The organism is Marinilabilia salmonicolor JCM 21150 (assembly GCF_000259075.1).
GTDB classification, from domain to species: domain Bacteria; phylum Bacteroidota; class Bacteroidia; order Bacteroidales; family Marinilabiliaceae; genus Marinilabilia; species Marinilabilia salmonicolor.
Genome location: NZ_AJKI01000006.1, coordinates 1 through 57,671, shown reverse-complemented (window position 1 = coordinate 57,671; position 57,671 = coordinate 1). Strand labels below are relative to the sequence as shown.

The 57,671-nt window shown below is 42.8% G+C and carries 34 protein-coding genes (1 of these 34 running past the window's edge); 23 read left to right on the top strand and 11 right to left on the bottom strand.

Annotated features, from left to right (window positions below):
• Positions 1-476, top strand: partial view of a tetratricopeptide repeat-containing sensor histidine kinase gene (locus W7W_RS0105135; protein ID WP_162097977.1) — the final stretch only. 1,294 nt of this gene lie to the left of the window's left edge; only the last 476 of its 1,770 coding nucleotides appear in the window; its start codon lies off the left edge, out of view; its stop codon occupies positions 474-476.
• A 3-nt stretch (positions 477-479) separates the two neighbouring features.
• Positions 480-1,238, top strand: a complete 759-nt coding sequence (locus tag W7W_RS0105130; protein ID WP_010662755.1) for a LytR/AlgR family response regulator transcription factor — start codon at positions 480-482, stop codon at positions 1,236-1,238.
• A gap of 519 nt (positions 1,239-1,757) precedes the next feature.
• Here W7W_RS0105130 and W7W_RS0105120 read toward each other — a convergent pair.
• A complete protein-coding gene (locus W7W_RS0105120; RefSeq protein WP_010662754.1) occupies positions 1,758-2,210 on the bottom strand; it encodes a S24 family peptidase in 453 nt (150 codons plus the stop codon).
• 1,187 nt (positions 2,211-3,397) lie between these two features.
• Between W7W_RS0105120 and W7W_RS0105110 the strand changes: the two genes are divergently transcribed.
• The 3 genes from W7W_RS0105110 (at position 3,398) to W7W_RS0105095 (ending at position 21,074) form a co-directional block, all read left to right on the top strand.
• Positions 3,398-6,883 carry a LamG-like jellyroll fold domain-containing protein gene (locus tag W7W_RS0105110; protein WP_010662753.1) on the top strand — a complete coding sequence of 1,162 codons (3,486 nt, stop codon included), beginning with the start codon at positions 3,398-3,400 and terminating at the stop codon, positions 6,881-6,883.
• 381 nt (positions 6,884-7,264) lie between these two features.
• Complete coding sequence (locus W7W_RS0105105; RefSeq protein WP_148660970.1) at positions 7,265-9,592, top strand: T9SS type A sorting domain-containing protein; 2,328 nt, start codon at positions 7,265-7,267, stop codon at positions 9,590-9,592.
• A 556-nt stretch (positions 9,593-10,148) separates the two neighbouring features.
• On the top strand, positions 10,149-21,074 hold the full coding sequence (locus W7W_RS0105095) for a T9SS type A sorting domain-containing protein (protein ID WP_010662751.1): 10,926 nt from the start codon (positions 10,149-10,151) through the stop codon (positions 21,072-21,074).
• 286 nt (positions 21,075-21,360) lie between these two features.
• Here the strand turns inward: W7W_RS0105095 and W7W_RS0105090 are convergent, their stop codons facing one another.
• Complete coding sequence (locus W7W_RS0105090) at positions 21,361-21,621, bottom strand: hypothetical protein (RefSeq protein WP_010662750.1); 261 nt, start codon at positions 21,619-21,621, stop codon at positions 21,361-21,363.
• An 805-nt stretch (positions 21,622-22,426) separates the two neighbouring features.
• Positions 22,427-24,490, bottom strand: a complete 2,064-nt coding sequence (locus tag W7W_RS0105085; protein WP_010662749.1) for an acetate--CoA ligase family protein — start codon at positions 24,488-24,490, stop codon at positions 22,427-22,429.
• A gap of 454 nt (positions 24,491-24,944) precedes the next feature.
• On the opposite strand from W7W_RS0105085, the gene hydE reads away from it, so the two are divergent.
• The 3 genes from hydE (at position 24,945) to pgl (ending at position 28,735) form a co-directional block, all read left to right on the top strand.
• On the top strand, positions 24,945-26,033 hold the full coding sequence (gene hydE, locus W7W_RS0105080; protein ID WP_010662748.1) for a [FeFe] hydrogenase H-cluster radical SAM maturase HydE: 1,089 nt from the start codon (positions 24,945-24,947) through the stop codon (positions 26,031-26,033).
• 318 nt (positions 26,034-26,351) lie between these two features.
• Positions 26,352-27,866 (top strand): glucose-6-phosphate dehydrogenase, encoded by a 1,515-nt coding sequence (gene zwf / locus W7W_RS0105070; protein ID WP_010662746.1) that lies wholly within the window; start codon positions 26,352-26,354, stop codon positions 27,864-27,866.
• A 167-nt stretch (positions 27,867-28,033) separates the two neighbouring features.
• Entirely contained in the window at positions 28,034-28,735 is a 702-nt protein-coding gene (gene pgl, locus W7W_RS0105065) for a 6-phosphogluconolactonase (RefSeq protein ID WP_010662745.1), read from the top strand.
• 162 nt (positions 28,736-28,897) lie between these two features.
• Here pgl and W7W_RS0105060 read toward each other — a convergent pair whose 3' ends face one another.
• The gene (locus W7W_RS0105060; RefSeq protein WP_238532126.1) at positions 28,898-33,223 is read right to left on the bottom strand and encodes a translocation/assembly module TamB domain-containing protein; all 4,326 of its coding nucleotides are present in this window, start codon (positions 33,221-33,223) and stop codon (positions 28,898-28,900) included.
• 1,208 nt (positions 33,224-34,431) lie between these two features.
• Here W7W_RS0105060 and W7W_RS0105055 point away from each other — a divergent pair.
• The 9 genes from W7W_RS0105055 to W7W_RS0105010 all read left to right on the top strand — a co-directional run bounded on the left by W7W_RS0105055 (position 34,432) and on the right by W7W_RS0105010 (position 43,759).
• Positions 34,432-34,857 carry an amino acid-binding protein gene (locus W7W_RS0105055; RefSeq protein WP_010662743.1) on the top strand — a complete coding sequence of 142 codons (426 nt, stop codon included), beginning with the start codon at positions 34,432-34,434 and terminating at the stop codon, positions 34,855-34,857.
• A 7-nt stretch (positions 34,858-34,864) separates the two neighbouring features.
• Positions 34,865-36,175 carry a phenylacetate--CoA ligase family protein gene (locus tag W7W_RS0105050; protein ID WP_010662742.1) on the top strand — a complete coding sequence of 437 codons (1,311 nt, stop codon included), beginning with the start codon at positions 34,865-34,867 and terminating at the stop codon, positions 36,173-36,175.
• Positions 36,172-37,488, top strand: coding sequence for an aminotransferase class I/II-fold pyridoxal phosphate-dependent enzyme (locus W7W_RS0105045; protein WP_010662741.1), 1,317 nt, complete (start codon positions 36,172-36,174; stop codon positions 37,486-37,488). Before W7W_RS0105050 ends, W7W_RS0105045 begins: the two co-directional genes overlap by 4 nt.
• 407 nt (positions 37,489-37,895) lie before the next feature.
• Positions 37,896-38,129 (top strand): 4Fe-4S dicluster domain-containing protein, encoded by a 234-nt coding sequence (locus tag W7W_RS0105040; protein ID WP_010662740.1) that lies wholly within the window; start codon positions 37,896-37,898, stop codon positions 38,127-38,129.
• A 41-nt stretch (positions 38,130-38,170) separates the two neighbouring features.
• On the top strand, positions 38,171-39,253 hold the full coding sequence (locus W7W_RS0105035) for a 3-methyl-2-oxobutanoate dehydrogenase subunit VorB (RefSeq protein ID WP_010662739.1): 1,083 nt from the start codon (positions 38,171-38,173) through the stop codon (positions 39,251-39,253).
• 4 nt (positions 39,254-39,257) lie between these two features.
• Positions 39,258-40,025, top strand: coding sequence for a thiamine pyrophosphate-dependent enzyme (locus W7W_RS0105030; RefSeq protein WP_010662738.1), 768 nt, complete (start codon positions 39,258-39,260; stop codon positions 40,023-40,025).
• A 115-nt stretch (positions 40,026-40,140) separates the two neighbouring features.
• Entirely contained in the window at positions 40,141-40,698 is a 558-nt protein-coding gene (locus W7W_RS0105025) for a 2-oxoacid:acceptor oxidoreductase family protein (protein WP_025007208.1), read from the top strand.
• A gap of 502 nt (positions 40,699-41,200) precedes the next feature.
• Positions 41,201-41,572 carry a hypothetical protein gene (locus tag W7W_RS0105015; protein WP_010662735.1) on the top strand — a complete coding sequence of 124 codons (372 nt, stop codon included), beginning with the start codon at positions 41,201-41,203 and terminating at the stop codon, positions 41,570-41,572.
• Between the two features lie 75 nt (positions 41,573-41,647).
• The gene (locus tag W7W_RS0105010) at positions 41,648-43,759 is read left to right on the top strand and encodes an amino acid permease (protein ID WP_010662734.1); all 2,112 of its coding nucleotides are present in this window, start codon (positions 41,648-41,650) and stop codon (positions 43,757-43,759) included.
• 1 nt (position 43,760) lies between these two features.
• Here the strand turns inward: W7W_RS0105010 and W7W_RS0105005 are convergent, their stop codons facing one another.
• The gene (locus tag W7W_RS0105005) at positions 43,761-44,255 is read right to left on the bottom strand and encodes a GNAT family N-acetyltransferase (protein WP_010662733.1); all 495 of its coding nucleotides are present in this window, start codon (positions 44,253-44,255) and stop codon (positions 43,761-43,763) included.
• 781 nt (positions 44,256-45,036) lie between these two features.
• On the opposite strand from W7W_RS0105005, the gene tsaD reads away from it, so the two are divergent.
• The 3 genes from tsaD (at position 45,037) to W7W_RS0104985 (ending at position 47,406) form a co-directional block, all read left to right on the top strand.
• Complete coding sequence (gene tsaD, locus W7W_RS0104995) at positions 45,037-46,056, top strand: tRNA (adenosine(37)-N6)-threonylcarbamoyltransferase complex transferase subunit TsaD (protein WP_010662731.1); 1,020 nt, start codon at positions 45,037-45,039, stop codon at positions 46,054-46,056.
• A 127-nt stretch (positions 46,057-46,183) separates the two neighbouring features.
• Positions 46,184-46,489, top strand: a complete 306-nt coding sequence (locus W7W_RS0104990) for a PqqD family protein (RefSeq protein WP_010662730.1) — start codon at positions 46,184-46,186, stop codon at positions 46,487-46,489.
• Positions 46,489-47,406 (top strand): hypothetical protein, encoded by a 918-nt coding sequence (locus W7W_RS0104985; RefSeq protein ID WP_010662729.1) that lies wholly within the window; start codon positions 46,489-46,491, stop codon positions 47,404-47,406. Before W7W_RS0104990 ends, W7W_RS0104985 begins: the two co-directional genes overlap by 1 nt.
• Positions 47,407-47,904: 498 nt before the next feature.
• On the opposite strand, the gene W7W_RS0104980 is transcribed toward W7W_RS0104985, so the two are convergent.
• A complete protein-coding gene (locus tag W7W_RS0104980; RefSeq protein WP_010662728.1) occupies positions 47,905-48,792 on the bottom strand; it encodes an RluA family pseudouridine synthase in 888 nt (295 codons plus the stop codon).
• 144 nt (positions 48,793-48,936) lie between these two features.
• On the opposite strand from W7W_RS0104980, the gene W7W_RS0104975 reads away from it, so the two are divergent.
• The 3 genes from W7W_RS0104975 to W7W_RS0104960 all read left to right on the top strand — a co-directional run bounded on the left by W7W_RS0104975 (position 48,937) and on the right by W7W_RS0104960 (position 53,118).
• Positions 48,937-50,631: a carboxylesterase family protein gene (locus tag W7W_RS0104975; protein ID WP_010662727.1), complete on the top strand. Its 1,695-nt coding sequence runs from the start codon at positions 48,937-48,939 to the stop codon at positions 50,629-50,631.
• A 143-nt stretch (positions 50,632-50,774) separates the two neighbouring features.
• Positions 50,775-51,881 carry a formylglycine-generating enzyme family protein gene (locus W7W_RS0104965; RefSeq protein WP_025007209.1) on the top strand — a complete coding sequence of 369 codons (1,107 nt, stop codon included), beginning with the start codon at positions 50,775-50,777 and terminating at the stop codon, positions 51,879-51,881.
• 100 nt (positions 51,882-51,981) lie between these two features.
• Entirely contained in the window at positions 51,982-53,118 is a 1,137-nt protein-coding gene (locus tag W7W_RS0104960; protein WP_010662725.1) for an energy transducer TonB, read from the top strand.
• Positions 53,119-53,121: 3 nt separating this feature from the next.
• On the opposite strand, the gene W7W_RS0104955 is transcribed toward W7W_RS0104960, so the two are convergent.
• From W7W_RS0104955 to W7W_RS0104935, 5 genes are all read right to left on the bottom strand, one after another.
• A complete protein-coding gene (locus W7W_RS0104955; RefSeq protein WP_010662724.1) occupies positions 53,122-55,104 on the bottom strand; it encodes a sialate O-acetylesterase in 1,983 nt (660 codons plus the stop codon).
• A gap of 150 nt (positions 55,105-55,254) precedes the next feature.
• Complete coding sequence (locus W7W_RS24040; RefSeq protein ID WP_148660952.1) at positions 55,255-55,365, bottom strand: DUF4160 domain-containing protein; 111 nt, start codon at positions 55,363-55,365, stop codon at positions 55,255-55,257.
• 264 nt (positions 55,366-55,629) lie between these two features.
• Positions 55,630-56,292 carry an NAD(P)H-binding protein gene (locus W7W_RS0104945; RefSeq protein WP_010662723.1) on the bottom strand — a complete coding sequence of 221 codons (663 nt, stop codon included), beginning with the start codon at positions 56,290-56,292 and terminating at the stop codon, positions 55,630-55,632.
• Between the two features lie 46 nt (positions 56,293-56,338).
• Positions 56,339-56,551, bottom strand: coding sequence for a DUF4249 family protein (locus W7W_RS23105; RefSeq protein WP_148660953.1), 213 nt, complete (start codon positions 56,549-56,551; stop codon positions 56,339-56,341).
• Positions 56,527-57,252 carry a ThuA domain-containing protein gene (locus tag W7W_RS0104935; RefSeq protein WP_010662721.1) on the bottom strand — a complete coding sequence of 242 codons (726 nt, stop codon included), beginning with the start codon at positions 57,250-57,252 and terminating at the stop codon, positions 56,527-56,529. The genes W7W_RS23105 and W7W_RS0104935 overlap by 25 nt, the downstream gene beginning before the upstream one ends.
• Between the last annotated feature and the right edge of the window lie 419 nt (positions 57,253-57,671).

The window sequence follows — 57,671 nt, the reverse complement described above, 5'->3', positions numbered from 1 at the left end:
CCCGCCGCCGCATCGATGCACTGATGCTCATCCATCAGAAACTGTATCGCGAAGATGTAGATACCCACATTCGACTGGCCGATTACATCAAAGAACTGGTGGACAATCTGGTTTACGGTTTCGGCAAAGAAGTGGACTTACATCTGGATCTTTCCTCGGCAAAATTGTACATCGATCTGGCCATCCCGCTGGGAATCATCATCAATGAGTTACTGACCAACTCATTGAAATATGCATCGGGCGAAAGCAAGCTGCGCATTGATGTGGCACTTAAAGAAGAAAATGATAAATTGCACTTGATAATAGCCGATAACGGGCCGGGAATTCCCGAAGAGTTCGATTTCAAAAAGAGTCGCTCGCTGGGTATGAAGCTGGTTCATTCTCTAATCAGGCAGTTGCAGGGTGACCTCACCCAGACCAACGACCATGGCTGCCGGTGGGAGTTATCGATGAGTTCAGACAAACTACAGAAATAATGCATGAGCAACAAGATTACCATTCTCATCGTCGAAGATGAGTTCATGATCGCCGAAGACATAGCTATGCGCCTTGAGGACATGGGCTATGAGGTGGCAGAGAAAATCGACAATGTAGAGGAAGCCATCGCCTGGCTTGACGAAAATAAGGTCGATATTATGCTGGTGGATGTGAACCTGCGTGGATCCAAAACCGGTATTGACCTTGGCCGGATCGTCAACGAACGGTTTCACATCCCTTTTGTATTCCTTACCTCACTGGCCAATCATGAAGTGGTGGAGATGGCCCGCCAGGTAAATCCTGCAGCCTATCTGCTCAAACCGTTCAACGACCGTCAGGTAAAAGTAGCGGTGGATATGGCGCTTCAGAACTTTTATGGTGATGATGGCCGGCAAAGTGGCGAACCCAATGAGGAGAAGGAGGAAAAAGAGGAGTATGTATTACAAATGCCCGGCTGTCTCTTTCTCAAAAAGAGCACCAGCTACCACAAAGTGAATTTTAACGATATTCTCTGGCTCGAAGCAGAGAGCAACTATACCACCATCCATACCAAAACAGAGAAGTATACCTACTCTGTGGTGTTGAAAAACTTCGAAGAAAAACTTCCGCTAAAAGAGTTCATGCGGGTACACCGCTCATTTATTGTTAATCTTTCCAATGTAACCGGCTTTGAAGGCAATACACTTTTTATCGATAAGACGCGGATTCCTGTAACACGAGCAGCCCAGGAGAAGGTTTTTAAGCATTTTAGAGTTATATAGATTAGTGCGTGAGACCGGTTGTGAACTGAGATTGTACTATTTTTTTTGCTATTAAGAACGAAGGCGGTCTTGTTGGATTCGACCTTGGCAGGTAAGCCTAAAAACAAGGTTGTTTTATCGTAAAATCGTCTCTGTTTGAATCTCGTGCGCGCAGCAAGCGAGATGAGTTTTGACGATTACGATGAAAGAACCGTAGTTTTTAGAGCGAAAGCTGGCTAAGTCTTGAATTATTGCGTTTAGTGAGAACAATATCAAGCTTGCTTGAATATTGTCGAACGTAGCAATAATCATGAAATAATTTTTTTTGATTACTTTTTTTGTGTCAAGACAAAAAAAGTAATTCAGGGTTTAAGGGATGAAATCCCTTTTGGGAAAATGTTTAGGACACTATTCTTTTCAAATATAAAACAATTTTTCAATGTTCAATTATCAATGAATTATTTATCAATGTAATATTATATACAATAGGTTGTTAGACGCACGGTTACAATAGATTATTAGACGCACGATCGTGCGTCTCTATCTAATCTGCAATCCCCAGCTCACAATTCTTCCTGCTGTCCAAAAAAACCAGCCTGTTACCGGGGCGACCCCGACCAAAAATTGATCAATCTTTGTATTGATGCTCCGGGCAAAGGGAGAACGTGTTTTTATGACTTTCGTAATGATGCCTTTGGCTCTGTTGGCATCAACCGGTGCATCACTGTATGGGAGTCCGTCGCCACGGGTGATTAGGGTTTGGTTTTTCGTGATTTTTTTAACCAGCCGGTGGGCCACCCATTGCCCGTTTTGCTCAAAAACCAGAACCTGACCGGGTTTCATCTCCTCAAAAGTGATACGCTTGATTTGTACCGTATCCCGTGGCATCAGGATGGGAAACATACTCATACCGTAAACCGGCACTTGTACGGTGCGGCCTTCATCGAGCAACTGGTCAATCCACTGGCGGTATTGGTTGATGTTTTTTGTCATGATGGTGGTTTGGTGCTAAGATAGAGAAAAAAAGGCCCTCTAAATCCTCACAAGGGGGACTTTTTGGATAGTTGTTTTTGTTAGAGATGGGAAGGGGCTCTTATGTTTATAGATTGTGCAAAATATAGAATTTCGATGCTGGAGGTGTCGTATGTTTTTGTGAATTTGGGACAGAATTAGCCCTAATGCCAAAAACATCAGGGTTTTTCAGGGAAAAGACATTTTGAGAATAGCTCCTGCATTAGCTGTGGGCTTTTTATGCGGAACAAGATTCTGTTTATGCCGACTTCAGCCGGCTTTTTGTAGAAATCAAAAGGGGTTGACAGGAAAAGGGAATTATGAGAATAGCCCCCTGCTTCAGCGGGGGGACTCTTATACAAAACAAAATACCGGAATAGCCGGCTTCAGCCGGCTACTTAAAAAAGACAAGAAATCCGTTATGTGATTGAAAATCCGGTTTGAAGCCGGCTGCAGCAAACACTTCCCGGTTAACGGTAATACCCGGCTAAAGCACGGTTGATAACCTCATTTTGTTTCAAAGCCTCTCCGAAGAACCATGGAAAAAATAAATAGGCTTTTTCGAATCCTGTTCTCAATATCCTCATGTTAACACTTGTTCGACACCTCCGGGAGCCTTCTCCGACTCTGCGTCGTACCTCGTTCGATCCCGCTTCGACTGTTCTTCGACTGCTGTTCGGTTCTATAGAGTCGAAGAAAAGCCGAACAAGACCCGAAGAAGACCCGAACAAGGTACGAAGAAGGGTCGGAGAAATGCGTGGTTGGCTTTCATTAAAATATTGAAAATCAATTAATTAGTGGATTGTGTGTCTTGGGGTTTTCTAAATTACTGTAAGTTAGTTTTTTATAATAAGTTCTGTCTGTTAAGTCCTTCTCCTTCTCATCCTAAATTTCAACTTCATCCTCTATCTTGTATGAGGTTTCCACATGTTTTGTGAAGCAATGCTAAAGATTTGAAAAATAGAGTTATGTGTGGCTGTAATTGTTTTTTGTACACAAATGTATAAAAACGTTATATGTACTTTTGTCCGTAGATTGTCGCTATTCATCAATATTCCATATTCATTCCTCAAAGGTATTTAACCAAATCGCCTCGCGCGTGTATAATTGCACAGCAAAATCTCAAAATGTGATGATTTTCTTTTTGACAGGGTTTAAATATTAGTGATATGAAGAAGTTTTACATAGTATTGATTGGGCTGTTGATGGGGTTAAATTCATTATTTAGCCAAACAGTAATTTATGAAGAGAATTTTGATGGGAAGAGCTGGATTTTAAATGACTGGTTTAAAGTTTGGGGCGGCGGGGCTGATATAAAAAATGATTACTTTGAAGCGAAAGACGGACTGTATTATTCTGAAAAAGTAGATTTAGATTGGGCGAATTCAGATCAAATTAAGATTAGATTTAGGTTCCAGAATACTGGTATTAATAATCAGGCTCAGATTAACTCATTGAATATTGGTCTAGTTGAAGATATTAATGAATGGGGAAATGTTCAAGGTTTAGATCTAGACATTGCAACTCTTCAGGCTGAAAATGAATGGCAAAATTATGTTATTACCTTAACACAAGATGACTGGGATGTTAGTTCACTTCGGTTAAAAATCAACTTTACTTCCACGAATAATCAGGCAAGAGGATATTTTGATGATATCAAAGTAACAAGTCATACTGCAACAAGTGAGCCTGTCGCAGCATTTACTTCTGATGTTCGTTATATTAAAGAAGGAGGTCAGGTTAGTTTTTTTGATCTTTCATCAGAAGCACCAAACTCTTTTAAGTGGGAATTTGATCCATCCGGAAATATTACTTTTCTTGAAAATACATCTCCAAATTCAGCCAATCCTGTTGTGAAGTTTGATGAATCAGGTTTATATTCTGTAACTCTTACTGTTGATAATGGGATAGGTTCTAATACAATTTCAATAGACAGATATATAATCGTTAATTGTCCGGCTGAAGCTCAAGATTGGTATAATGGGCATATTTCCGAAGTTCAAATTGGAGATAACTTTGTTAATCCCTCGGAAAATACCAACTATTCCAATTTCACCAATATTGTTCCTGAGATTTCAATTAATAATGATAGTTCTGTTTTTATCCAGGTTTCAGGTGATAATGTTGCGTGGGCAAAAAAGAATAGTTCTTGGGGTACAACACATATGACCGTTTGGTTAGATTGGAACAATGATGGAGTCTTTGAAGAAGCTGGGCATGCGTTAACCATTACTGGAACTGAAGGTAAACCTATAGGAGGAAAAACAGTTTCTTTGCCTGAGGGTTTTAAATCAGGTCTGGTGGGTATGAGGATAAAACTTGCGCATCAAGAGCAAGATGTATTATATGCTTGTGGAAATGTTGCGTACGGTGAAGTTGAGGATTATTTGATGAATTTTGTTAGTGAGGAGGTTTCAGAGGATGCTGGAAATCAATTGAACTTTTATGGTGCAAAAGCTGCAACTGACAATCCTGTTTTAGCAGATCCCGTACAATTCACCATTGAAGGATGGATCAAGATGTCTTATAATGGCGGATTAATGGGAATATTCGGTCAGATCGGAGACGCTATGGTCTTTGTAGAGAATAATGAATTGGTTTTTATGGTAGAAAGTGATGACCGTGTTAGTACTCCATGGTTATACAACGGGCAATGGATACATGTTGCCGGAGTGGCAAACTCTACAGATATGAGTCTTCTTGTTAATGGGGAAGTTGTTGCTTCTGAGCCGATAACAACCGGCTCCCAATTTTCTAATCCAAATGCTTCATTTGCCATTGGAGGTGATGTCACAACAGGCGATGACCCTTTTATAGGTAGTATGGACGAACTAAGAGTTTGGGATATAGCCAGAACGCAGGAAGAAATCCAAAACAATATGTTTTCAACTGTAACTGGGGAGCCAGTGAATTTAATTTCTTATTTCCAGTTTAATGAAGGTATAATTGGAAACAATTTGAAGAATATTTCAAATATTAATAATAGTGCCAATTTAATCGGTGTTACTGCTGAATCATTTGTAGTTTCTTCTGTTCCCTATTTATGGGTTGGAACTGCTGGTGATTTTGACTTTAATACTATCGACAATTGGAGTTGGGGTACTCTTGAATCACCATGGAGTTCAAACAGAGCAATAATCCCGGAAAATGAAGTTGTTAATGTTAATTCAATCTCGAAAATCGGTTCTTTAGAAATAAAACCCGGCGCACAATTTACAATCTCAGAAAATGCATCTCTTACCATATTAGATAGCCTGATATTAAAAAACACCTACGACCAGTTGATAACTTTTATGGACTTAGGAGATGTGATTGTTCCTGAGGGAAGAACCAGAATTCAATTGACTGTACCGAAGGATTATTACTGGTACTTAAGTTCTCCGCTTGCAAATGCCAGAGCAGAGTGGTTTGGAAATTTGAATAATGATCCGAATGCAGAGGACTGGGTGTTTGTATTAAGAGAAAGCGGAGGAAAGAATAAATGGTTGAGAGTTGTTGGAGATATTGCATTGAATCCACTTGAAGGAGTAAGTACCTGGTATTATAATCAGGACAAACAATTGGATTATTCGGGTACTTTAAACAAGGGAAATATATCTTTTACTTATGGGCAACCGGATTATTACCTGCTTGGTAATCCCTATGCTACTTCAATTGACTGGGATATTTTAGAGGCTGAGAACCGTGATGGACTGGACTTTGCACAAACAATGTGGTTTAGGGTTAGTCGAACAGGATTTGATGGAGAGACTTATAGAACCTGGCAGACCTATAATACATTTTTTTCAGCAATAGATCCAGAGGAACTCGGCTATTCAATAGAGAACGAAAGTTATATTGCCCCTTATCAAACTGTTTGGATTAAGGCGGATGTAAGCAATGCTACTTTTACTGTATCGGAGAATTCCAAAGTAAAGCATACCGGAGCATTACCGTTAAAGAGTGCAGGATCCTCTAATAATTCAGAAATGGATGTATTAAGAATTAAGGCGGTAAACGATAAAACAGTAGATGGAGCGGTAATTTTCTTTAACAATGCTGGAGATCCAGGTAGAGATAGTTTTGATAGTGATAAACGGTTTAATGATTCAAAAGCGATTCCGGAGTTATATACCATGCTAAATAGCACTCCTCTTGCAATTAACAGTTTGCCACAGCTCTCAGGAACCGCTTATTCCATTCCATTAAGTGTTCGTAACAGGATAGAAGGAGAAGTTAAGTTGTCTGTTGATGTAAGGGAATTTACAGATGCTTATGATGTGGTGCTTGAAGATAAAGAGTTAAGCTCATGGATTAATATGAGAGATGTGAGCGAGTATGCTTATAATCCTCGTATCATGGGGGATGATCATGATCGGTTTGTATTGCATTTATCCAAAGTTCAAAAAGTTCCTACTGATATTGAAGAGTCCGTTGACGATGCATTAAATATTCAAATAATTGGGAAAAAGGACTATGCTGCGGTAAGGATTAGTCCTGAATTGCTTCAATCTTCAGAAGCAGTCATTCATGTATTGGATGTTAACGGCCGACAGATTACCAATAAGAATACCCGAGATACAGAAACGGAAATAGCGTTGCCTTCAGAGAATGGCGTTTATGTGGTTCGTGTAAATGCCGGAGGTACTGTTAAGACCCAAAAGGTTATTAGGTAATCACGACATTTTGATGTTGTTAAATTGATCAATACAATAAAAGCTTCCGGAAAAGTTCCCCTTGGGGGGATTTAGGGGGCCACCTCATCACAATTAACCCTGTGAAGTTAAGAAGCCCCGCTCCAAAACGTTGGAAGCGGGGCTTTTTTGATTGTTTCTTCTGCCTTCTGCCTGTTCAACTAATTCCCTTCTCCAAAATCCACCCTCTCCTTAAATTATTAAAAGTCTCCTTTACTTTTATCCTCAAAAGATTTCCATTTATCAAGAGCCTAACAGCAGTTCGTCAAAGCTTCCCAACAAACGCTAATGAACCCTGTATAACGACACAGAAACCTCAAACAAGAGGTGGAATTTTTGAACAGGGTTAAATTTAGTGATATTATGAAACGTTTTTACTACACATTAATTGGGTTAATTTTTGTTGGAGCTTTGAACATCAATGCCAAGCCAGGTGGCGATTACGAAACTGAGCGTAATGCAGATGGTGATTTTGAGCAAACTGATGTATGGAAAAAAGGTAACGCACCCTCTGCCGATGGTACTGTGGATAAAAAAATGACTATCAATGGCAGTATAACAAGAAACGGAGAACTCAACCCGGTAGATGTTATCGTCAACGGAACTTTTATTGTTACGGAAAACTACTACAATAATAACTGGAGCGGACTGACTGTTACCAAAGACGGGTATGTTGAGATTTTTGGTAATTTGGAAGGTTCTGCCGGAATTCAGGTTGATAAAGGGGGTGTTTTAATTGTACATGGTAATCTTTCATCTACCGGAAGTAACCTGAAATCAAATGGAGATATCATCGTGAAAGGTGACTTCTCAACTTCTTCTAATACCCATGTACAGAATAAAGGTAACCTTATTGTTGGTGGAGACTTCTCGCATTCTGGAGGAGGGCTTAAAGCCAAACCTGATGATTTATATATTATTAATCCCGATGCCGAAATTTCTTATCCTGAAGGAAGTATTTTAGAAGATGACAATTCTTATGGAGATCTGGATGATCTATTGAATAGCGGTGAAGACTCCGATCTTAAAGATCTTATAGAAAGTATTGGAATGTTGAATCCGGTAATTTCATGGATTGGTTCAGAAAATACCGATTGGTCTAATCCGGATAACTGGAAAGGAAATAAACTGCCAAAGTTTGATTCTTCAGTGAAAATTGAAATATCAGACAATGCTCCTCAAATTAATAGTGATATTACACTGTCAAAACTTACAATTATTGAGGGTGCTAAGTTGGTCATAAAGCCCGGTGCCTCTCTTGATGTTACAACAGATGTATCTAATAGCGGGCAGTTTGTTTTAGAGTCTGAAGCAGATCAACTGGCTTCTTTGATGCTTCCTGAGAATGCAGCCAAAGTTGGAGAGGCCAATGTGAGGCTTAAAGTGCCTGAGAATAACTATTGGTACCTGAGTACGCCATTGGCAGACGCAAGGGCTGATTGGTTTGGCAGCCTCAATAATGAGCCAGATGCAAAAGACTGGGTTTTTGTTCTTAGAGAAAGTAATGGAAAAAATAAGTGGTTGCGTGTTGTAGGCGATATTACTTTAAATCCGTTGGAAGGTGTGAGTACCTGGTACTACGATGAGGAAAAGCAATTGGACTATACAGGAGAGCTGAACTCAGGAGATGTTTCTGCGACTTATGGTCAGCCTGATTTCTATTTATTAGGAAACCCTTATGCAACCTCAATAGACTGGGATGTGTTGGAACAAGAAAATCGTGACGGACTGAAATTCTCTCAAACTATGTGGTTTAGAGTTACTCGAAAGGGTTTTGATGGAGAAACATACAGAACCTGGCAAACATACAATACTTTCTTTTCTGCCATCGATCCTGAAGTGTTGGGTTATTCAAAAGAGAATGAGAGTTTTATTGCCCCATATCAAACAGTCTGGATTAAAGCAGAAAAAAGCGATGCAACCTTTACGGTTTCTGAAAATTCAAAAGTTAAAGCCAAAGGATCTTTACCTCTTAAAAGTGCCAGTTCTTCTGAGCAATCAGAAATGAACGTTTTAAGAATTAAGGCCAAAAATGATAAAATAGTTGATGGTGCGGTAATTTTCTTTAATAATAACGGGGCAACCGGTTATGATAGTTTTGATGGAGACAAGAGATTCAATGATTCAAAGGCTTTTCCTGAATTATATACAAGAATAGATGATAAGCCACTTGCCATTAATAGTCTTCCATCGCTTTCCGCTTCCAATTATTCTATCCCTTTGAGTGTTCGCAACAGAATTGAAGGAGAAGTAAAACTTTCAGTTGACCTGAACGAATTTTCCAACAATTACCAAGTGGTACTGGAAGATAAAGAAACCGGTTCATGGATTAATTTGGGAGATGTTGAAGAGTATGTTTACACTCCCCGTCAAATGGGAGATGATCATGATCGTTTTGTCTTGCACCTTTCAAAAGTACAGTCGGTAGCCACAGCCATCGAAGAGGAAACCAAAAATGATGACTCTGTGACCATTCTGGGACAAAAGGAAGATGTATTGGTACGTATTAGTCCTGAATTGCTCTACTCTTCCGACGCAACCATTGAATTGCTGGATATGAGTGGACGTATGCTGGATACCGTTAAAACCAGAAGTTCAGAAACCGAAGTTTCACTGCCTGCTTTCCATGGCGTTTATGTGGTTCGGGTTATAGCAGAAGGAACTGTCAAAACTGAAAAGTTTGCCAGATAGATATTATTCCTGTTCTTAAGGCATGGGCCAAATGTGTAAAGAGAACTTGTAAATTAACCATGTCTATTCCCCAAAGGCCCTCCTTGGGGGATTTAAGGGGCCACGATATCACTTCATTACCCTGTGAAGATAAAGCCTTGTTCCATATTTTTGGAACGGGGCTTTTAGTTAGTGTCCGTCCATAAAGTACCATTTGCTGCGTTACGCTTGCCGGCAAAATACTCATCCCGAAGCATCGGGACTCCGCTTTTAGCGGCTTCGCATCCCGAAGCATCGGGATTTCAACTAGCATATTCTAAAAATACACATGACCTGTAGCAAGCATAGCTTAGTTTATGGACCGACACTAGTCAGTACGGTTTCGATAAAATTCCTTTTTCAAAATCTATATTTTTTTGTCACTTGTCAATGGTTTGAACGTATTCGTGTAATAGTTCCAACTGTGTTGATTTAAGTGGGGTAAAAGGTAAGTGATAGAGTATATTTTTGTGAAAGTTAATTTGTCTGTAATACAGGCAGAATTTGTAATAAGAAAATTAATTATACAGGTTTAGATATGAAATTAATATATCCCATTTGCTTGTTTAAAATTGCTAAGCCAGTTTTGGTCGGTTTTATCCTTGTGTTATTTACAAATAGCTCTTTTGGCCAGGAAACAATGTTTTTTGATGATTTTGAAACAGACCAGGGATGGACTTTGACAGGAGAGTTTGAACGGGGAGCACCTGCAGGAGGAAGTGGTAGTCATGGTAACCCAAATCCTACAGATGCTTATAGCGGAACAAACGTTATAGGTACTGATTTGGATGGGGCGTACTCCGATTATCTTGGCGATCGAGCCTACATAGCCGAATCACCAACAATTGATTGTTCGGGTTACGCAAATATTACTCTTAATTTTCAACGATGGTTGAACTTAGAACAGAGTTATTACGATCATGGCTACATTGATTACTACGATGGTACAACCTGGATAAATATATGGGAAAATCCTAATACTACTTTGCAAGAATCTTCCTGGAGTTTACAAAGTATTCAATTACCGGTAAGTGCAAATGACAACCCTAATGTGAAATTACGTTTTGCTATAGGCTCTACGGATTCTGGTTGGAACTATTCAGGATGGAATATTGACGACGTAGAGATAACCGGTTCAAAGATCCCCGGAGGAAATGGTGTCAATTTGGTTTATTGGCTTCGTGGCGATCTGGGTGTTAGTGGTTCAAACCCGATATCTGAATGGGCAGATCAATCCGGTAACGGCAATGATGCCACTCCCGATCCTGACGGGCCAAATCAGGTTGTTTCTATAGAAATGAATAATCAAGAGGTGTTGTCCTTTGATGGTTCGCAAGAGCTAAATATAACGGATGACGGCAGAATTAATTCCGGAAATGGTTACAATGGTGATGAGAGAACCATGGCGCTTGCTTTTAAAACCGGTTCTGATGTATCAGGAACCCAATATTTATATGAGCAAGGTGGAGGGACAAATGGAATAGGTGTTTTTATAAAGAACAACAATGTTTACGTAACAATTTATAATAATAATGGAGCAGAGCGATTAACAGTTTACGAATCCGTAACTGCCAATACAAAATACGTGCTCTCATTCAACTGGAATAAGGGAGACCTGTCTGCGAAGTTGAACAATTCTCTTTTTTCCAATCAGTCTTCAAATGGCTCAATCTCTTCTATAAATGCACATTCAGGAGATATATCCATCGGTTTTACGGATGGTGGTACGCGTGATGAAAATGGTGGCAACCAGAGTGGAGGGGCTAATTTCAGAGGGGAAATTGCAGAAATTATATATTATGATCAATCTCTTTTACCTGCTGAGGAAATCGCGATAAATGATGATTTGGCGACAAGGTATGGCATTTCTCACACTCCATCTACGCATTATTATTCCTATAAATCTGGCGATTGGGACGTTGTTGATACCTGGACCCATGATCCTGGCGGTACCACTCAGACTGCGACGGATATCCCCGGCGAAAATGATAAAGTTACCATTTTGGATGGAAGGGTAGTTCGTCTTGAAGGGGATGTGTCGACATCAAGACTGGATGCTACCATTAATGATGGCGGGATTTTGGATCAGTCAGAATTTCAGTTTGTTAATGGCTTTGAAGCATTGCGGGGAACCGGGACATTCCGGCTTGCCTCTGATAACTTTCCATCAGTATTAATAAATGACTTTGTCCAATCCGGTGGAGGAACAACAGAGTATTACAACTCCTCAGATTTTGAGCTGCCCGCTCAAAGTGTTTACAATAATTTAATTATAAATACCACCGGCAATAGAGCTTCCCTCCTCAATGATATTACCATCAACGGGGACTTTCAGGTAGAATCGGGGACTTTCCGAATTGGCAATAACAGCGTCACCAATCCGCTAAGCCTTACCGTGAATGGCAATGTGACAGTCGATAATGGTGCATCAATAATCACAGGCACAGGAAAAACCAACACTACAAATAATCCTAATGGCATTACAGGTGGAACCGCCCCGTTTTTGGATTACTACACCCATTTTCATACCGTAATATTGAAAGGCGACTTTACCAACAATGGTACGGTTCGTTTCACCAACCTTGATTATCCTGTTTTTAACAGTTTTCCGTCAGCCAGCGGAAAAACAGGTGCTGCAACGGTCTATTTCCAGGGTGCAGGCAACAATAAGCTTACCTGTAACGGTACCACGGATTTTTACAACCTGGTTCTTGACAAAGGTTTGGATCAGACATATAAGTTGACTGTTTATTCATCAGCTTACGAAAACTTTCGCCTTTTTGGCGCCAATAGTTCAGGTGGAGACACCAACGGTGCTACGGAGGAAAATCCCAACCTTAAAAAGGCACTCTGGATTCGAACAGGAACTCTGGAACTGACAGGACTTACAGTCATTCCCTCTTTGACTGAAGGCGGTGGCGGAGGTACTCCCAATAGTGATTACTATATTCCTGTGAACGGCGCCTTGTTGCTTAATGGGCCGGAGGTGATTTTACTGAATACTGCCGATAATTATGCCGAAGTGAATGCTGCTTATGGCGTTTCGGGTGGAACAGGAGAAGTTAACGGAGTAAACAAAGGTTCCAATGCATCCTCCTTCTCAATTTATGGTCGCTTTCAGGTGGATGACGGTTATTTCTCCACCAGGGAGTCTGGTGGCCTTATTACCTGGGACAAGGCTTCAGGACAGCTGGATATAAATGGCGGATACATCGATGCCAAGCAGTTTAGAGCAGCAGGAGGTGCATCAGGACTGGCTTCTTACATGCAAACAGGAGGAACGCTTGCTTTGCGCGGTCGCTATCAGCGTACGCCTTCGCAGTACAATTCACCTGCTGATTTGAGAGCTGTTTCACAGGCAACCATAAATACCAACACATCAACTTCTGGGCTTGAGGGAAGTAAAGGAACTTTTAACATCAATGCGGAGGCCAATGTTTTTGCAATGTCCGGTGGAGAGGTAGAGATCTATGATGTTTGTGGAGGTAACAACTACGCAGTTGATATCTTTTCGGCCGATAACAACATCAATGTAACAGGCGGAACGTTTAAATTCCTTTCGCTCAATGGCAATAATGATTTTAAGATACGCTCACAAGCACCCTTTGGAAACATTGTTGTAGATCGCTCAAATGCAGGCGCACTGCTTACATTGAACGATGATTATGCATTGACGGTAATAAAAAATATCGATCTAACACGCGGTGGGCTGAGAGCTAACAATTTGGATGTAACAGTGGGTGGTGATTTTAATATTGCAGCCAATGGCACTTACCATTCAGGAACCAATACCACTCTTTTTAATGGTAAAGTTGATCAGCTGTTTTCTGTAAGCGGTACGGTAAACAATGGAAATGACGGACTGGCAGATTTGACGGTTAGTAAAGATGGTGGGGTTTTGAGTTTGGATGGAGATATGACCGGCTTGACGGTGCAGGGAGCATTTACCTTAACCAAGGGGATATTCGATGATGGTGGAAAAACGTTGTTTGTAAAAGGAAACGTGACCAATTCGGGGACTCATACTGGCGATGGATCTATTCAACTTAACGGATCGTCAGTTCAGACTATTGGAGGTGATGGCAACGGCGCATTTGGAAACCTGACCCTCAATAATAACAATGGAGCTGCAGCACCTGTGTCTCTAACTGCTGATATTTCTGTTGACGGAACATTAACATTCTCGAGTGCTAAGCATATTAATATTGATACACAAAACCTGAGGTTGGGAGCAGATGCTGCTATTTCGGGAGCCGGTAACGACCGGTTTATTCAAACTGCCGGAAACGCGGGTGATGGCGGATTAACCATCGCATATAATTCAACTGCATCCCGGGTTTTTCCTGTGGGGGTAGAAGGTTATACTCCTGCAGCAATGGGGTTCAGTTCCGCTCCGGGCAGCTATGGCAGTATTACGGTTGTGCCGGTGAATTATGCCCACCCAGTAGTAACTGCTGAAAATGTTTCCCTGGATTACTTCTGGAGAGTGAAGTCGGAAGGTTTTACCGGTTATGAAGGAAAGGTTACCCATAGTTTTGTTTACAACCAATCCGATGTCAGCGGCACTGAATCGAATTATATCCCCGCTGTATATGATGCCGGGAATTATACATGGAACTATGGGACAGCATCCAGTGTCAACTCAGGAAATAATACCATTTCTGATTGGACATCCCCCGGATTAAGTACTGATTTTATTGACGGGGATTATACAGCAGGAGTAGTAACTGCTTTTGGAGAACCTTCAAAATTTTACAGTCGTCGCTCAGGTAATTGGAATCAAACAAATACCTGGTCAACAACCGGGCATTCCGGTAATGCTGCATCCAGAATTCCCGCAGAAGGAGATGTTGTGATTATTGGGACTGGGCATACTGTTTCGTTGGAACGTTCAACAAATAGGAACGGTTATCCAAATCGAAATACTAAAAATGAAGATGTTCAAAATTGCGCAACTCTTCAAATTGAAACAGGTGGAGTACTGGATGTAAAATATAGTCCTGCCAGTAACTTTGGCATTGTAATGTCTCATCCCAATGGCAATGGATTGTTGAGGGTCAGTACCGCTTATTCATCAGGAAGTACCTTTGAACTCCCTAAAGGAGATTTTACTGATTTTAATAAAAACCTGGGTACAACAGAGTTGTACACAATCAATAATACGGCAGGAACTACTTATTGGTTGCCAAATGACATTGAAAGTTATGGAAATCTTGTAGTGACACCAATGGGGGGATCTAATATTATCTTTGGAAATACAGATGTTACCATTTATGGTGATTTAACCACTCAGGGATTGACTTCTGAGGGATGGTATGCACCTACCTGGAATTCAAATTATCCTACCAGTCCAGCCGGGAAAAAGGCTAAAACAATATCAATTAAGGGTAACTTTAATTTGGAGGGTGGTGCTTTGATCTTTTATGATAACGGGAATCTGGCACAAAACTTTATAATTGAAGGCGATCTTGTTGTTAGCGAGGGAGCCGGTATTCAGGTTTACAGTAATGCCAATAACCAAAGTTTTAAGATTGGTGGCGACCTTGTAAATAATGCTTCATTTGGGAATGGAGCTAATGCTTATGCGGGTTGTGATTTTTCCGGTATCCCGGTTACTTTCTTCGGAGATAGTGATGCCAAAATCACCAATACTTCCGGCGCCCCTGATACGCAGTTTGAAGAAGTAACAGTTAACAAAGGCTCTTCACAGTCCACCAAACTGACCATCGACATTGCGGGTGATCTTAATACTCCCGATAACAATTGGCTGACCCTGGAGAATGGTACGTTGGAATACAAACGTGTAAATCCCAATTCAGATTTTACTATTTCTACATCCACTCCGTTTACTATTCCTTCAACGGCAGGATTGTACGTTGATTATGATAACTCGAACAATAGGCGGGTACTCATTGGGGATGACAATTCTGATAATAATGACCTTTTCCTCAATGGAAAATTGACTATTGTAAAGGGGGAGGTATATGTGGGTGATCCTAACAGCCGGAATAATAACAATGACATTGAATATGCCGGAGGTGGTGCCTCAACCATTGATGTGAGAGGTGGAAAACTGGTTGTCAACGGGCAGATTAGACGCAATCCGGCAACTACCAGTGGCATCCTGAGTTATTTGCAAAGTGGGGGAGAAGTGACCATTAATGGTCGCAAGACTCTTACTACCAATGCCAAACTGGAAGTACTCAATGCCGGCAGTAGATTTAATATGTCAGGTGGAACCTTAAAGATCTTGCGTGGTGGTGGCGGCAACAGCTATGGAGACCTATATCTGAGACCGGAGACCTCCAATGTTACAGGTGGAGAGATTGTTTTCGTCGCTTCAACAGGAGACCAGACTTATCTGGTGGATGCAAACGTTCCGTTGAATAATCTTACAGTCACAGGTGCTGCCGGCTCTGATGCTATGGTGAAAATGATGGTGAGCGCCCTTACATTACAAGGAGATATGACTTTGAGTAACACCTACTCAGTTTTTGACGCGAATAGTGAGTTTGATATTGACCTGATCATCAAAGGGAATATGGTAAACAACGGAACTTACAATCATTATAATAACCTTACAACTTTCAGCGGCGGAGAACAAAGCATCGAAGGAAACACTGCTACTGATTTCTATGATCTGAAAATAAATCCGGTCACCTCTGTTACACTTAGTCGGGATGTTAATGTTTTTAACGATATGGAGCTTGCTTCGGGCAGGTTGATTACGGGTGCGAATCTGGTTTCCATTGAAGGTGACCTGATTAACAATGCCAATTACGAAAGTGATGATGATGCGGGGGGAGTGCTGCTCATTAATGGAGATACCCGACATCTTCTTTCCGGAACAGGTACGTTCGGACGTTTGGAATTGAACGATAGTAAAGGAGCACGACTTGAAAATGACATCACACTGGAAAATAACCTGATATTGTCGAATGGAATATTTGATATCAACGACAATTTACTGACCCTTGGTGTAAACTCAGATATTCAGGGAAGCGACTTTAATAATTTCAAAATGATCACATCCGATGGGGTTTACAGTAATATTGGTATCAAAAAGTATCTTCCGGTGATAGGTTCCCCGGAGACCTTTACCTTCCCTATGGGGTTGGCGGGCAAATACACACCGGCGGTTCTTAATATTACTCAAAACAGCCAGGTAGGTTCTGTAAGAGTGAATACCATCAACGAAAAACATCCTTCTGCCAAAAGTCCTTTCCGTGTATTGGATTATTACTGGGAGGTAGAGAGCGCTGGTCTCAGCGGATTCTCTGGCAGCTTTGACATGGTGTACCATGATGACGATATTCTACAGGCAGCTGCTGACGAGAATAATTATGTGGCAGCAAGACTTCTTGTTCCAGGAACCAGTTGGAGTAAAGCAACTCCCGGAGCTGCCACAGATAAAGTTGATGAGAGCAACAACACCATTTCTTTTACTTTTGGTGGAGCCAACACTGTAAGTGGTGAATATACCGCAGGCTTTGTATCGGAGATCCCTGATAAGGTTCCTTCTTATGAAGCCAATGTTTCAGGAAACTGGAGTGATAAAAATATCTGGACACCTGTGGGGGATGCTCCTGCCTGTCCGGAAGGCGGCCCCAATGGTGCAGTGGTTATCATTAATGCAGCGGTGACCGCAGATGCAGACAACTGTTTTGCTTATCGTACCATTATTAATGATCAATTGAAAATTGTCAGTCCGTATATTGGTCACAATCTTGGATCCATCGAGGGGGAAGGGACTCTATATGTAGAGAGTCCCGTAATGCCTGCCGGTCGTTATACCGACTTTTTAGACTGTGGTAGAAATTCAACGTTGGAATTTGGCGGATCGGGTAACTACAATATCGTAGCCGACCTGTTTACCTCTATCCCCAATCTGAAAATTTCAGGTACCGGAACCCGGGTGTTACCGAATGAAAACCTTACTGTTTGCAACAGTTTGGTGATTGACGGTGCAACGCTCGACAACAGTGTCAATAATAAAACGCTGATTATCGGTGGAACAATGGAGCGTTACAATGGTGGCCGTTTTGTAGCAGGTGCCGGGAGTGAAGCTACCGTGCGCTTTGCAGGAAATTCAGCGCAAAACATTGGTGGGGCAACAGGAGACTTCAACGGCATCAATGCATTTAACAATCTGGAGATTGATAACAACAGCGGTCTTACTATTAATGGAGCAACTGAAATTTCGGGTATTTTACAACTCACCAGTGGTGTCATTAATACTTCAGATGCCAATCCATTGACGATTACCAATTCGTTGGGCACCAGTGTTTCACCTGTTGGTGGTCGGGCTGATTCTTATATTAATGGTCCGCTTATCAAGCGTATTAACCAGGGCGATTCATTCAGATTTCCTGTGGGAAAAGACGGAGCGTTGGGCAACAAGCTTACCCTGGTGGCTACACAGAGCGGAATCACTGACTGGAAAGTGGAGTATTTTACTCCCAATACCACCTATGCCAACTATAATAATCCGGTAACTTACGTAAACTCCAAAGAATACTGGAAAGTAAGTGCGCCCTCAGGCAGCAAAGCCCGGATTTCTATTAACTGGGATGCATCAAGTGATGTAACTCCATTGATTACTGTTGGGGGAGTGGATGATTTGTTAGTGGTGGGTTATGATGCTTTGGCATCAGAGTGGACAGAAATTTCATCTTCCGCCTCAGGGTCTAATAATAACGGAACAATCATTACTGATTCCAGAGTGACTGTTCCTGCTGCCGGGGAGATGGATTTTACATCGGCTACATTGAATACAGTGAAGCCAAAAGCCAAGTTAACTCCCGATGGTGCAATTTGTGGAACATCAGCAGGAATACCTGTTACTTTCACTTCCTCATTCCCTGTGCCGTTTAATTATGTGTTGAATTATACCATTGATGGGGTAGCCCAAAGTGCGGTAACTGTGACTTCGATACCTTATGTATTGTCTACTCCACAATCAGGTGTTTATCAATTGACAGGTTACACTTATGACAATGGAAACGGAACTGGTGTAGTGGATGAAGGAGAGGTAACAGTATATGCCACACCTACCGATGCCGATGCAGGTGAAGATCAGTCTCTTTGTGGGGCCAGTGCCACTGTTTTGGAAGGTAATAATCCACTTGTGGGAGAAGGTTTGTGGACCATTGTTTCAGGAACCGGAGGCACTATTGATCAGCCAACCGTTGCTACAAGCGATTTTAGTGGCACAAATGGTTCCTCTTATACCCTGCTTTGGACCATCAGCAATGGTGAGTGCACATCGTCTGATGAGGTTACCATTACTTTCCCGGTTCTGGCGGATCAACCTGGTGAGTTTACCGAGTACGACACTGAAGTTTGCCAGGGAGTGAACAATGTGGTATTCACTGTGCCTTTGGATGTAACCATATCGAACTATAACTGGAGTTATTCCGGTGAAGATGTAATAATAAACGGCACCGGAAATTCTGTTTCGCTTTCCTTTGGTATTTCAGCTACAAGTGGAACTCTTTCAGTTACAGCTGAAAATAATTGCGGAGAGAGTGATCCGAGAGAAATTGGAATTACTGTAAATGAAGCCATATCCGGCGTCACATTGGAATCAAATATTGAAGGTTCCTTGTGTGTGAACAATAGTCCCGTATTTACAGCGATTCCTGCTGAAACAATAACTGGTTTGAGCTATGAATTCTTTGTTAACGGAGTTTCCGGGCAAAATGGTGCTTCTGAAACATTTGAACCCGTTAATCTTATGGATGCTGACGTTGTGAATGTGGTAGCCACTTCAGCAGATGGTTGCAGCACGACTTCGAATGATATAGCAGTTTCTGTTGTTGCTACTGATGGCTTGTGGATGGGCTCAGCGGATGCCGACTGGAACAATCCGGTTAACTGGTGTGCCAATGTTGTTCCATCAACAGGAGATATTACCATTTCAGGAAATAGTGTTCATGCTCCTGAAATAACCAGTGATATGAATCTTACCTGGCTTACCATCGAGGAGAATGCCAACCTTGTTGTGAAGCCCGGGGTGATGTTGGAGGTTACCGGAGATGTGGTAAATGATGGAAAGATAACCCTTGAAAGTGACGCAGATGCATTGGCTGCTTTGTATTTGCCGGAATTACCAACTAAAGCAGGAATCGGGAATGTAGTTATGAATATGCCAAAGAACTATTACTGGTATATCGGTTCTCCTTTGCGTTCTGAAGTTGATGGAAAAGCAAAAGCTTCATGGTTTGGGGATTTGAATAATGACCCGAATTCGATTGATTGGGTATTTGTTCTTCGCTACAAGAATGGACGAAACCAGTGGTTGAGAGTGGTTGGAGATATTGACTTAAACGAGATGGAAGGTGTTAGTACCTGGTATTATCAGAATAAAGTATTGGATTATGAAGGAGAGATTAATGTTGGTGAGCTTTCCAGAACTTTTGCAGAAATTGACCATCATTTGTTTGCCAATCCATATCCAACAGCTATAGACTGGGAAGATCCTTCCGGGTGGGGACGAAGCGATTTTGGTAATACAATGTGGAATCGGGTAACTTTTGGTGGAGAGCGAACCTGGCAAACATACAACAACGGTGGGGATGATGATCCCGGGGTGTATGCTCTGCCTCCTGAGGCGTTCGGTCAGACTGAGGAAAATGTAAGTTATATTCCGCCTTATCAGACTGTATGGATAAAGGCTGAAAAAGAAAACTCAACATTGACAGTTTCACCGGAAACAAGGGTTAAGGATAATAGTGTTGGATTGAAGAGTGCAGGATCTGGTGGTTCGCAGGAAGTTAATATTATACGGTTGAAAATTAGTAATTCAAAAGCCCTGGATGGAACCGTTATCTACTTTTCGGATAATTTTATGGATGAAAAGGGAAGAGAGGATTCTGAAAAGCGATTTAATGATTCCAAAAATATTCCTGAAATCTATACCCGCATTGGAGGAAATGCTTTTAGTATTAACGGAAAGTTCTTGTTGACTGAGCCTGCATATTCTTTGCCAGTGAGTGTTAGAACCCGCATTATTGAGGAGACAAAGATTTCGGTTAATCTGTCCCGATTTGAAGCCAATTATGATGTATTTCTTGAGGATAAGGAAACAGGAGCATGGGTAAATATGAAGGAGTATCCGGAATATGTGTTTATGCCTATTCATCAGGGTCATGAGCATAACAGATTTGTTCTCCATCTGGAGAAAACACAGGAAATACCAACCAATCTTAATGATTCTGATGAGTTTAATACTGGAGATATTTCGATTATTGGAAGGAGTGAATATGCGCTTGTGAAAATTAGTTCCGACTTGTTACAGTCTTCAGGTGCACTTATTGAAGTGTTGGATATGAACGGCCGCTTAATGGACAGGATTACTACAAATGAAACGGAAAGTGAAATAGATTTACCTGATAACAGCGGCGTTTATGTTGTTCGCGTAAAAACCGGTGGAACTATTAAAACAGAAAAGGTAGTCAGATAAGCTGGACATCTATAACATCAGAAATAAAGGTTCTCAGGAAGTCTCCCTTGGGGGGATTTAAGGGGCCCCCACGATATCACAGTTAACCCTGTGAAGTTAAGAAGCCTTGTTCCGAAATGTTGGAACGGGGCTTCTTTTTTAGGCTTATAGCGCGTTTTTTTCAAGGCTAATAAATGTGTCTTACAAAAAAAAATAAAAAGGCTGAAAACTCCTATTCAGGAATTTCAGCCTTTGAAGATTATCGAGCTTCTTCTTTTATCTTTTAATGCCGTTTTTGAGAAAATTTCTACCGCTGATAGTTAGGGGTTCCTCCACCAAAAGGGTTCTCTTTTTTATAGTCCGACTCTGATGGTAAAGAATTATTCGGAAAACTTGAAACTCCACTGATAGTCCCAGTGCCAGCACCTCTAGGTCCCTCACCACTCCCCGGGTCTCCAAGAGATGGATCTTGTAAAAGCACCACCCGATCAATCTCCACCACCTCCAACACCGGTTTCCGGTAGGCCTTTTTATTGCTTGTAGTATGTATGTTATTCCCGATCTTCATTCAGGTTATATAACTGTTTTGTTTATGGTAATATCTATCTCCTTACGGGTTGTAGGTGCTAAAGGTTTCGATGAGCGGTATTTATCTGCAACGGATACAACCTGTTTTCCCTTCTCACGTTATACTATTTTTCAATGCGCAAAGATTGCAAAAAATGAGGAAACAGCCTACAGGATTGGATAAATAGGGGAATTTCTTTGATGAAAAGAGAGAGGGGCCCCCTAAATCCCCCCAAGGGGGACTTTGAGTTGCGCTGTGGGGGGGCAGGCGGGGTTGGGTTTTCGGGTTATATTGTGTTTTGAGTTATGTGTTTCGGGTTTTGTGTTTAGAGTTACGGATTGTGTTTGCGGGGTGGCGGTTCCCCTTTCAGGGGGTTAGGGGGTAGCGCGATGGGGGGATAGTAGTGCTTTGGGTTCAGGGATTAGTGTTGCGTGTTTTGAGTTGGGTGTTGAGTTATGTGTTGGTTGAGAGTTTTGAGTCCTTGGTCTGGTGGGTTGGGGATGCCCCAAAAGGAAGATTTTGTGTTAGAGATTCATGCTTAATCTACTTAATTTAACCGCAGAGCGGTGTCAGACCGGTAGCAGGAGAGTGTCCTGGTAAAGAATAGGCTGCGGAGGTGCGACAGAAGTCTTATTTGTCGTCAGGAGACGACGTTTATAAAACCCCTCGTGCGGAAACGAGGGGGAGAAAAGCTTATCATATAGTGGAATATCCCATTTTACGAGCATTCTCTCAGCTTCAGCCTCAACCTCAACCTTAGCTCCCACAGCCCCTAAACACTTCCCAAACTCCCCCTTGAGGGGATTTAGGGGGCTTCCACCCTTATTCTCCCATCCACAGCAATGATTTCATCCTTATTCCCAATCAGGGGATTCAGGTCGATCTCCTTGATTTCGGTGGCATAGCGGAGTAGCGTGGAGAGGCGAACGATGATTTCCACATATTTGTCTTCATTGATGCCCTCTTTACCGCGGGCTCCTTTAATGACCGGATAGGCTTTGAGGCTGCGAACCATGGACCGGGCTTCCTCAAAGGTAAGGGGAGCCAGACCGTAAGAGGTATCACCCAGCGACTCGACGAATATACCGCCCAGACCGCAGAGGATTACATGGCCAAAAGTGGGTTCATACTTTGCGCCGATGAAAAGCTCGGTGCCGGTTTGCATCTTTTGAACCAGCACGGATTTTACCCCTTTGATTTTGCGCATCCGGCGGTATTCGGAGAGGAGGTGTGTTTCTGATTTGATGTTGAGGGTAACCCCTCCCACGTCGGATTTATGCACCGGCCCGATGACTTTCAGTGCCAAAGGAAAACCGAGTCTTTTGGCCAGTGAGATGAGTTCTTTTTTGGAAGTGGCAATTCCTTCTTCCACTATGGGAATGCCTGCAGCTTCCAGCAATTCATTGTTGGTTGCAGGATCCAAAAAGCCTTCAGGGGCATGTTTTATGACAGTTCGGATGGCATGAATATCAATTCCTTCAGTGAAGATTTCTTCATCCGCAGGGGCGGGTGTCTGGTTGATACTGGTAAGAGCCCGGGCCAGCACTACTTCATCGGGAAAGTTGATGTGACCGTGTGATAAAAAGAACTCTACCTCCTCATGCGCACTGCTGATGGATGGCAAAATAGGGAATACCGGCTTTCGGCACTGCTTCATCTTACGGTCAATCATCTCGTAGGCATCGAATACCCGTGAGAGTCCGGTGCTGCCAAAAATCACAATCATCCCATGGATGTTGTCCATTTGCGTGTCGCAATATTCAATGACCTGTCCCAGTTGTTCGGCAGTTCCGGTAGCCAGAATGTCAATGGGATTGGAGGCTGATGACCCTGGATTCAGGATGTTCAGGATGTCATCATGGGCTTTGCCTTCAATGGCGGGAATGTTCAGTCCTCCCCCCGAGAGCGCATCGGTAAGCATCACCCCTGCACCTCCGGCGTGGGTGATGATAGCCAAATTTTTACCTTCCAGTTTGGGGTAATTAAACACGGATGCCACTGTGGTGAGCTCTTCCCGACCAAAGCAGCGTACAATTCCCGCTTTTCGGAACAATGCCTCCACGGCTGAATCGGAATTTGCCAAAGCACCTGTATGTGAGGCGGTGGCCCGTTGTCCGGCATCGGTAATGCCTGATTTGATGGCTGCAATGCGGCATCCTTTGCGAATGAGAGAAGAGGCATGCTTCAGCAGCTTGTCCGGGTTTTTGATGTTTTCGACGTAGATCAGTTTGATATTGGAACTTTTGCCGGGAATGTAGGTTTCATCCCAGTATTCCAAGACTTCTTCAATTCCTGTCTGGGCACTGTTGCCAACAGTAATAAGCGACGAGAAAGTCAATCCTTTGGGAAGAGCAGATTCCAGGATGAAAACTGCTGTGGAGCCTGATCCTGAGACAAAATCGCATCCCTGTGGATCCAGTTTAGGCACGGGACTGGTGAAAATTCCGCTATAGGTGGGAGTGAGCATCCCGATACAGTTGGGCCCGATAAGTGCGCCGTCAACTTCTTCGACGGCTTTCCTGAGTTCTTCTTCCAGTTCAGCTCCTTCAGGACCATCTTCACTAAACCCTGCTGATATAACGATAAATGCCCGGGTCCCTTTGGTTTGTGCCAGTTCCTTCACTGCAGGCACACAATGTTGTGCAGCGATGGCCAAAATGGCCAGATCAATCTTTTCAGGAAGGTCGGCAACGGTCTTAAAGCACTGAACTCCCTGTACCGTCTCTTTTTTAGGATTGACGACGGATAATTTTCCCTGAAAACCGCCATCAAGGATGTTTCTCAGGAGTTTACCTCCCGGTTTGCTTATGTCGTCCGATCCGCCAACTACAACAATGCTTTGGGGATTCAGCAGGCTCTCATTCATCATGGTTGTGTCTGTTTTATATTTCAAAGTTAGGCTTTCCTGAACAGACTTTCTTTGAGTTTTGTCAGGGAATTTTGGCAAAGAGCATGGAGCATGGGGCATGGGGCATGGGGCATGGGGCATGGAGTGACTTGTGACTTTTAGCTCTTAGCTCGCAGGAAGAGGAAAGTTTTAAGGGAGTGTAAACCCGATTGAGTCAGCGTAGGGTATTTGCCGGCGGCGACCAATTGGCGTTTTAGCGTGGCGACTTTCGGGTATTTGAAAGCGGTCCCTGAAAGGGGCCAATTTGAGTAACCCCGAGTGCAACTCGGGGCAGCTGGTGCAAATGAATCGGGTCCCCGAATGGGGGCCAACTACTAATGTTATGAGAGTTTAAAGATTTACAAATAGTCCGGACACAACATTTCTCCGTTTTTCTTATTATTTTCGAAGAAATAAAAGTCAAAAGAAAATCTCATTGAAAAGTACGATTCAAAATATAATATTATCTGCTGACTGGGCTGCGGAAAATCTTGAGAAACTTCTGGCCTCAAGGGGAGAAGAACAAAAAGAGTTGTTGAGTATGGGAGGAGAGACACTTCTCAACAACCGTGGCAATGAAGTCTATTATCGCGGGCTGGTGGAGTTTTCAAATATTTGCACCAAAGATTGTTATTATTGCGGTATTCGCAAAAGCAACCGGAATACCGATCGTTACGATCTTCCGGATGACGCTATTCTGGAGGCGGCCCGTTTTGCTTATGAGCACAAATATGGTTCATTGGTTTTGCAATCCGGAGAACGTGACGACCCTGCATTTGTGGAGCGGATCGATCAGCTGCTGAAGAAAATTAAGTCTGCCACCAACGGAGAATTGGGAATCACACTTTCCTTGGGGGAGCAGTCGGAGGAGACTTACCAACGTTGGTATAAGAGTGGAGCCCATCGCTATCTCTTAAGAATTGAAACTTCTGATGAAAGCCTTTATCATCAGTTACATCCGAGCGATGAAAAGCATAATTTTGAGAAAAGGCTGCAATGCCTGAGGAGTTTGCAGGAAGCGGGCTATCAAACCGGAACAGGTGTGATGATTGGAGTGCCGGGGCAGACATTGAAACATCTTGCGGAAGACCTCCTTTTTATGAAAAATTTTGACATCGATATGGTGGGAATGGGGCCTTATATTGAACATGAGGAAACCCCGTTGTATGCGAAAAAAAATCTTCTGTGGCCGCTTCAGGAGCGTTTTATGACATCGCTTAATATGGTGGCTCTCTTGCGGTTGATGATGCCGGATATCAACATTGCTGCTACTACAGCGATGCAGACTATTGATCCCGTGGGACGTGAAAAAGCCATGCAGGCCGGGGCCAATGTTATTATGCCAAATATTACTCCATCGAACCAGCGGCGTAATTATTTGTTGTATCAAAACAAACCCTGCACCGACGAAGGAGCTGATGATTGCAGCAACTGTCTCTCCATTCGCCTCGAAATGATTGGGCGGGTTCCCGGATATGATCAATGGGGGGATTCAGAACATTATTTTCGGCGGACAAGGGGGTGAGTGATTGTGCTGATGGGTTTTTGAATGAGATCAGATACATGACTATAACCAAACTTTTATTAGTTTATAGCCAGACTTTAATTATGGCGGTTGGAATAGTGATTGTTGGTGAATACATCAATATGTTATGGAATAATGTGGATGTGTTAAAACTGTTAGGTCCCTCCGGGGCCATATCCGGTCTGGTATAGATGCATTATGCCTCAGGTTTTTTGAGGTATTTACCAGTGATTCCCGGGGTTTTGCACAATCGGTGGTTGGGGAGCAATCTGGAACAATTAAGAATCTAATTCTATACAGGAAAACAACATATAAACAATGAAAAAACCAAAAAACCACATACTGGTCATATTCGGTGCTTCAGGCGATTTGACCAAACGAAAATTAATACCTGCTCTGGCCGATCTTCATCATCAGGAATTGTTGCCCGAAAAATTTGCCGTCCTGGGTCTGGGGCGTACGGATTTGTCAGATGAGCAGTTCCGGGATAAAATGATCGACGGAGTGAAAGAATTTGCCTCCAAAAAGGAGAATGAGCACAATGATTTTCTGGATCAGCTTTATTACTATTCATTCAATACCAAAGACGCCAGCGAATACGAAGGTTTCCGCAACCGACTGGAAGAACTGGATAAGGATATAGGGACTGATGGTAACTTTATATTCTATCTGGCCACACCTCCCAGTATGTATCCTTTAGTGCCAAAATTTCTTGCGGAGCAGGGGTTGAATAAAAGTGAATCCGGTTTTCGTCGCCTGATTGTGGAAAAACCCTTTGGATATGATCTGGAAAGTGCGCAGCAATTGAATTGTGATTTGCTCAAATATTTTAAGGAGGAACAGATTTACCGTATTGATCATTATCTGGGAAAAGAGACCGTACAGAATCTTTTGGTGACCCGTTTTTCCAACGGAATATTTGAGCCGTTGTGGAACCGGAACTTCATCCATCATGTGGAGGTCACTTCTTCCGAAGATATCGGGGTTGGCGGACGCGGTGGCTACTACGAAGGTTCGGGGGCCATGCGTGATATGGTACAGAATCACTTGTTGCTGTTGTCCAGTCTGGTAGCAATGGAACCACCTACCCTGGTTAATGCGGAAAGTATTCGTAATGAAATTGTGAAAGTGTTGCAGTCGTTGCGGCCCATTCCGAAAGATAAAGTGGAGGATTTTGTGATTCGTGGTCAATATACAGAATCAAATGTGCGGGGGAATGAGGTGAAAGGTTATCGTCAGGAGGAGGGGGTAGATCCCAAATCGCGTACAGAAACTTTTGTGGCCATGAAGTTTTTTATCGATAACTGGCGGTGGGCAGGTGTTCCGTTTTATATCCGCACAGGGAAGATGTTGCCTACACGGGTCACAGAGATTGTGATTCATTTCCAATCCACTCCGCACCACCTCTTTTCTGAAGACAAAGAGATCCTGAGGCAGCAAAACCAGTTGGTCATCAGGATTCAGCCCGATGAGGGTTTGTTGATGAAATTTGGGATGAAAGTTCCCGGAGCAGGTTTCCGGGTGCAGGATGTGAATATGGATTTCCACTATTCTGAGTTGGGCGATACCTATTTGCCTTCAGCCTATGAACGACTTTTACTGGATTGTATGCTGGGTGACCCCACGCTTTATTCACGTGGCGATGCGGTGGAAGCAGCCTGGAAGTTTATTGATCCCATATTAAAGGCCTGGAAAGAGAACCCCTGCATTAAAGTACATGGTTATCCCGGTGGTACCTGGGGCCCCGATGTTAGTGACGATCTGATTGAAGGAAACATGACCTGGAGATATCCTTGTAAGAATTTGTCTGACGGCCTTTACTGTGAGCTTTAAAGGGGAAGGGCCCCCTATATCCCCCCAAAGGGGACCTGGAACTATAAAGATTGTTATATCCTATCTTTATTTGCCAACACCTCAGCTATTAATAGCCGAGAAACGGTGAAATTTCACGGCCTTCAATTACCAATATAGTGGATTCCCTATACCAAAAACATAAAACTATGGAAACGAAAATTTTTTACTCAAAACAGCAACTGGCTCGTTTTTTCGGCGATTATCTTTCCACGCTGACACAGGAAAATGAGCAGATCAACATAGCACTTTCGGGAGGCAGTACTCCGGAGACCATTTTTGATGTTTTGTCGCAGGAGTACAGCAATGCTGTTGACTGGGAAAGGATACGGTTTTTCTGGGGTGATGAGCGATGTGTTCCACCTGATGATGGTGAGAGTAACTATAAGATGACGCATCAGCACCTCTTCTCTCTGTTGCCTGTTCCGGAAAAGAATATTTTCAGGATAAAGGGTGAGCTGCCCCCTGAAGATGCCCTCCGGGATTACCGTGAAATAATTGACAAAGAGTTGCCCAAAAAAGAGGGATTGCCCTTTTTTGATATTGTTTTGTTGGGAATGGGGGATGATGGTCATACTGCTTCAATATTTCCGCATGAAATAGACCTGTGGGATTCATCAGAGCTTTGCGAAATAGGAACACATCCAACTTCAGGACAAAAAAGAGTAACCCTTACCGGGAGAGTAATCAACAATTCCCGTGAGGTTATTTTTCTGGTTACCGGAAAGAATAAAGCAGAAAAAGTGGATGAAATTCTTAATGAAAAGAATGATTACATGAAATATCCGGCTGCCCGTGTTAACCGGGATAAAAGTCTCTGGTTGTTGGATCAGGAAGCTGTCGGGAGTTGACAGTAACCAATGATCAATTGCCAATGATCAATTACCAATGATCAATGATTAATTACCAGTGATCAATTACCAGTGATCAATTACCAATTACCAATGATCAGTTATCAGTGAATGTTAATTCACTGATTCATTATGCATTGAAGATTGTTTATTGATAATTGATCATTTATTATTGTTTTTCCCCGTAACGGCTTTCCAATACTTGAGCAACAAATCAGTGAATTTGTCAAACTCTTCTTTGAATGAGAGTCCGATTCCCTGTGTGGTGGGCGACGTTTCGTAGATGATGTCATCATTGGAGCGGGTGTAGGCTTTTGCACGAATGGTTCCGCTTGGGTTCAGTTTTACATCCATATCGAAATCACCTACCATTTTACTGGTGTTGGTTTGATACTTTCCGTATCCCACATTTCCGTTGATGCTCACACGATTGTTGAACATCTGAGTGGAAAGAGCTACTTCAATCTCCTCACTGGAGATATTATCTTCCGGCCTGTAACTGACACCTATGTCCACATCGTTACTGATGTTGGAAAGCCACCTGCTGAGTTGGTTGGACAGCATTTCGGTGGTTGTTACCAGAGCTGCATTGTTGGTCTGTAAGCCGGGGTCACTGCCCATTCGCATATATTCGGGTGTGTAGAATCTGTTCAAAACCAGTAAGGAGAGAACCTGCCTGTTCATTTCGTCTTCTGTGGAAATGAAATCAAGAATATAACTTTCCCGACTTTCTGTAAGCGTCGGTGCTTCCAAACCGAATCTGATGCCCGGTTTTTCAAGCGGCCCGTTAAGCATCAGGTTGCAGTTGATCGGAATGCGCCGTTGAATATCTCCGGATTCTTCGCTTCCGGAATTGCCAGCCATGGGGCCTACTAAGTCGGATAGTGAAGCTTTGACTTTGTAGATCGCCGTGAGGTCGATTCTTGCCTTGTAAGGATCTCCCTGCCAGGATACGACACCGCCTTTGTTGATGTCAAACTTTTTGTTGACCAGATTTTGGAGTGAAAAAAGATATTCTCCCCGGTCGATGATGTAATCCCCGAAAAAACTGATGTTGCCCTGTCTGTCTATCTGAATCTGGATATTTCCGTCTCCCGAAGCACTCAGCAGATCACCCAGAGTAGAATCAAAAATAATTTCAATGCGGGCCTCAGGAGTAACATCAATCTCCATGTTGAGTGAAAGCCCTGTAAGATCTACCTTATATTCATCGGTGTTGGTATTGATGGTAATCTGTTCTTCGTTTTTTTCATCACCGATAAACTGGATGAAGTTGCTTTGCACTGCTTCTTCTTTATTGGCCATGGGGATGAAGAAACGTGTGTTTTCCAGGGTTTCACCTTCGATGTTCAATTCGATATTTTGTGTGGTGCCTGTCACCATCATTTGTCCGTTGGCATAGACTGTTCCGTAATAATAGGGGTTGTCTTTTAGTTTTGTGTCCAGCACCAGCATATCGTTTACATCCATCTGGAGGTTATACACCATATTGGAAAAACTCTCGTGATAAATGGATCCCCTGAATTTACCCTCTTTGCCGTGTCTGTCTTTAACTGTCAGGTCCCGGAACCTGATTTCGTTTGGGTAAAACCATACCGAATCCTTTATTTCATAGCTGGTCTGTAACAGGTCAACGTTAAAGGTGCCTTCGTCCACCTTAATTTTTCCTGATAGAAGCGGTTTCGTCAGTTGTCCTGCCAGAAAAAGGTTTCCGGATGCTGTTCCGTCCAGATCCTGAAGTATGTTGCCAATAAAAGTGCTTAGGAAATTTATTTCAAAACGGTCCAGTTGCAAATCAATGTCCATTTTGTTTTCTGTGGGATTGATGTATCCTGACCCCACCAATGGTCTGTGATTATCTTTGAGGACGGAGGTGTTGACTTCCAGTTCACTTTTATCTGCATCCCACCTGGAGCCAAGCGTAAAGAATCCGATGGTATCATTGTTAAAACTAAACTGATCAATGGAAAAATTAGCGGTCCATAGCGGTGTCCGGTAAAAGTTTTTGAGCTCTATGCTGCCATCAGCAGTTCCGCCAAATCGGTGTTTAAACTTGCTAGATTCTCCAATGAACTGGGCCAAATCAATGTTGTCCATCTCCAGTCTCATTCCATCCATTGACTTTTTGTGTAAAAAGCCGTTGAGTGCCAAACGCTGTCTGGAATGATTAATTTCCAGTCCCTGAATGCTGAATGAGGAAGGGGTTATCATGCCACGCGCTTCACTGATATTCCAGACAGAGTCCTGAAGAATGACAGTTGAAGGGGCTAAACGGATGTCGGAGTAAAACCTTTTGTTCTTGTCTCTTCTGAAGGAGGTGGTTGTATAAATGGCTCCGCTGTTGGTTACTTCATCCCAGTTGTTCCAGAATATATTCACAGCCAATGTGTCCTGCGAGGCTTTGTTGTGAACCGAAAAGTTGTAGAGGGCAACAGTATTGTCTCTTTCTATTCTGGATGTTCTGAGAATGACCTCCATCTCTTTGCTGTTGATTGTGTTGGTGTGAAGTTCAATGTCTGAGGCTGAAATTCCCTGGTATTCGATTTTTTCGAAGCTCACATCAATATTGAGAATTTTGTTTTCGGAATCAACATTTCCTTTTAAGATGCCTGAAGCCGCAGCATCAAGTCCGGGGAGGAAAATGGCTGCTGCTCTGTCGAAACCATTGAAGTTAAATTCGAAGTTGAAAATATTTTTAGGTAAGTCTCTTCCTGGTTTTCTGTTGGTAAGTGAAGGTACAAAATGAGAAGCCATGTCGAGAAATGACTGGCGGAATTTCGAGAAGTTGTAAAGTCCGGAGATGTTTCCATCGATAAAGTTTGACCGGAGTTCAATTTTTTTTATGGTGTCTTCACGGAAGGCATGAAGAGAAAGAGAATCCAAAGATAGGGAAGTTTCAGGAGTATAAATCAGGCCTTCAGTGATGTTGATTTTTCCTGCCAGATTGTCGATGTTACCGCCCTGGAAATTTGCTGCTGCGGAAAGTGTGACCACAGCATCCTTCATGGAAGGAATCAGTTGAAGTCTGTCGGGCATTACATTTTTCAGTTCGGCATTAAAAAGGAAGGCCGGAATTTCTCCTGATGCATCAATCTCACCATCGAAGCGGAAAAACCCGTTGGGGTCCTGCATCTCCACCGATCCATCGAACCGTTGATAGGTAAATAGTCCGTTGATGTTGATGTCCTGATAGATGTATTTGTTCCACTCAAAGGAGTTGATATCGCCCATCAGGTAGGCAAAATAACTTTTTTTGTTTTTCCAGAACCCGTTGATTTCCACATTCATATTCAGATTTCCAGGGTTGTTTTTATTGCCAAGTGCTGTCCCTGCCCGGAAGTTGTTGGTTGTGAGAGCTCCGTTGAAAGAAATTCCATCTTCGGTATTGAATTTTACACCAATATCAGTGCTGAGGGATCCGAATTCTGTGTCGAAGGTTCCAAAAGCCACCATATCACTGAAAAAGCCGGTTAGGTTGCCGGAATAGTGAATCATTCCCAGATTTTCCAGAACCGCAGGTGGATTGTCCGTTTTTTTTGAAAAACGAAGAATGTCTTCCGAAGTGGTCTGAAGCTGCTCAATCTTCATGAAAATGAAGGTTTCCCTGAAATTACTCAGGTCGGTCAAATCAAAGGATGTTTTCAGTCGTGTGTGTCGTCCGGCCGAGAGAACGATGTTTCTGCCATTAATGTTGCGGAGAGAACCCGATATGTCTCCTGATAGAATTATGGGGTGACCCGTGATGGGGATATCGTGGAGATAAAGGGCGATTTCTTTTGGCGAGATAAGCAACTTATCCAGGTGGGTATGAAAACGTTGTTCAGCAGAAGGGCCTGTGTCAGATGGATTTCTTGTAAATTCCAACTCCTTGATGCTCAGGTCTGATTTGTCTGTTGTCAGAAAGAAATCTTTTATACTGATTTTGTCTTCCCGAATTTTCCCTTCGGCACCTGCTCCTGTTATTTTTAGTCCGTTTTTTTCAATCAGGCTCAGGTTTTCGAGTGCAAAATCAAGTGAGTCGTCCACGGTTGAAGTTCTTGTGGCGCTAAGGTTTAGTTCTGAGAAGGAGAGCTCGTTTACTTTGAAGGATTCATTTTTGAAGATGTCGTTGGATAGGGAGATCCTGCCATTTTCGATGTCCACACCACGGACCGAATAATGCCACTGGATGGTGTCCGGTCGGTTTTTTTTAAGAGAATCCAATAAGAAGGTAAAGTTCATTGCTTCGCCCTCTTGTTTCAGATTGAGAGTAGGTGAGGTGATTTTTACCCTTCCCAGAAAAATGTGTTTCTTGAAAAATGAAAAGTAATCTATTTCAGAATGAACACGGGGAGCAAACATGAGGGTGTCGTTGTGGAGATCGCGCACCAGAAAATTACTCAAACGGATACCGGAAAAGGGCAGCGCCTGAATGCGTCCGATAGATATTTCCGTGTTTAAATCGTGGCTCAGCCGGTTGGTCACACTGTTTACAACACGGGTTTGCACCCCGGGCAACATGAAAATGAGGGAGCCGAGAAGCGGTAATCCAATGATTACAAGAAGAATGATGTAAACTATTTTGTTGTAACTTTTGATGTCTTTCGGGCTTTTATGGTGATGTCTTTTTGAGCGGTTTGGGGCAGGATTTTTGAATTTTGTACTATTATATGCAAAAATAGTGCAAAGAGCCAAAGATTTCTAATAAAAAGGCAGATAGATTTGAAAAAAAAATCACTATTGTTCGGAAAAAACTATTATTTGAAAAGGAGATTGCTTCCTGCTTCTTTCCTTGCAGTCGCAATAACTCTGTCTTGAAGGTTCTAAGAAGGGTTGGTGGGGGTTGATTTTCGGCAAAGCTGAAAATCAACCCCCACCAACCCTCAATATCCTGCAAAGGCCCGTCATTTCTACCGTAGTGAAGCAATCTCAATTTCTTAACCGGACACCAATGAAAAAAATTGGATCTTGTGAAAATATGACCAATTGCAGAATAGTCGGTTTCTTCGGGAAATATTAACCTACAAAATACAGAAGACAGGTAAGGTCTAAACAGGCTGAAAGAATGAGAGGGGGGAATATTTATTACAATTTTCCCGGGACGTTGCCCCAGGCTATTGCTTAAAGACCTTCGGCCTTTTAAAAACTATTCCTTTAAAAGGAAAAGCCCTGCTTTTCGGAGTACTGATTTATCCAAAAATCATCAATTGCAATGTTCAATTAGCTGCTAAGTAGTGCCCGTCTATAAAGTCGGGAAAGTTTGTAAAAAGTACATGCGTCCTCAATAAAATTGAATTGAAAATAGTTCACTATTTCATCCGTATTAAATTTATTTATTATGGTCGGATGGAACTCATCCCGAACATTCGGGACCCGTTTCCTGCATCAATTTTCTTTGCGAGTGCCGGTATTTATTGGCAATTGAACATTTTATGACGAAAGCTCATGAATCGAAGATGGACGAAGACAATAAACCAGGCTTAAGAAAAACCTTTTTTGTTCAATAAAAGTTGTTAAAAATTTGTAATTTCCCCGTCATTTTAACCTACCTGATCATTTCCAATTGGTCCGGTCAGAGGTTCTTTCACTGGAAAACAAACAGGGATTTTTTGTAAAACTTTTCATCCTTTCGGATGTCAGTGATTGCTGAAACCTTGTAGAACTAATTACTGACCGTCGGATAATATTGGATACATCAGGCCTAAAAAATCATAGTTATGATTATCGAACAACTGTCGGTTTTTCTGGAAAATCGTTCAGGGAGATTACATGAAGTATTTGAGATTCTTGGCAAAGCCAAAATTAACGTATCTGCCTGTAGTATGGCTGATACCTCCGAATTTGGGATTCTTCGGTTAATTCCTTCCGAGCCTGTGAAAGCAAGAGAAATTCTTAAGGAAAATTTGTTTTCAGTGAATGTGAGTGAGGTCATCTCATTTGCTGCTCCCAATTCTCCGGGCGCGCTCTCCAGAGCGCTAAAAATACTTGCTGATGCCGGTATTGGTATTGAATACCTGTATGGGTTTTCACCGGGCGACAAGTCTTTTATTGTTTTGCGTCCTGATGATGCCAAAAGGGCGGTGGATGAGTTTCAGAAACATGAGATGGAGTTGATTTCAGCAAGTGATCTCTACAAATTTTAAAGAACTTATGGAAATATCGATATGGAACCGGCATTTTGAAACGATGCCGAGAGAACCGATGAGAACCCTTCAGAGTGAGCGTTTACGGGAAGTGGTGGAACGGGTCTATTTTAACGTACCTTATTACAGAGCTAAAATGCAGGAAAAAGGAGTTGGTCCCGAGCATATTCAGTCGGTTGATGATCTTCAAAAACTTCCTTTTACGACCAAGCAGGATCTGCGCGACAATTATCCCTTTGGTTTATTTGCCCTGCCCATGAGCGAAATTATTCGTCTGCATGCAAGCTCAGGAACGACCGGCCGCCCCACCGTAGTTGGGTATTCAAGACGTGACATTGCAGTCTGGTCGGAAGTAATGGCGCGTACCCTTACGGCAGCAGGTGTCACCAATAAGGATTTTATTCAGATTGCTTACGGTTACGGATTGTTTACCGGTGGTCTGGGACTTCATTACGGAGGTGAAAAGGTGGGGGCATCGGTTATCCCTATTTCCGGGGGAAATACCAGAAAGCAGCTTCAACTCATGAATGATTTTGGTTCCACGGTGCTGGCCTGCACACCATCCTATGCATCCTATCTCGCTGAGGCCATCGATGAAAGCGATATATCCCGGGAGGATCTGAAGCTCAGAGTTGGCATTTTTGGTGCTGAACCATGGACGGATAATATGCGTCGTGAGATTGAGAAAAAACTGAAGATTAAGGCTTTTGATATTTACGGGTTGAGCGAAATTATCGGTCCCGGAGTTTCTTTTGATTGTGAATACCAAAACGGACTTCACATCAATGAAGACCACTTTATACCCGAGATTATTGATCCCGAAACACTGGAGCCGCTTCCGGAAGGCGAGCTTGGGGAATTGGTTTTCACAACAGTGACCAAGGAGGGATTGCCCATCATCCGTTACCGGACCCGGGATCTTACCCGATTGCATTACGATACCTGTAGGTGTGGCAGAACATTGGTGCGAATGGATAAGTGTACGGGGAGAAGTGATGATATGCTGATTATTCGTGGGGTGAATCTTTTCCCCTCACAGATTGAAAGTGTGTTGCTTGAAATGGACGAAACTACCCCTCATTATTTATTGGTGGTGGACAGGATTAATAATCTTGATACCCTGGAGCTTCATGTGGAAGTTGAAGACCGTTTTTATCAGGACAAAATCAGTGAACTTCAGAATCTGGGTAAGAAAATTAAAAATCAGATAGAGAGTACCATTGGTCTCAGTGTGAACGTCAAGCTGGTGGAACCTAAAACCATCGAACGCAGTGAGGGAAAAGCTAAAAGAGTAATTGATAAAAGAAAACTGAAATGACACAAAACACTCCTTTTCCGGTTTCTGAAGCGAAAATGCAGGAATTGCGCCGGGAGCTGGGCATAAAAAGTCTTGCTTTTTGTACCATCAGGCAAATTGTGCAACTGGTGAATCGGTTGCAGGAAATAAGTGGTGAATCTTACATCCGTACCGAAATGGGGGTTCCGGGACTTAATACTCCTGAGTCCGGAGTTTTGGCTGAAATTGCTGCCATGAAAGAAGGGGTGACATCCGTCTATCCGCCCATCGAAGGGCGTGCGGAATTAAAAAAGGAGCTGTCCCGTTTTGCCCGGCTTTTCCTGAATGTTGATATAGATGCTGCTTCCTGTATCCCGACTGTTGGATCCATGCAAGCGTCGTTTGTGACTTTTATGGTCGCCAATAAGCGTGATCCTGAGAAAGATACCACTTTGTTTATCGATCCCGGATTTCCGGTGCATAAGCGCCAGATAGCTGTTCAGGGCATGAAATATGAGAATTTTGATATTTACAACTACAGGGGAGAAAAGCTTCGTGAAAAGTTGGAAAGCTACCTCAAGAAAGGGAATATCAGTACATTTCTCTATTCCAATCCCAATAATCCGGCATGGATTTGTTTTACCGATAAAGAGTTGAAGATTATCGGTGACCTTGCCAATGAGTATGATGTGATTGTGATGGAAGATCTGGCTTATTTTGGCATGGATTTCCGGCACAATTACGGTGTTCCCGGCAAGCCTCCACATCAGCCTACGGTTGCGCGATATACGGACAATTATGTGTTGCTCTTTTCCAGTTCAAAAATATTTAGTTATGCAGGACAACGTATTGGAGGTTTGCTGATTTCAGATGCATTGTTTGGAAAGTCGTATCCTCACCTTGCCAGTGTTTTTAATTCGGATCGCTTTGGGACAGCCATTCTTCAGGATGCTCTTTATTGCACTACCGCCGGTACTGCCCACTCACCACAGCTTGGTTTTGCCGCTTTGTTAAAAGCCGTGAATGACGGTGATTTTGATTTTCGCAGTTACGTAAAAGAGTATGGAGAGCGGGCCTCAATTATGAAAAAGCATTTTAGGGACAATGGTTTTCAGTTGGTGTATGATAAAGATGAGGATCAGGATGTGGCTGATGGTTTCTATTTTACCATTAGTTACCCCGGAATGACCGGAGAAGAGCTTTTGGGGCAGTTGCTGCGCTATGGGATAAGTGCGATAACACTCGATACAACAGGCAGTTCCAGAAAAGAAGGCTTGCGGATTTGTGTTTCTCATACCTCCAAAGAGCGGATGGGGGACCTTGCCAAACGTTTGCAACAGTTTTCATCAGTATAAAATTAATCTAAGTCATTGGTCTGATGGAACTCGCGATTCTTTTATACATGCCCTTTTGTGGCTGATTGGAAAAATCAAAGCTCCATGCTCGTTTCATCCGTATAAAATTTGCTTATTAAGATCGGATGGAACCGCTTCGCTCTCGCATAATATTTTTTTAACATATTATCTTGTGATATTAATGCTTAAAAAAATATCATGCTCGTTTCATCTGCTCAGGTATAGAGAGCAGCGAAATATAGAATGTATATAAACAAGAATCTTAACTCTCTGATTTTCGATGAACTTACAAATTGTAAGACATTATATTCGCTTTGTTTATAGGAAATAATGACGAGAATCATGAAGCGTAATTACAATTTTTCTCTAAATTCGTAATATAGTTTTAAGAAAAAACAAATTTTGTTATGGCTAAAATGATTGGAGCAATAGAGGTGGACATTGAAACCTGTAAAGGTTGTTCACTTTGTGTCGAAGCCTGCCCGACAGATGTGATCGCCCTGGCAGACGAGGTGAACGGCAAAGGGTATAATTATGCATATATGGCAAATCCGGATGCTTGCAACGGATGTACCAATTGTGCATTGGTTTGTCCGGATAGTTGTATTACAGTTTATCGTAAAAAAGTTGAAATGGCCTGATTTATTATCAAGCAGGTCAGAATCAAAGAAATATTAAGCAAATGAGTGAACTAAGGTTAATGAAAGGCAATGAAGCCATTGCCGAGGCAGCAATTCGCTGTGGAGCCGATGGGTATTTCGGATATCCCATTACCCCGCAATCGGAGGTGATGGAGAAATTGATGGAATTGCAACCATGGAATTCAACCGGAATGGTCGTTCTCCAGGCCGAAAGTGAAACTGCCTCAATTAATATGTTGTATGGGGGGGCAGGTTGCGGAAAAAGGGTGATGACCTCTTCTTCCAGTCCGGGTATCAGTCTCATGCAGGAAGGATTATCATACATGGCCGGTGCAGAACTTCCCTGTCTGGTGGTCAACGTTGTACGCGGAGGACCGGGACTGGGCACCATACAGCCTTCTCAGTCCGATTATTTCCAATCGGTCAAAGGGGGTGGTCATGGCGACTACAAGTTGATTGTGCTGGCACCGGCATCCGTTCAGGAGATGGCAGATTTTGTGGAGCTTGGCTTTGACCTGGCATTCAAATACCGCAATCCGGCAATGATTTTGTCTGACGGAATGATTGGTCAGATGATGGAAAAAGTGGAGTTGAAACCTCAGCAAAAACGCTGGACCGATGAAGAGGTTGCACAAATGAATCCCTGGGCTACAACCGGAAAACCCGAATCGCGCGATTACAATATTATTACTTCTGTTGAGCTCGATTCTGAGGCTCATGAGCAGTTTAATCACCGGCTTCAGGTAAAATACCGTGAACTGGAGGAAAAGGAGGTGCGTTTTGAAACAACCAGTGTGGATGATGCAGATTATCTGATTGTCGCCTATGGAAGCAGTGCCCGTATTTCTGCTGCAGCCATCGAAATACTCCGGGAAAAGGGCATCAAAGTTGGGCTTTTGCGTCCCATAACACTTTATCCATTCCCCACAAAGGAGATTCAGCGACTGGCTCCAAAGATGAAAGGTATTTTGTCTGTGGAGATGAGTAGCGGACAAATGGTGGAAGATGTAAGGCTGGCAGTAGAAGGAAAAGTAAAAGTAGAGCACTTTGGACGTTACGGCGGAGTTGTTCATTCGCCCGATGAGGTTGCCGAGGCTCTGGAACAAAAACTGATTGGAGGATAAGACAATGGCTGAAATAACTGAAGATATCAAAGTAGCGGAGAACATCGTTCATAAAAAAAGCAGTGTTCTGACCGATAAAGTAATGCACTATTGTCCGGGCTGTAGCCATGGTGTTGTTCATAAACTTCTGGCTGAAGTCATAGAGGAGATGGGTATTCAGGACAAAACCATTGGGGTTGCTCCGGTGGGTTGCTCCGTGTTTATCTACAATTACCTGGCCATCGACTGGCAGGAGGCTGCCCACGGACGGGCACCCGCTTTGGGAACAGCCATCTCAAGGTTGCGTCCCGATCGATATGTGGTGACCTATCAGGGAGATGGAGACCTTGCAGCCATCGGTACGGCTGAAACCATTCATGCCTGTAACCGTGGTGAGAATATGGTGATGATATTCATCAACAATGGTATTTACGGGATGACTGGTGGTCAGATGGCTCCTACCACTCTGGAGGGAATGAAAGCTTCCACTTGTCCGTTTGGACGTGATCCCAAAACGGATGGTAATCCTTTGAAGATTACTGAAATTGTGGCTCAGCTTCCCGGAACCAACTTTGTTACACGGCAGGCAGTACATACAGCTGCTGCAGTAAGACGAACCAAGAAAGCCATTCGGAAAGCGTTTGAGAAGCAGAAGGATAAAACCGGAACTTCATTTGTTGAAGTGGTTTCCACCTGCAACTCCGGGTGGAAAATGAATCCTGTGGATTCCAACAACTGGATGGAAGAGAACATGTTCCCATTTTATCCACTGGGTGATATTAAAGACGTTTAAAACTCCGGAGAAAATTCCGGTTTAATATTTAACAGAACATTTGTGGTTTCCCCTGACCCGTCTAAATGTATTGATTTGACAGATGGTTGTGGGGAGTCTCAAAAAACAGTTTGTTATGAAGGAAGAAATAATAATAGCAGGATTTGGCGGCCAGGGCGTTTTGTCCATGGGTAAGATTCTTGCCTATTCTGGAGTGATGCAGGGGCAGGAGGTGACCTGGATGCCCTCTTACGGGCCCGAAATGCGCGGAGGAACAGCCAATGTTACCGTTGTTTTGAGCGATAACCGCATAAGCTCCCCGATCTTGCATGCTTTTGATACAGCCATTATTTTGAATCAACAGTCGATGGATAAGTTTGAGCCATTGGTTAAGCCCGGTGGCCTGCTTTTGTACGATCCCAATGGCATTACCCGTCATCCCGAAAGAGAGGACATCAATATTTATAAAATTGAAGCCGCCGAAGAAGCAGCGCAACTGAAATCAGCCAAAACTTTTAACATGATTGTTTTGGGAGCTTTCCTTAAAATTAAGCCTGTGGTTGAGATGGAGAATGTTCTTAAAGGATTGAAGAAATCACTTCCCGAACGTCACCACCATCTCATTCCGATGAATGAAAAAGCCATTCAACGCGGGGTGGAAATTGTTAAGGAAGTGACTGTGGTTAAGGCTTGAGTATTTTGTAAATAGGGCCAACAAGAGAAGTCATGTTTTTTCAGTCTTTGATAAGCAAGCATCAAATACGAAGCTTTCGTCCCGATTCATCGGGATGGATCCACGGAGTTTTGTTTTTCGTAAATGACTGATTCAAAGATGATAATAATCAAGTAGTTGGTGTTTTCTTGCTAAGACTATGATTTCTCAATAACACGAAAAATGCGGTCATTACAACTTTACACTGATTTTTATGAGTGTTGTGTTGTGAGGGCCGGATTTTTCGTGTTTTTTTTTGAAAAAAATAGTATCTTGAAACAGCATAGTCCACTAAACCTGAATAATTCATAAATAATTTATTACAATGATCAACCACCTGAGAAATATGAACGTCCTCGATAAAATTGATTTGAAAATAGTTCACTATTTCCCTCATCAATTTCATCTGCGGTTGTCCATATTTTTTGTTGTTTGACCATCTCATCACAATAATTCATGAATTAATCAGGTAAAAAAAAACGTTATGAAAGAAGGAAAAATACATCTCATCGATCTTGATTTTGAATATAAAATGTGGAAGAACCACCTGGAGTGGTTTCTTCGGGATTTGAAAATTATCAGGGAACGCAATAATGAAATTGCGGGAGGTAAGGGGAAAAAGGAACTCAATGCAGTGGAGGAGATGATTCTGGACGAGTGGGAAGATCAGATAAAAAAAATGACAGGCCGCATTAAAACTCAGGAACAGGAACTTCAATATTACAACAAAGATTTTCCGATTACTCCCGATCATCAGTATTTTGATGAGCACCTGGAGCTCCGACAAAGAATGGAAAAGTTGTCGAACAATATCATTGCCAAAATTTCGGATTTGATTAAGGAGCTGAGTGTCTGATTATTTGGTTTTAATTTGTGCATTGGGCCCGAACAATGAGGCGTACTTATGGGTTTATAGCATTAAATAACAACTATGGAAGGGAAAAAGAAGCTGACAAAAGAGTTGGGATTGTTTGATGTTTTTGCCATCAGCACCGGTGCTATGTTTAGTTCCGGTTTTTTTCTTTTGCCCGGACTGGCATCACAATATACCGGACCTTCTGTATTTGTTGCTTACCTTGTTTCGGGGCTGCTTATCTTACCTGCAATGTTCAGTATGGCCGAGATTGCCACAGCGCTGCCACGTGCAGGAGGAGCCTATTTTTTTCTGGATAGAAGTCTTGGACCGCTGATGGGGACCATCGGAGGGTTGGGAACTTATCTTTCTCTTGTTTTTAAGACTGCTTTTGCCATTATTGGTATTGGAGCCTATGCGGCTATCTTTTGGGATGTCCCTGTTCAGTTGGTTGCGGTGGCGGCAACAATGGTTTTTACCGGACTAAACCTTATTGGAGCCAAGAAAACATCGGGGCTTCAGAATTTTTTTATTATTTTCCTTCTGGTTGTTTTGGGGGGATTTATTTTTGATGGATTGTACACCGTTTTCTTCACCGAAAGGATTGACGGTCCGTCAGCCAATGATCATTTTAGTCCTTTTTTCACCGATGGTATTGAAGGGATTATTACCACTGCAGGTTTTGTATTTGTTTCATACCTGGGATTGACCAAGGTGGCAAGTGTGGCAGAGGAAATTAAAAATCCCGAAAGGAATATTCCATTGGGAATGTTGTTGTCATTGGTTATTACCAGTGTCATATATTTTCTGGGTGTTTTTGTGATGGTGGCATTGATTGATCCAGAGGATTTTGCCAATGAACTTGCACCGGCAGCAACTGCTGCCAAGCAACTTTTTAAATGGATGCCGGGGCAGACAGGTGCTTATCTGATGGTCGGGGCTGCCATGGCTGCTTTTGCTTCTACAGGTAATGCAGGTTTGCTCTCTTCCTCACGTTACCCTTTCGCCATGGCCAGGGATAAACTTTTTCCGCCGCGATTTGCCAGGGTTGGAAATTCAGGGACTCCGATTCTATCCATATTGTTTACCTCAGGGTTGATTCTCTTTCTTATTCTCGTTGTTTCGGAGGAGGGAATTGCAAAGCTTGCCAGTGCTTTTCAGCTTTTTATTTTTATGCTGATTAATTTTTCGGTTATCGTATTCCGGAAGAGTAATATAGAGTCATACGACCCGGGGTATAAATCTCCCTGGTATCCGGGAATGCAAATTGCCGGAATATTTGTCTCTCTGGTTTTGATTGTTTACATGGGGTGGATGGCAGTTATATTTAGTGGTATCGTTACGCTTCTTTCGTTTTTATGGTATTACTATTACGCCAGGGAGAAGGTGAAGCGCGAAGGTGCGATTTTTCACTGGTTTGCTCTTTTAGGCAAGTATCAGTACTCCGAATTGGAAAATGAGTTTATGACCATCCTTAAAGAGAAAGGACTCCGGCATGGCGATCCTTTTGATGAGACTATCACAAGAGCCCGGATTACTTCCTTGGAGAAGGATGTGGAATTTGATGAACTGGTAGCTCATGTGGCAGAAGTCTTTTCTACTGAAATGCATGCCGGAAAAGAGACATTGGTCAATGATTTCTTAACGACTTCGGCAATAGAACCGGCGCTTATTATCCCGGAAGTTTCCATCTTGTATGCAAAAAGCGAGGGGGTTGATCATCCCTCCCTGCATATTGTTTTGTCGAGCAGAGGAGTGCGTAAGCCTGTTGGCAAGGGGGGAATATCTTCGGAGGATTATATTCGCATTTTCTTCTTTTTGGTTAATCCGCCAAGTGATTCACGTCAACAACTGCGAATGCTTTCGAGGCTGGTGGATATTATTGAGCGTGATGAGTTTGTGGAAGAGATGTTCGATCATAAGAGTCATCGTAAAATCAAAGAGTATTTGTTGCACAACGAACGATTCTTTACCGTGAGGTTGTTGCCTCAGTCGGCTCAGTTCGAACTGGTAGGTAAAAAACTAAAGGAACTGTCTCTTCCACCCGATGTACTTGTAGCCCTGGTGGAGCGTGATTCGGAAACATTTGCTCCACATGGAGATACAGTACTGGAAGAACACGACGCATTGACTTTGATTGGGGAGCCAAAGTCAATTGCGCAACTGTTTGATAAGTATCTGAAACAATAGATTATTCCAGTATTTTCTCATAAATTACCACATCCAGCAATTCGTTGAATTTTTGACCGACCTGCTTGAAGTGAGCACATTTTTCAAATCCGCACTTTGCAAAGAGACGGATGCTGTTTTCATTGGTTCCGGTAATGGTTCCAAGCAATACTTTGATATCACGTTTTAAAGCCTCTTTTTCCAAAAAACTGACGGTTTTAAAGCCAATTCCCTGACCACAGTATTCCGGTTTCAGATAAACGGTTGCCTCTGCAGTTCTGTCATAGGCCTGCCGTTTTTTAAACTGAGATAGGTAGCAGTATCCGGCTGTTTTTCCGTCAGCTTTTACGATGAAGGAGGGGTATTTCTTGTTGTAGAAAGGTATAATTTCCCTGAGTTCTTCAAAGCTTACCGGATGTGTATGAAAGGTTGCGGTGGTTTCGGTGATGTAGTAGTCGTATATTTCTTTAATGGCCACCAAATCATTTAGGGTGGCTTTCTCGAATTTAATTTCCATAACTTGCTTTGTTATCTATTTGTGATTGGTCCTTTTGCTAAAAAGACGAACTCCTTTTGATTCTTTTTTGCTTTCCAGAAACCCGTTTAAAAAGAGCACTGTTCCAAAACCCATAAAAAAACCTGACCATAAAAATGAAATATCGGTTAGGTGGATTGAGCACAATGCCAGCAAAACAATAACGATTCCCGGTACAATGTTTTTGTAGTGCGGTTTCTTTTTAAATCGCATGTCGGTGATTGTTTTTTGTCTATGAGGTTTAAAGATAATGAATTTGTAATGTGAATGGTTCTTTTTTGTGTCAATTTTTTTGGTTGGGGTTTTAAATAATGGTTTATCACCAGGTATGGGGCCAGATTAAATAGTGCCCGTCTATAAAGTGGGGGAAATTTTGTAAAAAGTTATGTGTCAACTCAGAATGTGCCAGTTGCAAGGCTTGAGAAGCCGCCAAAAACGGAGTTTACTTGGGTAAATGAGGATTTTGGCGGCAAGCGTAACGACGCAAATGGCACTGTATGGACAGACACTAATTAGAGTCTGTCCATAAACTAAGCGTTTTTCATGTGTTTGAGATAGAAAGTTCAAATTCAAGGCGTGTGAAAAATCTAAACCGCAGAATACTAATGTATTTGAGGATTTAGATTTTGAGCAACAACGCAGAAGTTGGACTTTATAGACAAACACTAATTAAAAAGCAAGATTGAAGCAGTCAATTAATCAGTTTAGGGAGAAATCATGAACGATTCATTATCTTTACCGCCCGAAACGAAAAGAGAACAGCATGAAACCCATCATACTAGGCATAGAATCTTCCTGCGATGATACCTCTGCAGCCATTATACAGGGAGATATCATTCTTTCAAATGTTATTGCCGGCCAGAAGGTGCATGAGGAGTACGGCGGTGTAGTTCCGGAACTGGCTTCACGTGCTCATCAGCAAAATATCATTCCGGTGGTGCATAAAGCCATGAAAGATGCTAAAATTACTCCTGAGGATATTTCTGCCGTCGCATTTACCCGTGGACCCGGACTGATGGGGTCGTTGCTTGTTGGAACCAGTTTTGCCAAAGGGTTTGCCCTGGCCCGGAAAATACCGTTGATCGAGGTGAATCATTTGCAGGCGCATGTGCTGGCTCATTTTATTCAGGAAAAAGACCAGAAGCATGAGGTGCCTGAATTTCCTTTTTTATGTCTCCTGGTATCGGGGGGGAACAGTCAGATTATGTTGGTGAAAGATTATCTGGAGATGGAAATCATCGGACAAACAATTGACGATGCTGCCGGAGAGGCATTTGATAAGTGTGCCAAGGTGATGGGACTTCCCTATCCCGGAGGTCCGCTGATTGATCAGTTTGCCAAAGAGGGCAATCCGGATGCGTTTCAGTTTTCCAAACCACGCATTGCTAATTTTGATTACAGCTTTAGCGGTTTAAAAACTTCATTTCTCTATTTTTTACGTGACCACATCAAGGAAGATCCTGATTTTATAGATAACAATAAAACTGACTTGTGCGCCTCTCTGCAAAAAACCATTGTAGATATTCTGATGGATAAACTTATTTCGGCTTCCAAAAAGACCGGAATCAAAGAAATTGCGCTTGCTGGAGGAGTCTCTGCCAATTCAGGATTACGTCAGGCTTTTGTGGATGGCCGTGAGAAGTATGGCTGGAACATTTATATTCCGGAATTCTCTTACACCACCGATAATGCTGCCATGATTGCCATTACCGGGCTTTTTAAGTTCCGTAAACAGGAGTTTGTGGGGCAGGAGGTGGCTCCGTATGCCAGGATGGGGATTTGAGGTGAGAGGCTGAGAATGAGGCTGAGGCTGAGGCTGAGGCTAAGAATGAGGCTAAGAATGAGGCTAAGGCTAAGGTTGAGAGAGTGTGTTGATTCTACGTAACTTTTATATTACAAAACTGGACCCAATGAGTGCAGTGCAACAAGAAATAGAGTATAGGGTAAACGGAGCTGATTTTGTGACCCGACAGATGGGCAATGAGATGGTTATGGTGCCGCTTACCGATAAGGTGGCAGATATGACCAGTGTGCTTACACTCAATGAAGTTGGTGCAGATATTTTGAGGCTTCTTGAAACACCCCTGACTAAAAAAGAATTGATTCGTCAGATGTTGGACCTTTATGATGTGGATGAGTCCACTCTGATAGAAGATGTAGAAGCGTTTATAGCTGAAGCTACTCAAAAAAATGTGATTGAGATTATTCAACCCTGATGAGAAAAGAATCAAAAAATACTGAAGGAATTGTAACATTTCTACCGGGATTGAAGCTGCATTTTTCCTGTGCTTCAGCTGATGTAAAACTGGTGCCCCTGGGAAGTTCTTTGTTTAATGATTCACTAACAGAAGGAAATCAATCATTTCATGTTTCATATTCAACAGCAGAATCGGTTGATACATCCGGATTTTCCAGGGCTCTTTCCGGTGAATCCTTTCCCGGCGCTGAAATTCCCTATACATGGACAATTTTGCGAAAGGATCATCAGGTAGGGATTCATATTGACTTCGATGATGATTTACAATTAGAGGAGGTATTCGGTGTTATTGATTTTTCCCAAAACAGGATCTCAGCCGCTCTTGTGCCCGGGAATGGTGTTCAGGAAATTTCCATTGATCCGCTCTTCCAACCTTTTGGCTCTGTACTGATGGTCGTTCTGGCGCATTATCAGGACGATGTGCTGGTGCATGCATCGGGGGTTTTGGAGAAGGGTGTAGGTCGTCTCTTTACCGCCGTCTCCGGCACAGGCAAAAGTACCATGGCAGGTATCTGGAAAAGCGATGGGGCCACCGTTATCAATGACGACCGGTTGTGGTTGCGAAAGATCGGTGACAGGTGGTATATGTTTAATACTCCGATGCCTTATTACGCACAGAAACCTCTGATGGCGCCACTTAATGAAATATTTCTTATCCGCCAATCGCCAGACAATGAAGTATCCAAACTTGCCGGTATCAATGCCGCCATGCGCTTTATGGCCAACGGTATTCAGCATTTTTACGATAAAGAGATGACCGGCCGGCATCTTGACCGCATACTGGACATTGCTTCTCAGGTGTCCATTTATGATTGTGGGTTTAGACCCACTAAAGAGGTTGCGGAAATAATACGGGGGATTGTGGATCGTGAATAGGCAATATTTAGTGCCCGTCTATAAAGTCGATAAAAGTGTTTTAGTGGCTATGTGTCTGTTCAGAAAGTGCCAGTTGCAAGGCTTGCGAAGTCGCCAAAAACGGAGTTTACTTGAGTAAATGAGTATTTTGACGGCAAGCGTAACGACGCAATTGCTACTTTATGGACAGGTACTAGTTAGTAGAGAATAGTATGAGGTTTGGAAGGCAGAAGGCAGAAGTTGGATTAGCCCGGAAGAGGAGACAGTTTCTCAATGTATGATTATTAATGATCAATGAGGGGGGGGAATTTATCTCTACCCCTCGTTTCCGCACGAGGGGTTTCTATCCCGTCGTCTCCTGACGACCAAAAAATCAACAATATTTTTCATTGGTGTCCGGTTAATAACTTGAGATTGCTTCACTACGTTCGCAATGACGGGCCGTTGCAGGGTGTTGAGGGGCTTGGTAGAGGTTGATTTTCGGCTTTGCCGAAACCCAAAACCCAAAACCCGAAACACTCAACTCTTATACTTCTCCCACCTCCGTTTTTCTCCCTGCATGAAATGCTTAAATTTATGCGGAGGCTCAATCTCAATAAGCATTTTCTCGTCGGAAAATGGGTGGAGAAACGCTATCCGTGTTGCACAAAGAAACAATCCTTTGCCTTTCATAATTAAACCTTCGGTGCCATACAATTTATCTCCGAGAATGGGGGTGCCGGCTTCCGAAAGATGTTTTCTGATTTGATGCGTCCGTCCGGTTAATGGCTGTGCCTCGACCAACGTAAGTGTTCCGCTTCGCAGGGAAGGAATATCCATGATTTTTCTGAAAAGGGTGGAAGCAGTTTTTTCATCCACCGGTGTTTCCGAACTCCATGCTTCTTGTGTTTCTCCAATGACAACCGCCTGGTAGGTTTTTTCGATCTCTTTTTTCTCCATTAGTTGGGAGAGTTTTACCCGTGCTGCGGCAGTTTTTGCAATAATGATGAGTCCGCTGGTGGGGGCATCGAGTCTGTGGATGGCTTTGGGAGCAGCCAAAGCATCAGTTTGGGAGGATGGTCTCAGGTGCAGGGGGAGTGCATTTTCCAGTGTCCTGAATTGATTTCCGCTAACGACCACACCCGCCGGTTTGTTTACAACCGCCATGTACTCATCTTCATAAATGATCTCCAGGTCAATGTGATATAGTTTCACGGGCTTTTGCTCCAGAGGATTCCAGGTAATTTCCTCCCCGGGTCTGACTATGTGTCCTGTTGTGCCCGACTGTCCGTCAACCAGGATCTCTCCCTTTTTTATGGCTTTTTTGAAAGCTGATTTGGTGGAGAGGCCGGGGAAAATTCCGGGGCCGTAATCGCTCAACCGAATGGACCTGGTTTCTGAGGTAACAATATGTTTTTCGCTTTGCATTAGTCTATTTTATTAAAACTCAAATTTACGAAAAAGAAAGGGAATGCCTGAAAATACTGGATAACACTCCTTTTTAATGAAATACTTTCGTTATTTTTGGGAGACAGACAGTCATGCTATCACACACAACTAAAAACAAACAATATGAATTTTAAAAAACCATTCCTGTTTCTGCTAATGGTGTTGGGAACAACACTTTTCTTATCTGCCCAATATTACCAGCCTGGCCCACAGGTTGAAACATTTTATTCCGAAATTGACGACTCGGAGCAGCCATATGCACTGTATCTGCCGGATAATTTTGATGGACAGAAAGAATATCCACTGGTGGTGATGTTGCACGGTGCCATGTCTAATCACCGTTTGGCATTGAAAAGAGTTTTTGGAAAAACCAATCTGCCGGGAGAAAATGATGCCGAAGCATCGCGCTATTTTCCCGGGTGGGAGGATGTGGAATACATTGTGGTGGCTCCTTATGCCCGTGGAACAATGGGATATGTGGGTATTCCTGAAGACGATGTGTTGCAAATCATCGAAAAGTGCCGGAAAGATTTCAAGATAGATCGGGACCGTATTTACCTGACAGGCTTGTCTATGGGAGGGGGAGGAACCTTATTTTTGGGAATGGCCTATCCTGATTTGTTTGCAGCCATTGCTCCTGTTTGTCCCGCTCCACCTCAGGAGTATTTCGATCTTACCGAGAATGGACTGAATATACCTGTTGCCATTCATCAGGGCGGTGCAGATCCGGTGGTGAGACCAGAGGGAACCAGACAAATTGTGGAAGAGTTGCAGAATATGGGTACAATGGTTGAATATCACGAATATCCAGGTGTTCAGCATGACTCGTGGGCCAATGCGTATGCAGATGGCCAGCTTTTTAAATGGTTTGATGGAATTGAGCGAAATCCGTTCCCGCCAAGGGTTCGTTATGCTACTCGTTGGTATAAGCGGCCGGGAGCTTACTGGGTGAAAATGGATAAGCTTACACCCGGGATGCTCGCCCGTATTGATGCTCAGTTTACCGCGAAAAATGAGGTCAGCATTAAAACTGATAATCTTGAGGCTTTTTCACTTCAACTGAAGGGGCACCCACAGTTTGAAGCATCAGAAAAACTATCCGTGGAGATTGATGGGCAAACCATTTCCAGTTTGCCGAAGTATAATCATTCCTTTACCAAAAAAGACGGACGGTGGCAGACCGGGCGTTACCATGCTCCGGTGGTTGGCAAGAAAAAAGGTCTTGAGGGCCCCATGTATGAAGTGGTGACCGGTCGTCATGTTTATGTCTATGGAACCAAAGGGGCATCAGGAATGGAAGAAGTGAATGAGCGAAAAGAAACAGCCAAACAGGCTGCTGACTTCTCTGTTTCTTTTGGTGGGTATTTTGAGCAGAACAGCACTGTGAATCCCCGTGTAATTGCCGATCGGCAGGTAACACGTGATGACCTGCTGAATTCCAATCTGGTATTATTCGGAACCCGCGAATCCAATAGTGTAATTGCCGATTTGGAAGATGTAATACCCTTGCATCTGGAGAGTTCGCAGGACAGCCTGGGGCTTGCCTATTGTTTTCCACACAATGGAAACCTGGTGGTAGTAAGTTCAGGGTTACCTTTCTGGACTTTTGTTCCCGAAGAGCAGGGACAAATGCCTCAGACCGGCAGTCGTTTTGGAGGTGCCCAGGGAGCCCAGGCATTAAAAGGGATGAAGGATTTTATATTGTTCGAGAAAAGCAACCACAAGGTTCTGGTGGAAGGCGTTTTTGATGAGAACTGGCAGTTGACACCGGAAGTTATTGAGGATTTGAAATCTTACGGGGTTGCGGTAGAAGATTGATAAAATCAGGTTTTTGAAAAGAATTTGCAAAGGTGAATGTTTCTGCATATCAGGAATATTCACCTTTGTTGTTTTTCCGGGTCAACTAATTGCCATTGTCGGGTGTTACGTTCTTTTAAGAAATAATATAAATAGCATCCGTGATGAGAATAATTTCTTTCTTCTTTTTGGTCACACTTGTCTTAATATTTGTTTCCTGTACCTCAAACTTCCAAAAGAAAAGCGCTGACCAGTGCATGCCTGCTAATCTTACGGACCGGTTTTCTGGTTTAGACAATGATAAGAATGATCTTTTGGTGGGTAAAGACTCTTTACAAATTGAAAAAATGGTGCTGATTCCCGGAGGTGTTTTTGATATGGGCGCCCGGGAGAAACAATTTTCGAAGCCAGATGAATTCCCCGTTCATAAAGTGAAAGTTGATAGTTTTTTGATGGACAAGCATCCTGTAACCAATGCTCAATTCCGTGAATTTGTTGCGTCAACAGGTTATGTTACGACGGCAGAAAAAGCTCCTGACTGGAAAGAACTAAAGAAACAACTTCCGCCGGGGACACCAAAACCCCCGGATTCTGTACTGTTGCCGGCGTCTCTTGTTTTCCATTCTCCGGAGACCAGAGTGTCTCTGAATAATCATCAGAGTTGGTGGGGGTGGGTGCCGGGAGCTGACTGGAAGCACCCTCTGGGTCCCGGAAGCACCATTGAGGGCAAGGACAATTACCCGGTGGTTCATATTTCGTGGTATGATGCGCAGGCTTATGCAAGATGGGCTGGAAAACGACTGCCAACGGAAGCCGAATGGGAATATGCTGCACGTGGGGGGCATAACAACTTTGTTTATCCCTGGGGGAATGAACTGATAACTGAGGAGAAAGCTAACTTCTGGCAGGGAAATTTTCCTTACTCCAACAAGGGGGATGATGGCTTTATATCATCCTCTCCTGTTGCATCGTTTTCTTCTAATGGTTATGGATTGTATGATATGGCAGGGAATGTGTGGGAGTGGACTGCAGATTGGTATCATACAGCATATTATGAAGTTCTTGGCCGAAAGGGAATTGCTGACAATCCACAGGGACCATCAGTTTCTTTGGATCCTATGGAGCCGGGAGTGGCCAAAAAAAGCATCCGTGGAGGCTCTTTTCTGTGTAATGATTCCTATTGTGCCGGTTACAGAGCTTCTGCCAGAATGAAGTCCACTCCGGACAGCGGGATGATGCATCTGGGATTCAGGTGTGTGAAAGATTTTTAATGTTAACCAAAACAGAAGAGCTGTTGGTGTAAAAAGAGTGGATTTTCCGGATTGATTTTCTGTAAATTGGAATCAATGAGGAAAATATATAATTTTTACTATGAAATCATTTCTTACCTTCTGTTCTCTGTTTCTTATAGTTCTTTGTTCAGTCAATGCACAATCGTTGGTTCAATTTTTTGACCCTGTTCCGGATGGCAAAATTGAAGATCTTCAGGGCTCAGGAGTGTCCGGGTATATTGAGTATCAGTATTCCGGAGTATCAAGCAAGGAAAAGGGAGACGCCAGTCATTTCACCGCTGTTTTTTTAAACTCCCGTGGGGAGATCACGAAATCAGTGGAGTTCAATCGTTTTCGACAACCGGAGAAATATTCTGTCAATGCTTTTGATGAATCAGACAGGCTGATTCAGCGAATCCATTACAATGCCGAAGGAAAGGTGGTGTGGCGTGAAGGATTTTATTATGATGTTACGGGGAAACTGACTGAACGGGTTGAGTTTGCTGATGATGGTTCGGTAGATGGAAGAACGGTTTACATTTACAATAAAAAAGGGAATCTTTTTAAAACGCGCCAGTTTAATCATACAGGCAAGCTCTCTTTTTTTCAGATTTTCTATTATTCTGACAATAAATTGACGGAAAGAATCATTCTTAAACAGGCCAGAGGGTTTACGATGAGCAGCACTGTTTTTCGGTATCGAAACAATTTGTTGCTTTCTGAACGAATTGTTTCTGCAGGACTAAAAGGTCCGGTATCGCGTGAGGAGTATTTTTATGACGGGAACGGTCTTTTAGAAGGGAAACGTGTCTTTCAGATGGGGGATTTAAAAGCTGTCCATACACGGAGTTATTGTAAAAGTAATTTCAGACAGCAATTGACCAGGGAAAGGCTTTCAGTAGAAGAGTGCTGTGGAGAAGGAAGTTTTAATTCTTCCCCCTTTGGGTATGAGGCACGTGCGTCCTTCCCTCAGGGAATCTCAGCGCTGGATGCCTTCCTGAAATCCCAGGTTAAGTTACCGGAAACTGCCACTCCGCAGGGAATAATTATGGTCAGCTTTGTGGTCAAACCATCAGGAAAGGTTAGAAAAGCAAAGGTGCAGAAAGGTTTGACACCTTTGCTGAATGAGATGGCTTTAAAAGTTGTCAGGAAGATGCCTGCCTGGATTCCGGCCAAATCGGGAAGCGGGAGGCCTGAAAAATCCACAGTCTATCTTCCTTTGGTGTTTGTGAAATAGAAATTACTTTTCAGCAGCATTCCAGTTGTCAGTTCGGAACGGAACCGCGGGCAAACCTTCTTTATTGATTAGGTTGCATTCGGGATTGTTGGCCCAGCCATAGCGGACGGCTATCGGTTTTCTTACTTCATCAGCAGACACGATTACTTCGTTGCCTTTAAGGGTGGCTTTTGCCCAATGGAATTTCTGGTCTTTTTCTGCAATGGCAAAGCCTTTTAATACTTCTCCATCCCTTATGGACAACCCGGAACCCACTTCTGAAAACCGGATTCTGATTTGTTTGTTATCCACCTCAAAGTTTTTGAACATCGGCCCGGACGCCTGAACTTTTTGGCTATAAACCAATTTTCCGGCAATCAGCGAAAGCCGTCGTCCAACTTCTTGCTTGTTGAGTGGATGAATATTGTTGGCATCACCAATGTCAATGATACAGGCCATCCCGGTGTTGGGGAGTTTGAGTGTTTCGGATTGAGATTCCCTCAGTAAAGCCCAGTTGCTTTCTGAAGGAACAGTTTCCCGCTTCATGTAATTTGCCAGCTGAACGTACATAAATGGTAAATACCCTTGTTGCCATCGAATTCGCCAGTCATTGATAAGTATCGGGAAAAGTGTCCTGTAATCATAGGCTTCGTCCACATTGTTTTCGCCCTGATACCAGATAAAACCTTTGAGGCCATAAGGAACGACCGGAGCAATCATTGCGTTGTGGAGGAATGAGGGATATTGATGGTAGTTATTTATGAAAGGGATTTCAGGTTCCAGATCTTTTTGATATTTCCAGGTGCCTGTAATGCTGATTTTTTTCTCTCCATTGGTAATGTACATCTCTTTGGCAGGAGGATTGAATCCGCCACCACCCCATAGAAAAGCCATGCGTACTGTCAGGTTGTTGGATCCGGCCTCAATGAGTGAGTCGGGGATGGAATAGATATGCTCGGGTTCTGCATTCCATATGGTTTTGCAGATTTCTTTACCGTTAAAGTAGAGGGTGTAGTTTAATTCAGGATGTCCCAGGTTGATGGTCAGATTGGGTCCCTTCATAGCCTTGGGAATGTTGACTTTTTTACGTAGCCAAACCATTCCTTCATAGCTTGAAAAGTCCATGTTTTTCAGGGTTTGGGGCATTTGTATCTCAGTCCATTGCGAGTCATCAAAATCAGGGTTTGGATAAATTTGATCGCTTTGATTTTGAGGGTTGTAAACAATTTCCCAGAACCGGATCAGATCCAGGCTGTCTTTTACAAAATGTTGTGGAGTGATGGTGTCATTGTTCTGTACTTTGCTTCGTGTAATGTTCGATGAAAGAAGCATTTCAGAGCCGGTCCAGGCTTCTACAGGCGTACCGCCCCAGGTTGACTGAAGAATTCCGATGGGTATGTCAAACTCCTTGTGAAGTTCTCTGGCAAAATAGTAACTTATCGCCGAGAAATCCTTGACACTCGTTGAATCGCATCTCTGCCATTGTCCGCCTTTGATGTCGTCCTGGGGTGAAATGGTTTTGTTGTGTTCCACTTTGAACATTCGGATGTTGGGAAATTGGGCATTTGAAATTTCCTCTTCTGCATTCATGGCCTGTTGTACCTGCCACTCCATATTCGATTGTCCTGATGCCAGATATATATCACCAATCAGCACGTCATCGAATGTGATAACAGGGTTGGTATTATTACCTTCAAAAATTTCAAGACGGTAAGGGCCGCCGGCTTTTAGTTGAGGAAGGTGGATCATCCATTTTCCGTCCTTTCCTGCAAATGCCGAGGTTTTATTGTTAGCAAGCACGACGGTGATTTGTGTTCCCGGTTTGCCTTTTCCCCAAACAGGGATGTGAGTATTTCGTTGCAAAACCATGTGATCGCTGAATACTTTCGGGAGTGCTACCTGAGCAAAAGAAGTTGCAGCTGCCAGGAAAAATGCAACCATAACTGTGAGCCTGAAAATCAATGTAGTTTGACTTTTCAGGAAAAGGGAATGCTGATGTTTTGTCATCTCTGTTTGAGCTTAAAATGAATTAAAAAGTTTGCTCAGGGGAGATCAATAAGTGGTCCGTGGTGTGCCAAAGATAAGGGAAATGAAGAAATTTTTTGTGATCCAACGAGAGAATAATGTTTTATTCAATGATAAGTCGAAGATTTTTTCCTAAACCAGCCTCAATGATTTTATTTCAATTAGTTCTTCATATTCTGCATACGTCACATGAAAATGAGGAGGGGAGTGCCCTTGAGTATCTATCTGTTTTAATTGAGGCAATTACTTTTATATTAGGCATGTTCAGGTTGTCTTATTAGACAATAATTTCAAGTAATGGCGACCTGTTTTGCAGGTTTATTCTATGTCTATCCTGATTTATTCATGAATCTTCGTAATGAAATGTTCAAATATCAAGAAATACAAGAAACCGCAGACCAATTTGAAGCAGGAAATAGTGAACTATGTTCAAATCAAATTTGACGAGGATACTTGTATTTCGCCGATAGTTGAGCATTGGAATAGATTATTTATGAATAAAACAGGCTATATTCTTTGCATAGTTTTAATCTCCGGATAATGAAATATATGATTTCCCTTTAGATCCGAGTTGGCGGCATGTATCATCGCTTTTGCTATATCTTCTGCTTCAATTGGTTTCATGCGGGCTGGAATCAGAAATGAGAGCGGTTTCATAATCCATTTTCCGAGTGATTCTGCAATTCTGGTTTCGTTTCTTTTCCCCAGCAGCAGTGAAGGGCGGAAAATTAGCAGGGTGGAAATGTTTTGTTGCTGAACAGCTTCTTCCATCTCTCCTTTGAGTCGCGTGTAGAAATTCTTACTGTTGCTGTCGGCCCCAACGGCAGAGATGATAGCAAATATATTGCATCCTGTTTCTGCGGTAAAACGGGCGGCATTTACAGGGATATCGAAGTCCACTTTGCGGTAGGCGGTTTTGTTGCCGTTGACTTTTTTATTGGTTGTTCCTACTGCACAGAAAACCGCATCACTTCCTTTGATCGCTTTTTTGAAAGCAGCTTCATCTTCAAAATCGATAACCAGCTCTTCTGTCTTTGGGTTTTTGTAACCTGCCGTGCGGCGTCCGATTACTTTTATCGTGTCGAATGCATCCGATACCTGAAGTTGTTGCAATAGGTGACTGCCGATGAGTCCGGTTGCTCCTATGATGGTTGCTGTTTTTTGTGCCATATGTTTTTTGTTTATAAAACAGGGAAGGCTGATCAATTGTTTGCTGTTATTGCCTTACAAATTCCGTATCCAGCTCTTCAGGAACCGATGAAGGAGTCATTGAACCAAAAATACCGAGGCCGTTTTCAACATTGGAGTAAATCTGGATTTTTTCTGCAAAGGGATCTCCGTCAACGGCCTCCTGCTGGGCCAGAGAATACATAAACCGGAAGAGGGATTCGTCATAGTTGTTTACTACAAATCTTCTGTGGCTGTCCACAGAATAGCTCCTTTAAGGTGTTGTAAAAACAACGGATTGTGGTATAGTTCCGGTTCATGGCCAAGTGCGGTTTGGAATACTTTTCCTTTGCCTGCCATTTTGTACCATACCAGCGGGTGATCCCCCATTCGTTGTTGTGCTCCTTCAAACCAGCGGTTGTCGTCCACTTCATAAGAATCTTCATCAATGGAAATCAGTACATGCACATCTTCACGCGGATTGCGGTCGAAACTGTACCATTCATCGGTGACAACCCATGTGGAATCGGGGAAATGTGCTGTGGCAGGATGGGAGCGATTTTCAATGATGAGTTTGCCTTTCTGTGATGGCGGATGTCCCACAAAAGAGGCCCCGATGGCTTGTACATACCAGGCCCACTCATATTCGGTGTCTGCTCCGGTATGCAGGGTGAGTAGTCCGCCGCCGCTTTCAACATAGTTTTTTAATGCTTCCTGTTGTTGAGCATCTAAAATGTCTTTGGTTGTGTGGACAAAGATCACCAGGTTGAAAGATGATAAGTTTTCGGGAGTAAAGATTTCTCCTTCTTCAGTTGCAGTTATTTTCCAATTGTTTTGTTCTGCCAGTTGGCCCAAAGCTACAAGACTTTGTGGAATTGCTCCGTGTCGGTATCCGGCAGTTTTGGAGAAAACCAGAATTTTAAGATCAGGAGTTTGATTTTGTGATTGAGTTGTTGTTATCATAAATAAGAAAAGTATTAGATATAATGTTTGTTTCATGGTTTACCGGCTAAAATAAATATCTTGAACGTATTGACAGGCTTGATGGGGGCTGACCTTGGCAGATAAGCCTAAAAACAAGGTTGTTTCATCGAAAAATCGTCTTTGTTTGAATCTCACGCGCGTAGCAAGTGAGATGAGTTTAGACGATTTCGATGGAAGAACCGTAGTTTTTAGAGCGAAAGCTGGCTAAGTCTTGACTTTTTTTGATTACTTTTTTGTGTCAAGACAAAAAAGTAATTCGGGTCTAAGGGATGAAATCCCTTCTGGGAAAATATTTTGGACAGGAATCATTAGTTAATTGGAAAGATAATGATTTTTTTCTAAGTACATGACAAAATATTTATACAATCATTAAACTCCTTGATATTTAAGGCATTCAT

Coding starts and splice junctions, on each gene's coding strand:
- W7W_RS0105130 (WP_010662755.1), top strand. CDS start 480: ATGAGCAACAAGATTACCATTCTCATCGTCGAAGATGAGTTCATGATC.
- W7W_RS0105120 (WP_010662754.1), bottom strand. CDS start 2,210: ATGACAAAAAACATCAACCAATACCGCCAGTGGATTGACCAGTTGCTC.
- W7W_RS0105110 (WP_010662753.1), top strand. CDS start 3,398: ATGAAGAAGTTTTACATAGTATTGATTGGGCTGTTGATGGGGTTAAAT.
- W7W_RS0105105 (WP_148660970.1), top strand. CDS start 7,265: ATGAAACGTTTTTACTACACATTAATTGGGTTAATTTTTGTTGGAGCT.
- W7W_RS0105095 (WP_010662751.1), top strand. CDS start 10,149: ATGAAATTAATATATCCCATTTGCTTGTTTAAAATTGCTAAGCCAGTT.
- W7W_RS0105090 (WP_010662750.1), bottom strand. CDS start 21,621: ATGAAGATCGGGAATAACATACATACTACAAGCAATAAAAAGGCCTAC.
- W7W_RS0105085 (WP_010662749.1), bottom strand. CDS start 24,490: ATGATGAATGAGAGCCTGCTGAATCCCCAAAGCATTGTTGTAGTTGGC.
- zwf (WP_010662746.1), top strand. CDS start 26,352: ATGAAAAAACCAAAAAACCACATACTGGTCATATTCGGTGCTTCAGGC.
- pgl (WP_010662745.1), top strand. CDS start 28,034: ATGGAAACGAAAATTTTTTACTCAAAACAGCAACTGGCTCGTTTTTTC.
- W7W_RS0105055 (WP_010662743.1), top strand. CDS start 34,432: ATGATTATCGAACAACTGTCGGTTTTTCTGGAAAATCGTTCAGGGAGA.
- W7W_RS0105050 (WP_010662742.1), top strand. CDS start 34,865: ATGGAAATATCGATATGGAACCGGCATTTTGAAACGATGCCGAGAGAA.
- W7W_RS0105045 (WP_010662741.1), top strand. CDS start 36,172: ATGACACAAAACACTCCTTTTCCGGTTTCTGAAGCGAAAATGCAGGAA.
- W7W_RS0105040 (WP_010662740.1), top strand. CDS start 37,896: ATGGCTAAAATGATTGGAGCAATAGAGGTGGACATTGAAACCTGTAAA.
- W7W_RS0105035 (WP_010662739.1), top strand. CDS start 38,171: ATGAGTGAACTAAGGTTAATGAAAGGCAATGAAGCCATTGCCGAGGCA.
- W7W_RS0105030 (WP_010662738.1), top strand. CDS start 39,258: ATGGCTGAAATAACTGAAGATATCAAAGTAGCGGAGAACATCGTTCAT.
- W7W_RS0105025 (WP_025007208.1), top strand. CDS start 40,141: ATGAAGGAAGAAATAATAATAGCAGGATTTGGCGGCCAGGGCGTTTTG.
- W7W_RS0105015 (WP_010662735.1), top strand. CDS start 41,201: ATGAAAGAAGGAAAAATACATCTCATCGATCTTGATTTTGAATATAAA.
- W7W_RS0105010 (WP_010662734.1), top strand. CDS start 41,648: ATGGAAGGGAAAAAGAAGCTGACAAAAGAGTTGGGATTGTTTGATGTT.
- W7W_RS0105005 (WP_010662733.1), bottom strand. CDS start 44,255: ATGGAAATTAAATTCGAGAAAGCCACCCTAAATGATTTGGTGGCCATT.
- tsaD (WP_010662731.1), top strand. CDS start 45,037: ATGAAACCCATCATACTAGGCATAGAATCTTCCTGCGATGATACCTCT.
- W7W_RS0104990 (WP_010662730.1), top strand. CDS start 46,184: ATGAGTGCAGTGCAACAAGAAATAGAGTATAGGGTAAACGGAGCTGAT.
- W7W_RS0104985 (WP_010662729.1), top strand. CDS start 46,489: ATGAGAAAAGAATCAAAAAATACTGAAGGAATTGTAACATTTCTACCG.
- W7W_RS0104980 (WP_010662728.1), bottom strand. CDS start 48,792: ATGCAAAGCGAAAAACATATTGTTACCTCAGAAACCAGGTCCATTCGG.
- W7W_RS0104975 (WP_010662727.1), top strand. CDS start 48,937: ATGAATTTTAAAAAACCATTCCTGTTTCTGCTAATGGTGTTGGGAACA.
- W7W_RS0104965 (WP_025007209.1), top strand. CDS start 50,775: ATGAGAATAATTTCTTTCTTCTTTTTGGTCACACTTGTCTTAATATTT.
- W7W_RS0104960 (WP_010662725.1), top strand. CDS start 51,982: ATGAAATCATTTCTTACCTTCTGTTCTCTGTTTCTTATAGTTCTTTGT.
- W7W_RS0104955 (WP_010662724.1), bottom strand. CDS start 55,104: ATGACAAAACATCAGCATTCCCTTTTCCTGAAAAGTCAAACTACATTG.
- W7W_RS0104945 (WP_010662723.1), bottom strand. CDS start 56,292: ATGGCACAAAAAACAGCAACCATCATAGGAGCAACCGGACTCATCGGC.
- W7W_RS0104935 (WP_010662721.1), bottom strand. CDS start 57,252: ATGATAACAACAACTCAATCACAAAATCAAACTCCTGATCTTAAAATT.